At 48.1% G+C, this 56,130-nt stretch carries 61 protein-coding genes and 1 riboswitch (1 of these 62 only partly in view); of the genes, 18 read left to right on the top strand and 43 right to left on the bottom strand.

Features of this window, described 5'->3' with window-relative positions:
* The 3 genes from ACFQ3W_RS20220 to ACFQ3W_RS20210 all read left to right on the top strand — a co-directional run.
* Positions 1–208: the end of an electron transfer flavoprotein subunit beta/FixA family protein gene (locus ACFQ3W_RS20220; protein ID WP_379321044.1), read on the top strand. It extends 560 nt beyond the left edge of the window; only the last 208 of its 768 coding nucleotides appear in the window; its start codon lies off the left edge, out of view; the stop codon is at positions 206–208.
* Between the two features lie 56 nt (positions 209–264).
* A complete protein-coding gene (locus ACFQ3W_RS20215) occupies positions 265–1,245 on the top strand; it encodes an electron transfer flavoprotein subunit alpha/FixB family protein (protein WP_379321043.1) in 981 nt (326 codons plus the stop codon).
* A gap of 283 nt (positions 1,246–1,528) precedes the next feature.
* On the top strand, positions 1,529–3,334 hold the full coding sequence (locus tag ACFQ3W_RS20210; RefSeq protein WP_379321042.1) for an SgrR family transcriptional regulator: 1,806 nt from the start codon (positions 1,529–1,531) through the stop codon (positions 3,332–3,334).
* A gap of 80 nt (positions 3,335–3,414) precedes the next feature.
* Here the strand turns inward: ACFQ3W_RS20210 and ACFQ3W_RS20205 are convergent, their stop codons facing one another.
* Positions 3,415–5,115, bottom strand: coding sequence for an ABC transporter substrate-binding protein (locus ACFQ3W_RS20205; RefSeq protein ID WP_379321041.1), 1,701 nt, complete (start codon positions 5,113–5,115; stop codon positions 3,415–3,417).
* A 277-nt stretch (positions 5,116–5,392) separates the two neighbouring features.
* On the opposite strand from ACFQ3W_RS20205, the gene ACFQ3W_RS20200 reads away from it, so the two are divergent.
* Positions 5,393–6,253: a helix-turn-helix domain-containing protein gene (locus ACFQ3W_RS20200; RefSeq protein ID WP_379321040.1), complete on the top strand. Its 861-nt coding sequence runs from the start codon at positions 5,393–5,395 to the stop codon at positions 6,251–6,253.
* A 5-nt stretch (positions 6,254–6,258) separates the two neighbouring features.
* On the opposite strand, the gene ACFQ3W_RS20195 is transcribed toward ACFQ3W_RS20200, so the two are convergent.
* Together ACFQ3W_RS20195 and ACFQ3W_RS20190 are read right to left on the bottom strand one after the other, a co-directional pair.
* Positions 6,259–7,770 (bottom strand): glycoside hydrolase family 43 protein, encoded by a 1,512-nt coding sequence (locus ACFQ3W_RS20195; RefSeq protein ID WP_379321090.1) that lies wholly within the window; start codon positions 7,768–7,770, stop codon positions 6,259–6,261.
* A 220-nt stretch (positions 7,771–7,990) separates the two neighbouring features.
* Entirely contained in the window at positions 7,991–8,587 is a 597-nt protein-coding gene (locus ACFQ3W_RS20190) for a nitroreductase family protein (protein WP_379321039.1), read from the bottom strand.
* A gap of 266 nt (positions 8,588–8,853) precedes the next feature.
* Here ACFQ3W_RS20190 and ACFQ3W_RS20185 point away from each other — a divergent pair, with 266 nt between their 5' ends.
* The 5 genes from ACFQ3W_RS20185 to ACFQ3W_RS20165 all read left to right on the top strand — a co-directional run bounded on the left by ACFQ3W_RS20185 (position 8,854) and on the right by ACFQ3W_RS20165 (position 12,916).
* Positions 8,854–10,008, top strand: coding sequence for a DUF4062 domain-containing protein (locus ACFQ3W_RS20185; RefSeq protein ID WP_379321038.1), 1,155 nt, complete (start codon positions 8,854–8,856; stop codon positions 10,006–10,008).
* Positions 10,005–10,196, top strand: a complete 192-nt coding sequence (locus tag ACFQ3W_RS20180) for a hypothetical protein (protein ID WP_379321037.1) — start codon at positions 10,005–10,007, stop codon at positions 10,194–10,196. Before ACFQ3W_RS20185 ends, ACFQ3W_RS20180 begins: the two co-directional genes overlap by 4 nt.
* 187 nt (positions 10,197–10,383) lie before the next feature.
* Positions 10,384–11,394, top strand: coding sequence for an NADPH dehydrogenase NamA (namA, locus tag ACFQ3W_RS20175; protein WP_379321036.1), 1,011 nt, complete (start codon positions 10,384–10,386; stop codon positions 11,392–11,394).
* 32 nt (positions 11,395–11,426) lie between these two features.
* Positions 11,427–12,071 (top strand): futalosine hydrolase, encoded by a 645-nt coding sequence (locus ACFQ3W_RS20170; protein ID WP_379321035.1) that lies wholly within the window; start codon positions 11,427–11,429, stop codon positions 12,069–12,071.
* Positions 12,065–12,916, top strand: a complete 852-nt coding sequence (locus tag ACFQ3W_RS20165; protein ID WP_379321034.1) for a 1,4-dihydroxy-6-naphthoate synthase — start codon at positions 12,065–12,067, stop codon at positions 12,914–12,916. The genes ACFQ3W_RS20170 and ACFQ3W_RS20165 overlap by 7 nt, the downstream gene beginning before the upstream one ends.
* 15 nt (positions 12,917–12,931) lie before the next feature.
* On the opposite strand, the gene ACFQ3W_RS20160 is transcribed toward ACFQ3W_RS20165, so the two are convergent.
* The 4 genes from ACFQ3W_RS20160 to ACFQ3W_RS20145 all read right to left on the bottom strand — a co-directional run bounded on the left by ACFQ3W_RS20160 (position 12,932) and on the right by ACFQ3W_RS20145 (position 16,239).
* Positions 12,932–13,498 carry a GNAT family N-acetyltransferase gene (locus ACFQ3W_RS20160; RefSeq protein ID WP_379321033.1) on the bottom strand — a complete coding sequence of 189 codons (567 nt, stop codon included), beginning with the start codon at positions 13,496–13,498 and terminating at the stop codon, positions 12,932–12,934.
* A gap of 109 nt (positions 13,499–13,607) precedes the next feature.
* Positions 13,608–14,504, bottom strand: a complete 897-nt coding sequence (locus ACFQ3W_RS20155) for a radical SAM/SPASM domain-containing protein (protein WP_379321032.1) — start codon at positions 14,502–14,504, stop codon at positions 13,608–13,610.
* A gap of 174 nt (positions 14,505–14,678) precedes the next feature.
* Positions 14,679–15,095 (bottom strand): metallothiol transferase FosB, encoded by a 417-nt coding sequence (gene fosB / locus ACFQ3W_RS20150; RefSeq protein ID WP_379321031.1) that lies wholly within the window; start codon positions 15,093–15,095, stop codon positions 14,679–14,681.
* 76 nt (positions 15,096–15,171) lie between these two features.
* Positions 15,172–16,239 carry a DUF4183 domain-containing protein gene (locus ACFQ3W_RS20145; RefSeq protein ID WP_379321030.1) on the bottom strand — a complete coding sequence of 356 codons (1,068 nt, stop codon included), beginning with the start codon at positions 16,237–16,239 and terminating at the stop codon, positions 15,172–15,174.
* Between the two features lie 211 nt (positions 16,240–16,450).
* Between ACFQ3W_RS20145 and ACFQ3W_RS20140 the strand changes: the two genes are divergently transcribed.
* The 4 genes from ACFQ3W_RS20140 (at position 16,451) to ACFQ3W_RS20125 (ending at position 18,925) form a co-directional block, all read left to right on the top strand.
* Positions 16,451–16,864 (top strand): DUF4183 domain-containing protein, encoded by a 414-nt coding sequence (locus ACFQ3W_RS20140; protein ID WP_379321029.1) that lies wholly within the window; start codon positions 16,451–16,453, stop codon positions 16,862–16,864.
* A gap of 41 nt (positions 16,865–16,905) precedes the next feature.
* Positions 16,906–16,964: riboswitch (Fluoride riboswitch) on the top strand.
* A 40-nt stretch (positions 16,965–17,004) separates the two neighbouring features.
* Complete coding sequence (gene crcB, locus ACFQ3W_RS20135; protein WP_379321028.1) at positions 17,005–17,391, top strand: fluoride efflux transporter CrcB; 387 nt, start codon at positions 17,005–17,007, stop codon at positions 17,389–17,391.
* Positions 17,388–17,747, top strand: coding sequence for a fluoride efflux transporter CrcB (crcB, locus tag ACFQ3W_RS20130; protein ID WP_379321027.1), 360 nt, complete (start codon positions 17,388–17,390; stop codon positions 17,745–17,747). The genes crcB (ACFQ3W_RS20135) and crcB (ACFQ3W_RS20130) overlap by 4 nt, the downstream gene beginning before the upstream one ends.
* An 86-nt stretch (positions 17,748–17,833) precedes the next feature.
* Complete coding sequence (locus ACFQ3W_RS20125; protein WP_379321026.1) at positions 17,834–18,925, top strand: hypothetical protein; 1,092 nt, start codon at positions 17,834–17,836, stop codon at positions 18,923–18,925.
* Positions 18,926–18,986: 61 nt separating this feature from the next.
* Here ACFQ3W_RS20125 and rpoD read toward each other — a convergent pair whose 3' ends face one another.
* From rpoD to ACFQ3W_RS20105, 4 genes are all read right to left on the bottom strand, one after another.
* Positions 18,987–19,880 carry an RNA polymerase sigma factor RpoD gene (gene rpoD / locus ACFQ3W_RS20120; RefSeq protein WP_379321089.1) on the bottom strand — a complete coding sequence of 298 codons (894 nt, stop codon included), beginning with the start codon at positions 19,878–19,880 and terminating at the stop codon, positions 18,987–18,989.
* A gap of 251 nt (positions 19,881–20,131) precedes the next feature.
* The gene (locus tag ACFQ3W_RS20115; RefSeq protein ID WP_379321025.1) at positions 20,132–20,785 is read right to left on the bottom strand and encodes a DsbA family oxidoreductase; all 654 of its coding nucleotides are present in this window, start codon (positions 20,783–20,785) and stop codon (positions 20,132–20,134) included.
* A gap of 130 nt (positions 20,786–20,915) precedes the next feature.
* Complete coding sequence (locus tag ACFQ3W_RS20110) at positions 20,916–21,071, bottom strand: hypothetical protein (RefSeq protein ID WP_379321024.1); 156 nt, start codon at positions 21,069–21,071, stop codon at positions 20,916–20,918.
* A complete protein-coding gene (locus ACFQ3W_RS20105) occupies positions 21,068–21,505 on the bottom strand; it encodes a VOC family protein (protein WP_379321023.1) in 438 nt (145 codons plus the stop codon). Before ACFQ3W_RS20105 ends, ACFQ3W_RS20110 begins: the two co-directional genes overlap by 4 nt.
* A 180-nt stretch (positions 21,506–21,685) precedes the next feature.
* Here ACFQ3W_RS20105 and ACFQ3W_RS20100 point away from each other — a divergent pair, with 180 nt between their 5' ends.
* A complete protein-coding gene (locus ACFQ3W_RS20100; protein WP_379321022.1) occupies positions 21,686–22,384 on the top strand; it encodes a metal-dependent hydrolase in 699 nt (232 codons plus the stop codon).
* An 82-nt stretch (positions 22,385–22,466) separates the two neighbouring features.
* On the opposite strand, the gene ACFQ3W_RS20095 is transcribed toward ACFQ3W_RS20100, so the two are convergent.
* The 5 genes from ACFQ3W_RS20095 to ACFQ3W_RS20075 form a co-directional block, all read right to left on the bottom strand.
* Positions 22,467–23,675, bottom strand: coding sequence for an MFS transporter (locus tag ACFQ3W_RS20095; protein WP_379321088.1), 1,209 nt, complete (start codon positions 23,673–23,675; stop codon positions 22,467–22,469).
* 81 nt (positions 23,676–23,756) lie between these two features.
* Positions 23,757–24,365 carry a TVP38/TMEM64 family protein gene (locus ACFQ3W_RS20090; RefSeq protein ID WP_379321021.1) on the bottom strand — a complete coding sequence of 203 codons (609 nt, stop codon included), beginning with the start codon at positions 24,363–24,365 and terminating at the stop codon, positions 23,757–23,759.
* A gap of 29 nt (positions 24,366–24,394) precedes the next feature.
* Positions 24,395–24,904: a GNAT family N-acetyltransferase gene (locus ACFQ3W_RS20085; protein ID WP_379321020.1), complete on the bottom strand. Its 510-nt coding sequence runs from the start codon at positions 24,902–24,904 to the stop codon at positions 24,395–24,397.
* 28 nt (positions 24,905–24,932) lie between these two features.
* Complete coding sequence (locus tag ACFQ3W_RS20080; RefSeq protein WP_379321087.1) at positions 24,933–25,235, bottom strand: antibiotic biosynthesis monooxygenase family protein; 303 nt, start codon at positions 25,233–25,235, stop codon at positions 24,933–24,935.
* The gene (locus tag ACFQ3W_RS20075; RefSeq protein ID WP_379321086.1) at positions 25,225–26,166 is read right to left on the bottom strand and encodes an NAD(P)/FAD-dependent oxidoreductase; all 942 of its coding nucleotides are present in this window, start codon (positions 26,164–26,166) and stop codon (positions 25,225–25,227) included. Before ACFQ3W_RS20075 ends, ACFQ3W_RS20080 begins: the two co-directional genes overlap by 11 nt.
* 117 nt (positions 26,167–26,283) lie before the next feature.
* On the opposite strand from ACFQ3W_RS20075, the gene ACFQ3W_RS20070 reads away from it, so the two are divergent.
* Positions 26,284–26,499, top strand: a complete 216-nt coding sequence (locus tag ACFQ3W_RS20070; RefSeq protein WP_379321019.1) for a DUF2512 family protein — start codon at positions 26,284–26,286, stop codon at positions 26,497–26,499.
* 56 nt (positions 26,500–26,555) lie between these two features.
* Here ACFQ3W_RS20070 and ACFQ3W_RS20065 read toward each other — a convergent pair whose 3' ends face one another.
* The 5 genes from ACFQ3W_RS20065 to ACFQ3W_RS20045 all read right to left on the bottom strand — a co-directional run bounded on the left by ACFQ3W_RS20065 (position 26,556) and on the right by ACFQ3W_RS20045 (position 31,940).
* The gene (locus ACFQ3W_RS20065) at positions 26,556–27,353 is read right to left on the bottom strand and encodes an ABC transporter ATP-binding protein (RefSeq protein WP_379321018.1); all 798 of its coding nucleotides are present in this window, start codon (positions 27,351–27,353) and stop codon (positions 26,556–26,558) included.
* Positions 27,353–28,267 carry an ABC transporter permease gene (locus ACFQ3W_RS20060; protein ID WP_379321017.1) on the bottom strand — a complete coding sequence of 305 codons (915 nt, stop codon included), beginning with the start codon at positions 28,265–28,267 and terminating at the stop codon, positions 27,353–27,355. Before ACFQ3W_RS20060 ends, ACFQ3W_RS20065 begins: the two co-directional genes overlap by 1 nt.
* Before the next feature lie 38 nt (positions 28,268–28,305).
* A complete protein-coding gene (locus ACFQ3W_RS20055) occupies positions 28,306–29,349 on the bottom strand; it encodes an ABC transporter substrate-binding protein (RefSeq protein ID WP_379321016.1) in 1,044 nt (347 codons plus the stop codon).
* Between the two features lie 266 nt (positions 29,350–29,615).
* Positions 29,616–30,122, bottom strand: a complete 507-nt coding sequence (locus tag ACFQ3W_RS20050; protein WP_379321015.1) for a metallophosphoesterase family protein — start codon at positions 30,120–30,122, stop codon at positions 29,616–29,618.
* A 126-nt stretch (positions 30,123–30,248) separates the two neighbouring features.
* Entirely contained in the window at positions 30,249–31,940 is a 1,692-nt protein-coding gene (locus ACFQ3W_RS20045) for a glycoside hydrolase family 13 protein (RefSeq protein ID WP_379321014.1), read from the bottom strand.
* Positions 31,941–32,406: 466 nt separating this feature from the next.
* Between ACFQ3W_RS20045 and ACFQ3W_RS20040 the strand changes: the two genes are divergently transcribed.
* Both ACFQ3W_RS20040 and ACFQ3W_RS20035 read left to right on the top strand, forming a co-directional pair.
* Positions 32,407–33,669, top strand: coding sequence for a multidrug effflux MFS transporter (locus ACFQ3W_RS20040; protein ID WP_379321013.1), 1,263 nt, complete (start codon positions 32,407–32,409; stop codon positions 33,667–33,669).
* A gap of 30 nt (positions 33,670–33,699) precedes the next feature.
* Complete coding sequence (locus ACFQ3W_RS20035; protein ID WP_379321012.1) at positions 33,700–34,710, top strand: S66 family peptidase; 1,011 nt, start codon at positions 33,700–33,702, stop codon at positions 34,708–34,710.
* A gap of 73 nt (positions 34,711–34,783) precedes the next feature.
* On the opposite strand, the gene ACFQ3W_RS20030 is transcribed toward ACFQ3W_RS20035, so the two are convergent.
* Genes ACFQ3W_RS20030 through ACFQ3W_RS20015 form a run of 4 tightly spaced genes read right to left on the bottom strand, consistent with a single transcriptional unit; the run spans position 34,784 to position 37,972 of the window.
* A complete protein-coding gene (locus tag ACFQ3W_RS20030; protein ID WP_379321011.1) occupies positions 34,784–34,993 on the bottom strand; it encodes a hypothetical protein in 210 nt (69 codons plus the stop codon).
* The gene (locus ACFQ3W_RS20025) at positions 34,987–35,706 is read right to left on the bottom strand and encodes a hypothetical protein (RefSeq protein ID WP_379321010.1); all 720 of its coding nucleotides are present in this window, start codon (positions 35,704–35,706) and stop codon (positions 34,987–34,989) included. Before ACFQ3W_RS20025 ends, ACFQ3W_RS20030 begins: the two co-directional genes overlap by 7 nt.
* On the bottom strand, positions 35,699–36,634 hold the full coding sequence (locus ACFQ3W_RS20020) for a Gfo/Idh/MocA family protein (RefSeq protein ID WP_379321009.1): 936 nt from the start codon (positions 36,632–36,634) through the stop codon (positions 35,699–35,701). The genes ACFQ3W_RS20025 and ACFQ3W_RS20020 overlap by 8 nt, the downstream gene beginning before the upstream one ends.
* A gap of 42 nt (positions 36,635–36,676) precedes the next feature.
* A complete protein-coding gene (locus tag ACFQ3W_RS20015) occupies positions 36,677–37,972 on the bottom strand; it encodes an MFS transporter (protein ID WP_379321008.1) in 1,296 nt (431 codons plus the stop codon).
* 299 nt (positions 37,973–38,271) lie between these two features.
* Between ACFQ3W_RS20015 and ACFQ3W_RS20010 the strand changes: the two genes are divergently transcribed.
* Positions 38,272–39,453: a chromate transporter gene (locus ACFQ3W_RS20010; protein ID WP_379321085.1), complete on the top strand. Its 1,182-nt coding sequence runs from the start codon at positions 38,272–38,274 to the stop codon at positions 39,451–39,453.
* 10 nt (positions 39,454–39,463) lie between these two features.
* Here ACFQ3W_RS20010 and ACFQ3W_RS20005 read toward each other — a convergent pair whose 3' ends face one another.
* The 18 genes from ACFQ3W_RS20005 to ACFQ3W_RS19920 form a co-directional block, all read right to left on the bottom strand.
* Positions 39,464–40,213, bottom strand: coding sequence for an SDR family NAD(P)-dependent oxidoreductase (locus ACFQ3W_RS20005; protein WP_379321007.1), 750 nt, complete (start codon positions 40,211–40,213; stop codon positions 39,464–39,466).
* 6 nt (positions 40,214–40,219) lie between these two features.
* Positions 40,220–41,107 carry an NAD-dependent dehydratase gene (locus ACFQ3W_RS20000; protein ID WP_379321006.1) on the bottom strand — a complete coding sequence of 296 codons (888 nt, stop codon included), beginning with the start codon at positions 41,105–41,107 and terminating at the stop codon, positions 40,220–40,222.
* Between the two features lie 52 nt (positions 41,108–41,159).
* The gene (locus ACFQ3W_RS19995; protein WP_379321005.1) at positions 41,160–41,561 is read right to left on the bottom strand and encodes a hypothetical protein; all 402 of its coding nucleotides are present in this window, start codon (positions 41,559–41,561) and stop codon (positions 41,160–41,162) included.
* A gap of 1 nt (position 41,562) precedes the next feature.
* Positions 41,563–42,369 carry a DUF817 domain-containing protein gene (locus ACFQ3W_RS19990; protein ID WP_379321004.1) on the bottom strand — a complete coding sequence of 269 codons (807 nt, stop codon included), beginning with the start codon at positions 42,367–42,369 and terminating at the stop codon, positions 41,563–41,565.
* 85 nt (positions 42,370–42,454) lie between these two features.
* Positions 42,455–43,048: a nucleotidyltransferase family protein gene (locus ACFQ3W_RS19985; RefSeq protein WP_379321003.1), complete on the bottom strand. Its 594-nt coding sequence runs from the start codon at positions 43,046–43,048 to the stop codon at positions 42,455–42,457.
* A gap of 82 nt (positions 43,049–43,130) precedes the next feature.
* On the bottom strand, positions 43,131–44,348 hold the full coding sequence (locus ACFQ3W_RS19980; protein ID WP_379321002.1) for an MFS transporter: 1,218 nt from the start codon (positions 44,346–44,348) through the stop codon (positions 43,131–43,133).
* Between the two features lie 39 nt (positions 44,349–44,387).
* A complete protein-coding gene (locus ACFQ3W_RS19975; protein ID WP_379321001.1) occupies positions 44,388–45,230 on the bottom strand; it encodes an aldo/keto reductase in 843 nt (280 codons plus the stop codon).
* 34 nt (positions 45,231–45,264) lie between these two features.
* Complete coding sequence (locus tag ACFQ3W_RS19970) at positions 45,265–45,705, bottom strand: VOC family protein (RefSeq protein ID WP_379321000.1); 441 nt, start codon at positions 45,703–45,705, stop codon at positions 45,265–45,267.
* A gap of 243 nt (positions 45,706–45,948) precedes the next feature.
* Positions 45,949–46,440 carry a sigma-70 family RNA polymerase sigma factor gene (locus tag ACFQ3W_RS19965; RefSeq protein ID WP_379320999.1) on the bottom strand — a complete coding sequence of 164 codons (492 nt, stop codon included), beginning with the start codon at positions 46,438–46,440 and terminating at the stop codon, positions 45,949–45,951.
* 21 nt (positions 46,441–46,461) lie between these two features.
* Complete coding sequence (locus ACFQ3W_RS19960) at positions 46,462–47,406, bottom strand: D-alanyl-D-alanine carboxypeptidase family protein (protein ID WP_379320998.1); 945 nt, start codon at positions 47,404–47,406, stop codon at positions 46,462–46,464.
* 186 nt (positions 47,407–47,592) lie between these two features.
* Positions 47,593–48,687: a sensor histidine kinase gene (locus ACFQ3W_RS19955; RefSeq protein WP_379320997.1), complete on the bottom strand. Its 1,095-nt coding sequence runs from the start codon at positions 48,685–48,687 to the stop codon at positions 47,593–47,595.
* A complete protein-coding gene (locus ACFQ3W_RS19950; RefSeq protein ID WP_379320996.1) occupies positions 48,677–49,372 on the bottom strand; it encodes a response regulator transcription factor in 696 nt (231 codons plus the stop codon). Before ACFQ3W_RS19950 ends, ACFQ3W_RS19955 begins: the two co-directional genes overlap by 11 nt.
* A gap of 140 nt (positions 49,373–49,512) precedes the next feature.
* Positions 49,513–50,226, bottom strand: a complete 714-nt coding sequence (locus ACFQ3W_RS19945) for an MgtC/SapB family protein (RefSeq protein ID WP_379320995.1) — start codon at positions 50,224–50,226, stop codon at positions 49,513–49,515.
* Between the two features lie 190 nt (positions 50,227–50,416).
* Positions 50,417–51,043, bottom strand: coding sequence for an FMN-dependent NADH-azoreductase (locus ACFQ3W_RS19940; protein ID WP_379320994.1), 627 nt, complete (start codon positions 51,041–51,043; stop codon positions 50,417–50,419).
* Positions 51,044–51,178: 135 nt separating this feature from the next.
* Positions 51,179–51,829: a response regulator gene (locus ACFQ3W_RS19935; RefSeq protein WP_379320993.1), complete on the bottom strand. Its 651-nt coding sequence runs from the start codon at positions 51,827–51,829 to the stop codon at positions 51,179–51,181.
* Positions 51,830–52,663, bottom strand: a complete 834-nt coding sequence (locus ACFQ3W_RS19930; protein ID WP_379320992.1) for a sensor histidine kinase — start codon at positions 52,661–52,663, stop codon at positions 51,830–51,832.
* A 162-nt stretch (positions 52,664–52,825) separates the two neighbouring features.
* Complete coding sequence (nagE, locus tag ACFQ3W_RS19925) at positions 52,826–54,283, bottom strand: N-acetylglucosamine-specific PTS transporter subunit IIBC (protein ID WP_379320991.1); 1,458 nt, start codon at positions 54,281–54,283, stop codon at positions 52,826–52,828.
* A gap of 235 nt (positions 54,284–54,518) precedes the next feature.
* On the bottom strand, positions 54,519–56,130 hold a 1,612-nt coding region (locus ACFQ3W_RS19920; protein ID WP_379320990.1), incomplete at its 5' end, for an ATP-dependent helicase C-terminal domain-containing protein.

The following is a 56,130-nucleotide window of genomic DNA, read 5'->3' as shown; positions in this document are numbered from 1 at the left end:
CGGAATCATGAAAGCGAAGAAGAAGCCTTTCCGCGAATTGAATCTCTCCGATTTGTCACTGGAAGAAAGTGAGATCGCTCCGAAAACGCAAAGAGTAGAGCTCACACTGCCACCGGAAAGAAAGGCTGGAAAGATTCTTCAGGGCAGCCTAGCAGAACAGGCAGAACTATTGGTTGGACTTCTGAGAACGGAAGCAAAAGCGATTTAGCCATATAAACGAGAAATAAGTGTAAATAAGAGGAATAGATCTAAGGAGGCGTATATATGAGCAAAACTTACGTTGTCGTAGCAGAAACAAAGGATGGCAAGCTTCGTCAGGTTTCCTTGGAAGCGCTTCATGCGGCCGTTTCGGCGAAAAATGAAGGTGATGAGCTTGTGGCCATACTACTTGGTCACAATATCAGTGAGGCTTCCGCTGATTTGACACGATATGTAGAAGGCAAAGTGCTTATCATGGATCACCCTGACTTAAATTCTTATCAGGCAGAAGTTTATTTTGCTGCATTTACGCAAGCTTTAGACGCGCTCTCGACCCAGCCGCAGTTTATTTTTCTAGGGCATACCGCTATCGGTCGTGACCTTGGTCCGCAAATAGCCGCTCATTTGGGTGTTGGTCAAATCTCTGACATTACCTCAATGGATAAGAACGGTGATGACGTAGTATTTACGCGTCCTCTCTATGCTGGTAAAGCATTTGAGAAAAGAAAGCTTTCGAGCGAAGGCGGAATTGTTACGATTCGCCCCAACAATATCACACCTGCTTCCTCCGTCAGCTCACCTGGCATTGTAGTCCCACTTGATTTTGCTCAACCTGATTCGCTGCAAACCGTCCTCAAAGACGTTGTCCGTAAAATCTCGGGCAAAGTGGATTTAACGGAAGCCAAAATCGTAGTTTCTGGCGGGCGCGGCGTGAAGAGCGCTGACGGTTTCAAGGTACTGGAGGAGTTGGCCGATGCGCTGCAAGGTGCGGTTGGCGCCTCGCGCGGCGCCTGTGATGCGGGTTACTGCGACTACGCGCTGCAGATTGGCCAGACAGGCAAGGTGGTCACACCGGAAATTTACATTGCCTGCGGCATCAGTGGAGCCATTCAACATTTGGCTGGGATGAGCCAATCGCGGGTCATCATCGCCATTAACAAAGATCCGGAAGCTCCAATTTTCAAGGTCGCTGATTACGGGATTGTAGGGGATTTGTTTGAAGTCGTTCCCCTGTTAACAGAGCAGTTTAAGAAAGTGCTCGCATAGTTCCTTCATAACAAGACGACAGCCATTTTGGGTTGTCGTCTTTCGTCTATCGGCCTCAAAATCGAAATTTATCGTTTGATGAAATCTAGCTATCTCCCGCTCATGTCGATAAAATTCTACAATATACAACATAAACCCCCACCTCATTTTTCTGCCTCAAATTTGTTTCCATTATCTTCTTTAAAATGAGGAAGAAAAAGTGTACACTATCTCCATGGCGTTTCCCCTTTTATTCCCTAAACATAACGGGATTTCATAGAAAACGCTTTGGAGGTGAAGTTCCTTGTTAACGGCCGAACGTTATGTTGCACTATTAAACCATTATTCCGTTCCGAATATCTCAGAGCCTAGAGAAGTCGAAGTGGCGCTTGAGGATTTGACGAATCTGTTTCATTGCACAGAACGAAACGTAAAGCTGATTATCCGCAAGCTGCAGGAGGAAAGCTTAATCCAGTGGTCCCCAGGACGGGGCCGTGGACATCGCTCCCGCCTTATTTTTCAAGTAAACCGTGAATCGTTCCTGCTCGACTTTGCTCAAAGACTGGCAAAAAAAGGCGAATACCGAGAGGCATTCGAGTTTCTTCATCAGCAAGAAGAAGATAAAGCTGTATTGGAGAATTTCATCCATTGGCTGAACGATCAATTTGGAGTTGAACAGCTGACCGCAGGGAAAAGCTGCAAAGATATTTTTCGCCTTCCGGTATACCGTGCACCGTTAACGCTCGATCCGGCCAAACTCTTTTACGGATTTGATGCGCATTTGGTCCGGCAATTGTTCGACCGGCTCGTCCAGTATGACTCCGACCAGGGGCAAGTCAACCCAATGATTGCTCACCACTGGGACCATAATGAAGCCGCTACGGAATGGACATTCCATTTACGGAAAGGCGTCCGTTTCCATCACGGAAAAGAGCTAACGGCGGAAGATGTCGCCTTCACCTTTAATCGGCTCCATAACGAATCGATGAATGATTGGCTGCTCAGCACCATGGACCGAGTAGAAGCCGTTGATCCTAGAACAGTAAAGATGGTACTTACACAGCCCAACTGGTTGCTTCCCCGCTTGCTCTGCTCCTCCTGTGCGTCCATTGTTCCTGCCGACCTGCTGAGCCGTGACCCGAATGCGTATTGGCAACTGCCCAGCGGAACAGGACCTTTCCGTCTATCGCATTGGAGCGACAATCGGATGGATTTGGATGTGAACCCTACTTACTTTCTTGGCAGAGCTTATTTGGACGGGGTTTCACTCGTTTTTCTACCTGATAATATTCCGAACTCCTCCAGATTAAAGTGGGAGCAACTGATCGGTAATGATTCCCGCCTTCCGGCAAAAGCCGGATGCGACTGGCAGAAGATTGAAACGCTCTGTAAAGGCTGCAGTCTGATCACCTGGAACCGTAATAAAAAGGGTCCGCATCAGTCTCTGTCTTTCCGCCAGGCAGTCAATCTGATGATCGACCGTCAAGGAATGATCGCCCATTCAGGCAAGCCCGGATATCCGGCACGCAGCTTCATCCCTCTAGGCGACCCCTCGCTTGCCTTTTACCGCCATGATCCTGCGGCCGCCCGGCAGCTGCTGGAGGAATCGGGGTATAAAGGAGAGCCAATTAGGATCGTCACTAGCCATACGGAACGAGATGATATAGAGTGGATTCGCACCCAATGTGCTTCCATCGGCATTCCTGTGGAAATTGAGTACTGCGATAAAACTAAAATGGCGCAAACTGCAGATATTTCCAAAGATGCTGATGGTATTCTTACGACCCTGGTGTTTGCTGACGACGAAGTATGCGAGCTGGAATCATTGCTGCAGCAAGACAGCTCCATACATCAGCATATGCCCCAAGAATTAAGACAATGGATGAATGGGATTGTTAATGAGGTGCTGGCTTCGCCTTCGGGGGAACGGCGGCGTGCTTTACTGCAGCAAATCGAGCACCGTCTGCTAGAAGAGGCTCAAGTGCTATTTCTTGTACACCGACTGCTTAACATTTATGTTCATCCTTCCATCAAAGGCGTGGCGATCAACAATCTCGGATGGATTGATTTCAAAGAAATTTGGCTGACCTCCCCACATCCGGCGGTGTAAAAACGAGCAGAAATACAAAAAAGGCACAGGTCTCTTCAATAATCTGAAAAGCCGTGCCTTTTTATCGATTATTCATCCGCTTATTTAATATCTTTGCCTGTGAAAAGGGCTACCCTAGCTTTAACAAGCTCGGTATACTCTTTCTCCATTTTCTCCGCACCGGTCGCGTTCAATTCGGCAATAAAGGCGTCATAAATTTTATCAAAATCGGCCGGTTTCGCCAGAACGGCTTCCGGGATTCGCTTGCGAACGATATCCTGCGTTTTTTGGAAAATAACTTGGTAGTCTCCGTCCGTTGGCACCTGCATATTGTACAGCGCTCCCCATTCTTTTATAGGGAAGTCTTTTTCACTTGGGAACAGGTCTTTCCAGGTCTTTGCTTTATAAGCGGCTAAAGTTTCCTTCTCGGCGTTTGAGTAACTGGCGATGATTTGTTCCGGGAACTTGGTTGTATAATAGTTGCCCGTTGAATCTTTGACACCATCCCCATAACGAACTCCAAAGACCGAATACATATCAATACCTGTTTTTTTGGAGAAATTAGCCGCATCATTCACCTTCTTATCCAGGATCTCTTCTGGAATGACACGTTTTCCGTTCTCAACTTTATAATGTTTGCCTTCTATTCCCCAACTTCTTAGCACCTGGCCTTCGTCGGAAGATAACCAGTCAATAAACTTGATGGCGCGGACCGGATCATTACAAGCGGTTGTGATACTGATCCCGTAACCATCAACGCCGAAAGATTGCATCGTATGATCCTTGTATTGTTCGTTCAGCGTAACCGAGAAGTGTCCGTAGGTGTAGTCGTCTTTACCTGCGGTCTTCAGAGCATTCTCGGCATCCTGGTATTCCCAATCCACGGAAGTAAGGCCCAGCACACGTCCGCTTGCGATTTTCGCTTTATACTGATCTTCTTTTTGTACAAAAGAATCTTTATCCAGCAATCCTTCATTGTACATGTGGTTCAGCCAGCGAAAATACTCTTTTTCTTCCGGACGTTTGTAGTGAAGCGTAGTTTCATAAGTATCGGGGTTTACATAGTATTCACCATCCCCGGGAGCGCCTGTTGTAAAGGCCGCTTGATTTGTTACTGTAATCATGATTTTCCAGCTGTCAGCATTTAACGTAAGAGGAATGGTTGGCTGACCATCCGTTGTCGGATGCTTGGCTACATATTTTTTGAGTGCGTTTTCAAAATCCTGAACTGTTTTGATTTGCGGATATCCAAGCTCCTTTAATACACGAAACTGAACTTGAAAACCACTGGTCGCATCAAAAACCCGTTGGTCAACGCCGATATTGGTTGGAATGGAATAGATCGCAGTTTCATCTTTACTATATTTCATGCGGTTCATGTTTTTGCTCATGACTTTTTTAATATTTGGCGCATATTTATCGATGAGGTCCGTTAGATCAATGACAGCTCCGGCATCCACCAGTTTCCCAAGTTCCCCTTTGGCATAAATAAGGTCCGGGTAGTCGCCACTCGCTGCCATTAAAGAGATTTTGTCCTGTCCGCCGCCGCTGCCCACATCAAATTCTGCGTTAAGGGTAACGCCTGTTTTGACCGTAATTTCCTTACCCACGTCATCATGCATGTTGTTCCAGTTCGGATTTGCATCAGCACCAAAAAACGTGAATGTGATCGGACTCTTATCATCCCCGCTAGCCCCTGTGGAATTCCCAGCTTTACTTCCCGGGCTGCTGCAGCCTGATGCGATGAGCAGTAGACCGGCCAGAAGCAGCAAACCAAACTTTTTTGCCCCGTTTCCTATCATGTTCATTTCCCCCTTCATTTTTTTGGCATTTTAATCAGGAAACCACTGGGATTGAGATGATCCTTTTCATCCGGTTCGATACAAACAGTCCCGTTGAATACGTTTACAATTGTGAACGACTTTTTCAACCGCCACCAAATGTGCCCTACCTTCCCAGCAGATTCCACTTTATTCAGATATCATTTTAGTTCGCAAATTTAGGCAAAACCTTGATTTTCCCGCCAACTTTATAGCATGATATAGACATCAAACCTTTCATGGTCAGGTGGACAATTTTATGAACAACGTGTATTTGAACTGGTTTACAACAGATGATCAATTTCCCTTTTTTATTCAGTACGGCGGACATAATGAAGATACGTCTCTTCATAAACATGATGACTTCTCCGAGCTAGTTATCGTTCTAAATGGAAATGCAACGCATGTTGTCAATAACGAAGTTTCATTTATCAAGAAGGGCAATGTCTTCGTCATTAATGGCGGAACCGTGCACGCTTATAAAGAACCTTTTGATTTCAAAATCTGTAACATCATGTATAAACCTGAGATGCTTCGGTCTGCAGGGCCCGATCTAAGAACTTCCAACGGCTTTCAAGCGCTGTTTATTTTGGAGCCGTTTTACCGCAGTATTCATACCTATGAAAGCAAGCTAAATATATCGATTTCAAGTCTGGAGTACGTGAACTCCCTGATCTCTGTTATGATCGAGGAATACCATAACAAGCTTCAAGGCTATCAAACCATGCTCACTTCCCGCTTTATGGAGCTCGTCGTCTATTTGTCCAGACAATATGACAACCAGGAAAAAGGCATAGATAGCAGTCTGATGCATTTAGCGAATGCGATCTCCTACATCGAAGACCACTATCTTGAGCCTGTTACTTTGGAGGAAATAGCCGACCAATCAGACATCTCTGTAAGGCACTTAAACCGAATCTTCCGCTCCTATTATCAAACGACACCGATCGCTTATCTTCAACGACTTCGTTTAGAACGTGCATGCATACTATTAAAAGAGACCTGCCTTTCAGTGACCCAAATCTCCTACGAATGTGGATTTAGCGACAGTAATTACCTTGCACGTCAATTTAAAAAAACGTATGGCATGACGCCAAAATCATACCGGAATAAGAGATAACCGTTTTACTCCAGCGGCTCATAATCGAACCAGTCAAATGATGCAGGTGCCCCTTGCCCGGATTCGGAAATAGCGTACATGGCAATCATCACTCCCGTAAAACCGCCGGCAACTTCAGTGGAAAGCAGATGCGTTTCTCCCCATCCCATTTCTACGACTGTCGATGGACGCTGCTTGAAGGAAAACTTCAATTGTTCTGGCAGGGCCTCGATCATCAGCTCAACAGGTCCTGGTGGACAATCTCTAGTTTCTTCTACCCTCAGTGAACCGACTGTTTTCCGGAAAATGATTACCTTGCGTCCATCCATGAAACGTACAGCAAGATCATAATGATATCTTTCGTTCATATAAGCGGTTAAGCCAGCTTCCTCACCGGCATTCACCGGTTCAAATTCCATTGCTGTCGCAACATGGCAGGCTAGATGGCGAAGGCGGTGCCCAGCAAAGGCAGGTGAGCCTGTTTTATTCAAAGAAGTCTTATTTCCCCGCAGTACAAGATATCCGGGACGCTCCAGTAATGACCAGCTATTGGGTGCAGGATTTCGCAAAAATGTCCATTCAAGGCCTAACTGTGAGCTGTTGAAGTCTTCTCGAACAGGCTGTTGTGGCCACCTAGCTTCAGGCAATTTGGGTGATTCAATAATCGGATCGATACGTCCGCCATTCCCGATGATTGGCCAGCCATCAGCCGTCCAGGTCACAGGTGCAAGGTAAACCTCTCTACCCAGATGGTGACGCATTGGATAAGAGACCGGTCTGATTCCTAAGCAGACAGCCCACCAAGTGCCATCCTGTATCTGAATCAGATCCGCATGCCCAGTTGCGTGGATACTGCTCTTCATGCTCCTGTTCGAAAGAATCGGGTTATGTGGACAGGATTCATACGGACCGTATGGCTCCGTACTTCTTGCGATCGTTACCATATGGCCGTATTCGGTTCCGCCTTCGGAGATCATTAAATAGTAATAGCCATCGATTTTGTAAAGATGAGGGCCCTCGGGATGCGCCCCTCCTGTACCCTTCCAGATTAAACGGCTCTCCGTCAACATTGCTCCCGTCTCGATATCGATTTCACATTGATAAATTCCGTCTCCTTGATCGCCCGAACGAGTAGATTGAAAGTACGCGCGGCCGTCATCATCGAACAAAAGAGAGGGATCGATGCCGTTTTGAGCAACGGGGATCACATCGGACCATGGTCCCTCCGGCTGTCTGGCTTTAACAAAGAAATTTCCGATACCGCTTACGTTAGTTGTCGTCATATAAAACCAGCCGTAATGATAGCGAATGGTTGGCGCGAAAATTCCGCCTGAACTCCACGCATTATCAAGGGGCAACTGCCGTTTTGACGTCAGGCAATGTCCAATCTGATGCCAATTTACAAGATCTTTGCTATGGAAAATAGGGACACCAGGAAAATACTCAAACGAGCTAGTAACTAAATAATAATCGTTGCCCACCCGGCAAATGCTGGGATCGGGATAAAAGCCGGGTATTATGGGGTTGGTATACTGCATCAAGGTCTACACTCCTGTTCATGCCAAATTTTAGTTCTGAATTTCACTTGTGAAGCTACTCACCATTTTATTTCACAAGCCGGAACTAAACCTTGATTTTCAAGTCATGCATATAGCATGATTTAGACCTTGATCAATCGCGAACTGCACAAAAAATAGCGTTTGGCATTTTTAATGCCAAACGCTATTTCGATGGATAACAGAAGAACCAGGCTTTGAATTATTTAAAAACTTTCAGGCGGCTATCAAGCGGAGCAAATTGCTTGTCTCCGGCTGGAGCAACAATTTTGCCAAATGGCATTTGTGCGAGCAGCTTCCACGTGGATGGTACATTCCATTCTGCACTAACTTGTTCATCGATCAGCGGGTTATAGTGTTGCAAAGAAGCGCCGATCCCTTCTTGAGCCAGTGCAGTCCACACTACAAATTGCAGCATGCCGGTGGATTGTTGCGACCAAACCGGGAAGTTGTCTGCGTAAAGTGCGAATTGCTTTTGCAGCCCCTCAATGACGGATTGATCTTCGAAGAACAGAACCGTACCGCGGCCGCTCTTAAATGCTTCCATTTTCTCCTCAGTAGATGCAAAACCATCTGCAGGAACGACTTTTCTCAACGTTTCCTTCGTCAAATCCCACAGTTTGTCATGCTGTTCGTTAAAAAGCACAACGACGCGGGCGCTTTGTGAATTGAAAGCAGAAGGAGTATGTAACACAGCCTCACTAACGATTTCTTCAATTCTTTCCTCAGATACAGTAGTATCTTTGCTGATTCCGTAAATGCTGCGTCTCTTTTTAATATCGTTCAAAAAATTACTCATCTTTAAACTCTCTCCTTCAAATTATAGTTTTGATTAATTGACCATCTACTACTTAATTTACCCTTGGCTACATCGTCATAAACAAACAATATCACACTAGCTAACTTTTTATCAGCGACTACGTTTTATATATTACATGAAAAAAATCACAAATTCAATATCAATCCAAAAAAAATTTAATTACATTTTCAGAGATATTCAATATATCAATTCTGGAGTATAATGGTAAAAATGCTAATTGTGCTGATCCGGGAGTGTTTCGTACTGTGGCAAAAACCAAAATTTTTATCAGCTCCGTTAATGAAGATGGCTTAAAGCCACTCCGAAAAACCGTATTTCGAGAGCTCGTCTCTCTTGGGCACGAGCCGATCATGTGGGAGGAAAACATTGGTCCGTGGACAGCATCTACTGATCCAGTCAGCCAATGTCTGGATGCGGTGGAGCAATGCGACATATATTTGTTGTTTATCGGAGGTAAAGCCGGAACCTATGATACCAAAGCGGAGCGAACCATTACGCATCTGGAATTTATCAAAGCTTACGATCAGCGAAAAACGATTCTCGTCTTTGGAGATGTGGAAGTTAAATCGTTCTTTTTTCGCAGCGTTAAGCGGTTAATCGAGCCGTTCATTGACCGGTATATCTCCAAGGAGAAGCGTTTTCCTTCCCCGCAGCAAATGATGAATGCGCTCGCAGGTGAAAATAACCTCCCGCAGCATATTGATCCTTATACCTGGTATCTGCTTTACGACATCACGATGCGGGGAATTTACATTGACGATCTATCGCTCGGCGTTCCTATCGAATGGCGAAGCTACTTTAGCGATCTGCTGAGACGAGGCTCCCTGCTCCTTCCCCTCGCGGAATCAATTCAGCAGAACAATGAAAGATTGGACCAGTTCGACGAGGCCATTGAGTTCATTGCCGATGTATTACCCGCCTTGCAGATCACCGGACTACGGCAACCAGAGGATTTCCTTAAGCAGATTATGGCTCGCTTGGGCGGTGGTATGATCGAACATCATTATGGTGAATATACTAGTGAACAGGTCGGCTATTACAAGGACTGCTGTGCCGCTACGCTTTATGAAAGGTCCGAGGATCAGCTCCATCTGGTCGCGAAGGCCGGGGATGCTTCCGGGGAGCCATATTATGATCTAAGCAATCAAAGCTCTTATACGGTACTTACTTATCATTTAGGCAATCAACAGGAACAGGTCTTTTTTAAGGAAGCCAAAAGCATTTTCTATTACTGTATCAGGTCGAATGAATACGTGCTAACTCTTCATTTCCCCGCCGATCCCTCTTGGGATTACAGGAGGTTTATCCGCTACAAGGAATGTGCCAATCATGCTATAATGAGTAAAAATCCATTAATGATACAGTTTATCAAGCTGTGCTTGGGAGGGATGCAATCTTGAGTAGCGGAGTTTTCGTATCCAAGAACGGAGTTGTCTCCAAAGCCGTCGGTTCTCAGCCGAAAGAAGCACTGCTGTTTGCTCCTTCCGATAAGAACTCTTCACAAATATTACGCGAGCAGAGAACCGCGATGAAAAAGAGCAGCAAGCAGATCAAAGATCGTTTTACGCAAGCGAGCAAAAGGGCATAGTTATGATTTAAGATAACCGCTTCGGATCAACTTAATGTTGCTGATCCGAAGCGGTTTTTTGTTAGGAGACATTCTCTGAAATCAAGGCTATATCATGCTTATACTTGTTTCTTCGATTGGCATGGTCTACCATAGAAAATGGTCGTGACTGCGACACTTTGCGCCATAAAGACAAAGGAGTGTAGGAATGAATACCAAACTGTTCTCACCTTTTACGGTTAAGCAGGTTACTCTCAAAAATCGAATAGTCATGTCCCCCATGTGCATGTACTCCTCTGAGCAGCAAGATGGAAAGATTAACGATTGGCATCTTATTCACTACGCCAGCCGGGCCGTCGGTGGTGTTGGTCTCATCGTTTTGGAGGCCACAGCTGTTCTTCCTGAAGGAAGAATTTCCTACAAGGACCTCGGCATCTGGAGCGATGAACATATAGCGGGATTAAAAGAATCGGTACGCCTCATTCACCAAAATGGCGCCAAGGCAGCTATCCAGCTTGCCCATGCCGGGAGAAAAGCGAATCTGAATGAAACGCCTGTCGCACCATCGGCTATTCCTTTTGAGGGAATGAAAACGCCGAAAGCTGCAGACCTCGAAGACATAGGACGAATCATTCAAGCTTTCCGGGATGGAGCACGCCGTGCTAAAGAAGCCGGGTTTGATATTGTCGAAATCCATGGTGCTCACGGCTATTTAATAAATGAGTTTTTATCACCGGTAACCAATCATCGGGAAGATGAATATGGCGGCAGTGCGGACAACCGCTATCGGCTGCTTGGAGAGATTATAGACGCGGTAAAAGCGGAATGGGACGGTCCTATTTTCGTGCGCCTATCGGCCAATGAATATGATCCTAAGGGGAATACGCTCGACCAATATATTGATTATGCCCGGAGAATGAAGGATCAAGGCATTGATCTTGTGGATTGCAGCTCAGGCGGAGTGGTTCCGGCATCCATTCAGCTGTACCCAGGATATCAAGTAAATTTATCCGATCAAATTCGCAGCCAAGCTGGAATAGCGACTGGTGCAGTCGGTCTGATCAATAGCGGCCTGCAGGCGGAAGAAATACTTGGAAACGAGCGTGCAGACTTAATATTCATTGGTCGTGCCCTACTTCGCAGCCCATATTGGCCCTATGAGGCGGCAAAGGAAATGGGAATCACACTGGAACGCCCTACCCAGTACAAAAGAGCATAATCATCATTAAGCTTAGCAAGGAGTTTTGTCTTATGAAAGTGCTTATTATGACGGCAGTGGAGGCCGAAAGAGAAGCTGTTATTCGTGGGCTCGGAGCCAGTGATGGATTCGAGGTGCGCCTGGCCGGGGTCGGACCCGCAGGAGCAGCTGCAGCCACGGCGGCCGAGCTGGCACGATCACACTATGATCTGGTCATTAGCGCAGGGATAGGTGGAGGCTTTCCGGGTATAGCCGACATCGGATCGCTTGTAGTGGCAAGTGATATCATCGCGGCCGATTTAGGAGCCGAATCACCGGAGGGTTTTGTCAGCGTTGAGGAACTTGGGTTCGGTTCTTCACGAATATCTGTGAAGTATGATTTATCCATCAGATGGCTGGATCTTCTTAAGTACGCCGGACTAGCGGTACATTACGGCCCCGTACTGACCTTGTCCACTGTGACTGGTACCGCAGAAACCGCCGAAGAACTTTCGCAGCGAATTTCTGGCGCCGCGGCGGAAGCTATGGAAGGATTCGGCGTGGCAGAAGCTGCAAGGCAGTTAGGCATTCCTATTATGGAGCTTCGCGCCATTTCAAATTTAGTGGGACCTCGTCAACGTGATTTGTGGAGAATCGATAAGGCTTTATTGGCTTTGGAACAAGCCTGCTCTTTATTACCGGAGGTGCTGAAATGTTAAAAATCGCTTTTTCCCCATGTCCTAATGATACTTTCGTTTTTCATGCCTGGGTTCACGGACTGCTCGAAGGTGCGCCTGAACTGGACGTTACATATGCGGATATTGACATTACGAACGGACTGGCTACTTCAGGAAACGGACCTGAAGTACTAAAAATTTCATACGCCGCATTGCCCTGGGTCCTGGATGATTATGCTCTTCTTCCTTGCGGCGGTGCACTTGGCCGCGGCTGTGGGCCTCTGGTGCTAACGGCTGGTCCGCCAGAAAAAGCCGCAGACCCGTCTATGTTGTCCGGACGGCGGGTGGCAGTGCCTAGCGAACGTTCCACCGCTTATCTGTTATTCCGACTATGGGCCGCATCCCACGTTCCTGGCGGGGTCGGTGAAATCGTGGTTATGCCGTTCGACCAAATCATGCCGGCTGTGGAGCGCGGTGAAATTGATGCTGGCCTGGTCATTCATGAAGCCCGGTTCACTTATCAAAACTATGGGCTCCAAATACTTCAGGATTTGGGCAGCTGGTGGGAATCGGATACCGGTCTACCGATACCGCTTGGAGCCATCATTGCCCGCAGATCGCGAGATCTGTCGGCTATCGCTCGCTGGACACGGAAGTCCGTGGAATACGCATGGGCTCATCCGGAAGCCTCTGCTGAATATGTAATGAACCATGCGCAGGAAATGTCTCCGGAAGTAACGCAAGCCCATATCAATCTTTATGTGAACAGATACACTGCCAACTTGGGAGACGACGGCTATGCAGCGGTAACCGCATTGCTAGACCGTGCCGCTGCCGAAGGGCTTGTTCCAAAAATCGATCACGCCAAACTGGGATTACGCTTGTGATAGAATCTTTTTTAGCTAAACATTGACCTCATTCGTGGGGTCATTTTTTTCATGGCTCATTTCATTTCTGAAAGGTTTAATATCATCCCATGCATATGTAAAAAGCGTTGCTTCTCCACCGGGTATGGGAATAACTTGCGTATCAATCAACTTTGCCCCTAAGGCCTCGTAAAATAAACAGGCTTTGTTCTTTTCCAAGACCTTCACAATGGCTGTTTGATACCCTCTTTCCATAAATTCTTCAAACAATCGAATCATAAGGAGTTTTCCAAACCCCTGACCCTGAAAATCCTTATAGAAATAAATAGAGGTCACATCACCGTCATATTCTTCATATTCGCCTTCCTTAACATGAGAACCGCAAGTAAAACCTATCAGCTCCCCATTTAAAGACGCCACAAGTACGATATCCCCCTCACGCTGAATGTTTTTTACCCACAATTCAGTTCTCTTTCCTACGCTGAGTTGCTTCAAAAAATCTGCATCCATGATTCCTTTATAAGTGGTTTGCCAACTTGAAACATGTATTTTTGCAATATCTTCTGCTTCTTCGAGCGTTGCTTTTCTAATCGAAATACTCATATCCAATCCCCCTTTTTATTTAGATGATTCAACTTTAATAAGCAAACGACAGGTCTATCGAAATTTACTGAGTAAACTAAGATAGCCTGTCGTTTATACAATTTTTCTTTTATAAGTCTTTATGCACTCCGCCGCCAAAACGCTGCCGATAGCCGCACTTTCGGCACAGCTCTTCAACAGCCTCACGACGTGAGAAACCTTCATAAAGCCGGTTCGCCCTCTCGCCCTCCACGATTTCCGAGAACGGCGTCTGGTGTACGTTACCCAGATTTATAATCCCTTCACCGTCTAAGCAGCAAGGAATAACTGTTCCATCGACAAGAATTCCCGCCTGATTGCGAAGCGCGTGACAGAAGCCCTTTCCATCGTCTTCCTCCGCCTTTAAATCCGGCCACGCAAACTCGTGGTCTTGATTGAGGTAAATGCGCTCCGCCAATTTCACGCCACTGCCCGGAACCACCTTTTCTTCAATCCGATAATCGAGTCCAAATTCTTGCTCGATCATCTCAAGAGTGGCCCGGTTGCGGCTGCGCTGCAAATTCGTTTCATTGTCTTTCGTCAAGTTCCACAGCCGAAATGAGACGATTAAATCAGACACCGAGGTAGCTTCACGTACAAAGGATAATATGTTTCGAATATACCCCTCCCGGTCGGTAGAACCTTCGTGACCATCGAAGCTGTGCAAAGAAAAATTCATTTGGCGAAGAGCTGGTTTGCCAAGCAGTTTATGCTTTACCTTCGGAATTAAAGTGCCGTTTGTTGTAATATTCACCTTAAACCCTTTTTCCTGGGCGATATCGAGCAATTGATCGATTTTCGGGTGCAGTAACGGCTCACCTTTGACGTGAAAATAGATGTAATCCGTATGTGGCTTGATATCATCCAATATTTTCGTGAAATCCTGGATTTTGATAAATTGTGCCTGACGCTGCGTTGGCGGACAAAAGCTGCAGGCCAAGTTGCAAATACTGGTCGTTTCGATATAAAATTTTTTAAACTTTTTCATGTTGAGTTGGGCCTACTTCTCTTTTTATTTTGTATCGTTTTGTCAGGGCATCATCATTTGGATGATTATGACATGTGTCACACATGCCACCTTTGTCTTATTTTATCTTAAAAACGAACGAATCCCAACATGAAATTTGTTGATAACCCGGTCAGCCTACTTCCCCCTGCAGATTTAGAAAAATGTCATATGGGGCTTTTCAGCCTTATAGTACTTAAGCCGGTCCGCAAGCGTTCCGTTATGGAACTCAAACATATGTCCATCGGGATCTAAAAAATAGATGGATTTCTTGTCACGGATATCTCTTTCTCGTCCCGGCAATACGTTAACCTTAAGTTCTTGGAGTCGGTTAAGAAAGGGCTCGAAGTCTTCCTCCTCGATCGTAAACGCAATATGGGTGTAAGTACGGTTAACTTCGTCCCGCCGAACATCCTCCTGGTTTAAAGCAATCCAGAGCCCCTGCAAATCAAAGTAAGCCAAGCTTCGCCCTTTCACACATATCTTAGCTCCAAATACTTGTTCATAAAAAACGATTGATTTGTCCAAATCTGAAACGGAAAAGCAAAAATGATTTATGCCTTTGATTTTCAAACTATGGCCTCCTGACTTTAAATCAAAATGGACAGTTGACCGCTGGCTATGTTCTATTATCGTGAGGATCATAGGATTATAGCGCGGCAACTGCTATGATTTGGACATTCTCAACAATTATGGGGGTTCCCGCTAATATGATATCCTGTCCCAGCTCCAGCGTCAAAGCATCTTCGCTGATTTGGAACAGTCTGCCCTCCTGAATCATTCCGTTAATAAACAAGTTAGCATACGCATTTGTTCCTACACCGGAAAATTGACTGATGGAGTTCCCCTTGTCATCTGTGAACTGGTTGGCAGAAAGGACCTCGGATCCCTGTAAATCGGCGGCTGGAAAATAAAAATACCTGAAAACGCTTGGAGTTACAGCTATGGCTCCGCCTGGAGGTCCTGGAGGCCCTTCGGGGCCTTGCGGCCCTGCTGGACCGGCCGCCCCTTGCTCGCCCACTGGCCCTTGCAGTCCCACCGGACCCGCTGCTCCTTGCTCGCCCACCGGCCCTTGCGGTCCCGCCGGTCCCGCTACTCCCTGCTCGCCCACCGGCCCTTGCGGTCCCGCCGGTCCCACTACTCCCTGCTCGCCCACTGGCCCTTGCAGTCCTGATGGACCCCACGCTCCGCGCTCGCCTACCGGCCCTTGTGGTCCTGCTGGACCCCACGCTCCGCGCTCGCCTACCGGCCCTTGCGGTCCCGCCGGTCCCACTACTCCCTGCTCGCCCACTGGCCCTTGCGGTCCTGCCAGGCCCACTGCCCCGCGCTCGCCTACCGGCCCTTGCGGTCCCGCCGGTCCCGCTACTCCCTGCTCGCCTACCGGCCCTTGCGGTCCTGCTAAACCCCACGCTCCGCGCTCGCCTACCGGCCCTTGTGGTCCAGTAGGTCCTTGAGGACCGCGGAGGCCGCCTCGATACCCTAAGTACCACTGCGTACCATGACGCCGGCGCCTTTTTTGCGGGCGTCCCTCCGGATGCCGTCGTACCTTCCCTTTCCTATGCTTCTCCAGGCAGACCCGTTTCAAGCAAAGACAATAGCGCTTACGCACACTTCGATTTTTCCAAGGTACGAAAAAGTAGCGAACCTTAAGCTTTTTTCTTCTGCCCTTTCTGACCACGATCACCTTCCGTATAGCAATGGCCGCGCGTTTACCCATTCGGCATACCCTCCCCCAACCATTTTGAACCATAGCTTCAATATCATATGTGCACATGCTTAGGGGGAAATAGACAAATATCTATAGCCCTTGAAGATTCCAAAAAAAATCTCTTCCTAGGGGAAGAAAAGCCGTCTCCATATGAAAATAAAATCATTATATGTAATATATCGAGTCTCTCGATATAAATTAGATTTGGAGGTGCAATCAGATGCCAGTCGTTAAACCTGTCTTTACGGCCGTCTCTTCGGCTCCTGTTGCTTCAGGCGGAGCTGTGACTACAACCATATCACCAGCCGTTACCCGCTTCTTCACAACCATAACTGCCGGAATGATCGGAGCCACCGATACGACGGTTCCAGCCGCCAGCTTCGTAGATGATACCAACACAGCCATTACGGCCATACCTGCCTTGACTGCGAGCGACTATTTCAACGTCTATATCAACGGGGTCATTCAACAAGAATCGCTGTCCACGTTGTCTACCGCAAACCTTGTCTTGGCAACGGTAGATGTTACTGCCGGTATCCCTGTTCAATTGGAAATTGGAAATTTTGCAGGCGTGAACTCAACTTTATCCACGCCGCCAACGATTTCTGCCCCTACGATTACGATCATCACCTAATTCCTTGACGAACAGCGATTTCATAGACTAGAATAATCCCAAAGTTAAAAGGCGATGGAGTTCGCCATAACCGCCTTGAGCTGATGACTCCTACCAGTATAAACTGGTAGGAGTCTGTTTATTTTTGGAGGCTGATCGATATGAACGTGATTGCACTAATCATTGGAGGGTTTCTAGGTTCTATATTCCGATATGAGGTAGGCAGGTGGATCCCGGCTGCAGGGAATTTTCAGCTTGCAACCGTTTTGATCAATTTGGTGGGCTGTTTTTTTCTTGGATGGTTTTTTACGATAGCGACAAAATGGAAAATACGTCCAGACGTGCGTCTTGGGATCGGCACAGGCTTTACCGGGGCTTTTACGACGTTTTCCACCTTCTCGGTCCAAACGGTTGATGCTATAAGCGGAAAACAGTTTGGTACAGCGGTTCTATACTTACTTATTAGTGTAGTTGGTGGACTACTCATGTCATTTATAGGAGTGGCTATCGGGAAGAAAAGTCTGCATAAAGGAGGCGTCTCCAAATGATCGGTATCGTTGGCCTTGGAGGTATCTTCGGTACGCTTCTGCGTTACTATTTAGGCAAATGGATTTCCGCCAAAGTGGGTACAAGCTATCCCTGGGGAACTTGGGTTATTAATATCAGCGGCTCCTTTATTCTTGGTATCTTATCGGGGCTACATAGCTCACATTCTATTCCGGACTGGAGCTGGCTTATGCTCGGCGTTGGCTTTTGCGGGGCGTACACAACCTTCTCCACCTTTGGTTATGAGACAATCGGACTCATCGAAAAGGGAAATAAATCTCAAGCCGCAGCTTATGTCGTTACCTCCGTCGTTCTTGGTATCCTGTTCGCATGGCTCGGACATTTGAGTATCAGCTAAAGATCTAGGCAGCTGTCCTCCCACAAAGGCACCTTGCTTGGTTGCTGCATACAATAAGGCAAAACCGCGAGAAAAGGTGATTCATATTGTCCAGTTTTCGTAAAGCCTATTTGGTTAAGCGGCGCATTGCCGGGAGGATGCTTCGAAAAAGAGGAATACATGGCATAGGTGTTGGACTTCATGACCCTAAAAACCCCAAGAAAGGGGCGGCCATCATCGTGTATGCGGAAGCCTTGTCCTCCGCAGCAGCCAGAAAAAGAGGCGGTAAAAAGCGAACTTCGCCTTTACCACCGCGAATTGCCACCAAAGCAGGGGTTCCCATTCGGATTGTACGTTCAACTAAGTTCTGTAAGAACAGAACCGCTCCCCTTTCAAAACGGAGCTTTACAGGACGGATCCGGCCGGTTGTCGCCGGTTATAGCGTAGGGACAAGTGTTGCCTCCGGAACCGCGGGGCTCATCGTTAGTGACATTAACAACGGACAAAGCCGTTACATTTTGAGCAATAACCATGTCCTGGTTAAGGAAAATACGAACCGCTTCTCCGAAACGATTCAGCCGGGAGGTGCGGATGGCGGTATAAGTGGACGGGACCGAATCGGGCGTATGGACCGATTTATCCCGCTGAGCAAGAAGCGAGCCAACTATTTGGATGCTGCTACTTCAAAGCCGTTAAGACGCAGCTTGTTAAAACCGGCCTATGCAGTATACGGCACCGTACCGGGATATATTAAGAGCTATAAAATTGGGGACCGCTTCAAAAAGGTCGGACGCACGAGTGGTGTCGTAACCGGAACTGTGGAGTCAATCCATACGGATATTCAAGTCGATTATGGGGACTATGGAAATCTGGGGACGATTACTTTCAAGAACCAAAGCGTCATTCGCGGCAAACGGCCTGTTTCCCTTGCCGGAGATTCCGGCTCAGTCTGGTTGACCCGACGTGGCAATCTGGCGGCCGCCGTCAATTTCGCTGGTTCAGATAACGGGCTTCTGTCGATTTCTTATCCGATTGACTGGTTCATGAAGGTGTTTAAAACTCGGGTCGCGCGGCCTGGAAAGGCTGGGACAGCAAGGCCAAACCGAGGACGGAGCGGTAAATATATGTGCGTTCTCCCGCTCTCACCAAAACAGTTAAAAGCAATCAAGCCGTCAAAAGCTCGGCGGTTCCGTAAATAACAGCAGTCTGCGAACGTCAAAAAGCTCCCGGATAATCATCCGGGAGCTTTTTGTATAATCATTATTCCATGAAATCCTTCAACCGCTTACTGCGGCTCGGATGTCTCAGTTTTCTTAGCGCCTTGGCTTCAATTTGGCGAATTCGTTCCCGCGTTACACCAAATTCCTTGCCGACTTCTTCCAATGTCCGCGTCCGCCCGTCATCCATCCCGAAGCGCAGACGAAGGACGTTCTCCTCACGTTCCGTCAGTGTATCCAGGACTTCCTCAAGCTGCTCTTTCAGCAATTCGTAGGCAGCGGCCTCCGCAGGTGCAGGAGCATCATGATCCTCAATAAAATCGCCCAAATTGGAGTCATTTTCCTCCCCGATCGGCGTTTCCAGCGAAACCGGTTCCTGAGCAATCTTCATAATTTCACGAACTTTATCAGGTGTAAGATCCATTTCCTTCGCGATTTCCTCCGGCGTAGGCTCACGTCCAATTTCCTGGAGCAGCTGTCTGGAAATCCGAATCAGCTTGTTGATTGTCTCCACCATATGAACCGGAATCCGGATCGTTCTTGCTTGGTCTGCAATTGCTCTCGTAATCGCTTGTCTAATCCACCAGGTTGCATAAGTGCTAAATTTGAAGCCCTTCGAATAGTCGAACTTCTCTACTGCTTTTATGAGTCCCATATTACCTTCTTGGATTAGATCTAGAAAAACCATGCCACGGCCAACGTAACGTCTAGCGATGCTGACAACAAGCCGAAGATTTGCTTCTGCAAGCCGGCGTTTAGCCTCTTCATCCCCGTTCTCAATACGCTGAGCTAACTGAATTTCTTCCTCGGCCGACAACAGAGGAACACGCCCAATTTCCTTCAAGTACATCCGTACCGGGTCGTCAATTTTAATACCTGGCGGCAGCGTCAGGTCATCGGTATATTCCGCCTCGTTATGTTTCAAGTCCTCCGTCATCATTCAGACCCCCACCCTAAAAAATGAAAATTGCGAAAAATTTCTTCTTTATCTAACTCCTGTATATCCATTTGACAAAGCGTTGATATTATGCTATTATTGAATAGATTATTCCAGTCAAACAGTTTGTGTTATGACTATCCGTCATTTTAACATAGGTTTTTTATGAATACAAGTTTTATTTTTAAGAAATGATTACGCTGATCCATAACGGATCAGCGTTTTTTGTTTGATTATTTTATTTCACTATTTTATTTCCCATTGTTTTCAGCTTGATCTTCCCAAGCCCGCTGCAGTGCTCCCTGAAAAATTTCAAGCGGCTGAGCTCCCGAGACTGCATATTTCCCACGAAAAACGACAAACGGGACACCGCGAATGCCAAGCTGTCTTGCTTCCCGTTCATCCTCGCGAACCTGTTCAGCATAATCATTCCGTTCCAGAATATTGCTGACTTCCTGTTTATCTAGACCAATCTCTTGAGCCAGCCTAGCCAAAGTATCGCGATCGCCGATATGTAAGGAGTCCGTAAAATACGCACGAAACAGTCTCTCAGACATTTCGCGCGCTTTCCCTTGTTCACTCGCATAATGCATCAGGCGATGTGCATCGAAGGTGTTCGTAGGAATAATCGTATCAAACCGATAGGTCAATCCCTCAGTCTTAGCTTGGGCAGCCACGTTTTGATTCGATTCTTTCGCTTGCTCCAAGCTAAGCCCATACTTCACCGCAAGCAGTTCATGAATGCTGGATTCGGTATCCCTCGGTGCTCCGGTATCAAGTTCAAAGCTGCGAAACACAACCTCAAGATCTTCCGGGTGGCTGAAAGAGTCGAGTGCTTTCTCCAACCGACTTTTTCCGATGTAACAAAACGGACAACTGAAGTCCGACCAAATCTCAATTTTCATATCAATCTCCTCCCAAACACAATACCAATTCCATCGATGATGGCTTTAACGAAAATTTTATCTATACACCATATTAACCGTCCCCTCTCTTATAAGCAACGTTTGCTTATTTTCTCCCCCGTACTCCTCGTTATCGAATCAGACCATATTCACGGGCCTGCTCTTCCGTCAATATAAACTGCTCATTCTCCCATACTTCATCCTCTTCTTTTACCCCAAATGACTTGCTCACTTTATTCCATATCCCTTTTTTGACAGCTTCGCCTTGTGTAATGATTATTTTCACTGGTCCTTTCGTTCCTCCGGTTCCGCGAATATTTGGAACGTCACGCCATACTTATCAACAAGAGAACCGTATGCAGGGCTGAAGAACGTAGCCTGTAGCGGCATTGTTACTTGACCGCCGGAGCCTAGCGCCTCAAAGATTTGCTTTGCCTTTTCGCTATCGTTAATCGTAATACAGACCGTAACTTGATTCCCACTCTGACGCGACTGCCCGGGAAAAGTGTCGGAGAGCATCAAGCTTGATTCACCGATTTTCAATAAAGCGTGTGAAACAAGCCCTTTTGCTGAATCAGGCAGTGGAAAATCAGGATTTGCTGGCATATCTCCAAAGGTTTGAATCGCGAACAACTCAGCATCGAGCGCCTTTTGGTAAAAGTCGATAGCCTCCTTGGCATTTCCGTTCATTACGAAATAAGGTACCAGTTGCATTGTCATCACAATCGTCTCCTATCGTTTTTAAATTTCTTTACTAAATACTGTCCATATTTTTACCTAAATCATTCCTCTTCAACCCATCTATTTTCGGGTAGTACTTCGTTACTAATGTGACTAAACGCCGGCTTAAAGTTATAATGGATAATAAGGTAACTACTTCCATTCCATTGAGGTGATAAAATGAAGATTACATATTTGGGGCATTCTTGTATCCACCTGGATACGGGAAAACATCAATTGATCATCGACCCGTTTTTAACGGGGAACCCTACTGCTGCCGCAGCCGAAAGCGAGATTAGGGCCGATTATATCCTGTTAACTCATGGGCATTCCGACCATATTGGAGATGCGGAAATCATTGCCAGACGTACAGGCGCTCCAATAATCGCCATCGTTGAACTAGCCTCCTATTTCGCGAATGCCGGCCTACAAACTGTAGGGATAAATTTGGGCGGCTCCCTATCTCTTCCGTTCGGTTCTCTGAAATGGGTGCCCGCACTTCACAGCTCATCCTTACATCAAAATGGCATTAGCCTGTATTTAGGGGTTGCCGCGGGAATCGTACTCGACATTGAGGGACTTCGTATTTATCATGCTGGCGATACGGCCCTGTTTAGCGATATGAAGCTGATTGGTGCCCAGCGACCGATTGACCTGGCATTCATTCCTATTGGCGATCATTTTACGATGGGACCAGAAGACGCCTTATTCGCCGCAGAATGGGTAAATGCCAAGCATGTTGTTCCTATCCACTATAATACATTTGACCTCATTCGCCAGGATGGAGAACATTATGTAACCGATCTGCTCAAAAAAGGAATTCAAGGCCACGCCTTAAAGCCTGGCAATACCCTCGATACGGCTGCTCTAAAGCTATAAGCCCTATCAGCAATCTGGCCTCCGCTCATTACAAACTTGTTTGAAGAGCTAGAGGCCAGATTTTTTCCCTATTGGTCTAATGCTAATCCGCTAATTCCTTTCCCTTTGTTTCTGTTCCAAGCCACAATACCGCTAAAGCACCCACCAATATTGTTACGAAAAAGATCCAGAATATCGACCCGATCTCCACCTGTCTAGCTACAAGCATCCCAACGAGATATGGAGCGATAATGCCGCCGATCCGCCCAAAGGATGCCGCAAGGCCTCCCCCCGTTGATCGAACGCTTGTAGGGTAAAGCTCCGGCGTATAAGCGTACATGCCTCCCCATGCACCAAGATTAAAAAAGGACAAGCAGATTCCTGCTGCCATCAGCATTCCTTCCGTCGAGGCACTGCCAAACCATGCAGCGCTGGCTGCAGTAAGCAGTAAATACAACACCAGGACAAACTTGCGGCCGAATTTCTCTATGAAATAAGCGGCCGTAAAATAACCGGGAAGCTGCGCGAGCGTCATAATCAGCACATACTCAAAACTTTTAACCAAGCTGAAGCCTTTCAAGACCATAACCGAAGGAAGCCATAAGAACATCCCATAGTACGAAAAGACGACCGTAAACCATAACACCCATAACATGATTGTAGAACGTCTATGATCGGATGACCAAACAGAGGCAAGGCGCTTGCGGAACGTTGGAGCCGTTTCTTTCCGGGAGGCCTGTGCCTTGAATCGAATCGGATCCTCGATTGATCTGCGTAAATATAACGCATAGAATACAGGAAGTGCTCCAATCACAAAGGCTGCCTGCCATCCGTAATTCGGAATCACAAAATACGAGATCAGAGCTGACGCGATCCAGCCACCAGCCCAGAAGCTTTCCAGCAGGACAACGGCCCTCCCCCGTTCTTTTGCCGGAACCGACTCCGACACGAGCGTAGAAGCAACCGGTAGCTCACCACCTAACCCAAATCCAGCGATAAAGCGCAGAGTACATAAGATGGTAAAGCTGGCCGCTAATGCAGACAATCCGGTAGCTACTGAAAAAATAAGCAATGTCCAAAGCAAAACGGCTTTACGTCCGAATCTGTCGGCCAGGATACCAGCTGCTGCAGCTCCAAGAGCCATGCCGACCGAGTTTATACTCGTGAACAAGCCGGTTTGCTGTGGACTCAAGCTCCACTCCTTAGCGAGTGCTGCTGCAATAAATGAGATAATACCGATATCCATGGCATCAAACATCCAGCTCATACCGGCACTGAACAACAGCTTGCGCCGTTTCGAACCGTAAGACATTTCCGTCTCCGTCACACTCAAGCGATCGCCCCCTTATCTAACTTTTTTCATATATCTTTCCTTAAAAGGGGGGTATCCATGCTAGGTCATCATACCCCGGTCATTTTTTCGGATACTGCTGTTTCGGATCATAAATACAACGACAAGGATCAACAGGAATCCTATATAGGAAAAAATAAGCTTTCGCACGCTCATCCCTGGAAATACAATCGGTGCGCTCAAAATTCCATACAGCCAAATCCCCGACAAATTGCCGATCAGATTCGACCAGGCATAGGATTTGGACTTCATATCAGATATTGCCGACATAAATGAAATAAGATTATTGGGCATAATCGGAATCGTCCGCAGGAAAATGACCGCCCAAACTCCATAACGGTCCAGCCCTCTCTGCCATTTCTCATACTTCTTTAATCGATGCATCCATTTACGGTTAACCCAATCCGTGAAAAAGTATCTGCATAACCAATAAACTACCTGCCCGGCTATCGTTCCGGCGATCCAGCTGGCCAGCAAACCGTTCTTGATTCCAAGCAGGGAAATATGAAGCATTACCACAGTGGCAAACGGGAAAAAACCAATCAAACCCTGAAGCAAGGCCAGCGGAATCGTCAGCACTAATATGTAAAAGCCGCTAAGTTGCGTTGTTTCGAGAAACCATTTCGATATTTGCTCTATCCACTCATTCAACGTATCTTTTCCCCATTCAAAAGATGAAATTAGACCCTTTTGCCTAAAATAACAAGATCTCGTTCAATCCCGTCCAAATTGGCGACACGAGGCAGATGTGCCCATCTTTCGAACCCGAATTTTTTTTCAAGTAAAGCCAAACTCGGCTCATTATGAGCAAATACAAACCCGAGCAGCGTTTGAACCTGAATATTTGGGCAAGTGGCAATCGCCTTGTTCATTAAAATACTTCCGATGCCACAGTTCCTATACTCTTCGGTAATGTAAATACTAATTTCCGCAGTGGCGTTATATGCTGGGCGGTCGTAAAAAGACTGAAAGCTAAGCCATGCTGCCACCCTGCCATCTACTTTCATCACCCATAAAGGACGAAACTCGGGAGAATGCTCCTTAAACCAATTTATTCGGTCTTGCACGGTAACCGGCTCCAAATCCGCCGTAACCATCCGCCCAGCAATCGTTTCATTATAGATGGAGACAATTGCCTCCAAATCGTTAATCTCTGCATCTTCAATCGTATACTCAAAATTCTGTACCATACGCCATTTACACTCCCTTATCCTGTGATTAAATTGTCTCGTGTTTGATCGTAATGTAATGTTCCACAGTCGGAAAAGGATCATAAAAATGGTGGAGAAGAGCTTTCCACTCTTCATATTGGGGCGACTTTCTAAAGCCGACTTCATGCGCCGCAATAGATTCCCATCGAACCAGCAAAATGTACTTATTTTCTGTCTCGACGCACTTATGTAGTTCATGACTGATATAGCCCTTAATTTGTGCGATCAGCTTCGAAGCTTTGCGGAAATTGCTTTCGAAATCATTGATCATGCCAGGTTTAACCTGCAGCTGAGCCACCTCAAGAATCATTCTCATCATCCCCTTCGTTCAACTGATTATAGCACGGACTTAGCGCTTTATGAATCCATATCGCGGCTATCGATCCTTCTCCCATGGCTACGGTGACCTGTTCGGCATGAACGCCGACATCTCCAGCTACCCAGAGGCCTTCCACATTCGTCTTTCTACTTCTCGGGTCCGCCTCAACATGACGGTTAGCGCTAACCTTTACGCCCAACTGCTCTGCCAACTCGGAATGAACCTCATTACCGCCAAAGGCGATAAATCCCCGCTCAGCTTCAAACTGACGGCCGTCATTCATAACTATGGAAGAAATTTGTCCGTCATGAGCTTGATTCACTTGTTTGATAATTCCTTCCCCGTATTTAACCCCTTTTTTCTTCATTAGAATCTGCAGCCGCTCCGAAATTGGTCTTTGCTCATGATTGATATACGTCAAGTCCTGTGTCCGATCAGCTAATATCATTGCCATATTCGCTCCCGTCTCTCCGGCACCCATAACGATAGTTTTGCGTCCTTGAACTTCGTAACCATCGCAATCAGGACAGACGTAAACGCTGATTCCAAGCGTTGGTACGAGCCCGGGAAGCTCCGGAAAGCGATCCAGTACGCCCGTTGCAAGCAGCAGCGTTTTCGAAGTATAGGTACGCCCGTTTTTTCCCTCAAGACAGAAGAGGTCTTCTCTTTTCTCCGCCATTTGGATCAGATCCCGGGCAAACTGGACTCCGAAGCTTTCCGCCTGCCTTCTCCCTCGTCTGCGAAGCTCTTCGCCGGAGATCCCCTCCGGATGGCCAAGTAGATTGTGATATTCCCTGCAGAGCGTGGACCTGCCGTAACCCGCATCAATGACCAGAATGTGATGCTTTGAATACCGGCCTAATTGAATGGCAGCCTGTAAACCGGCAATTCCGCCCCCGACGATAATGCAATCATAAACCATATACAAACATCACTCTCTTTCCTCGTGTTCTAGAATTTCGGCTTCAAAGGACCCAACCTGGTAGATGCATACTCATCTTCAAGCGAGGATAATGTAACCATAAGGAGGTGTAATTTCATGGATAAATTCCTCGTCAAGCTGCTCGGTAACGGAGTTATCGTATTTGGCTTGATCCTGCTGATGAGTAATGCAACCCTTTTAGGTGCGTTTCTGACAGCTATAGCGTTGTCTATCTTGGCCTATTTATTCGGAGACTTATTTGTCTTGCCCCGCACAAATAATGCCGTCGCCACCTTAACAGATGGAGTTCTCGCTAGCCATCATACAAACTAAAGAAGCCTTTTGAGCGAAAAACCGCGCTCTAAAGGCTTCTTTTTGTAGGAATTCGCCTATCCACCTAGAACGACGCGATCATCAGACAGTTTGTGTCCACTGATCCGTTCAAATTCTCCGATTAGACGTTCCATCGTTAAATCACGTTTCTTTGCTCCGTTTACATCAAGAATAATTCGACCGCCATCCATCATGATCAGACGGTTGCCGAGACGTATGGCTTGCTCCATATTATGGGTCACCATTAAGGTCGTCAAATGAAGCTTGCTCACGATGTCCCGGGTCAGCTGCGTTACGAGTTCTGCCCGTGCAGGGTCTAAAGCCGCTGTATGCTCGTCTAGGAGCAAGATTTGCGGCTCGGTAAACGTCGCCATCAAGAGGCTGAGCGCCTGGCGTTCCCCGCCGGACAACGTGCCAACCTTAGCCTGCAGCCGATTCTCGAGTCCGATGCCGAGCCTGCTGAGCTCACTTTTGAACAGTGCCCTCTGTTTGGCGCCTACACCAAACCGCAATCCACGCCGCTTGCCTCGGGAATAAGCCATCGCTAAATTTTCCTCAATCGTCATATGCGGAGCCGTACCGGCCATAGGGTCCTGAAATACACGCCCGATCCAGCGGCTTCGTTTGAACTCCGGAAAATGGCTAATATCTACGCCATCAATACACACTTCCCCGGCATCCGGCTTAATAACACCGGAGATCATGTTCATGAGTGTTGATTTACCTGCACCATTACTGCCGATTACCGTAACAAAGTCACCTGGTTCCAGATGCAGGTTTACATCGATAAGTGCGATTTTCTCATCAGGCGAACCAGGGTGAAAAAGTTTGGACACATGGGAAAGCTGCAGCATCAGAATCCACCTCCCGCACTACGCCGATGCGAAAAGACTTCGATCTCGGCGGCCCTTCTGCGAGCCATACTTTTCTGCTTCCAGCTGCGGCGAATCGAGGGTAGCACCAACGCGATAACGACGATAACCGCGGTAATCACCTTCAAATCCGTCTGCTCCAGCCATTCGATACGAAGGGCGAAAGCGACGACGATACGATAAACGATGGAACCTAGTACTACCGCAAGCGTTGCCCAGAACACGGTTCTAGCTCCGAAAATCGCCTCGCCGATAATAACTGAAGCCAGCCCGATCACGATCATGCCAATACCGGAGGAAATGTCGGCGAATCCGGATTGCTGGGCAATCAAAGCCCCGGACAGAGCGACTAGCCCGTTAGATAAGCTAAGTCCGAGAATAATGGTATGATCGGTGTGCGCACCGAAGCTACGGATCATTCGCTGATTGTCCCCGGTAGCCCGAAGAGCGAGCCCAAGATCGGTCCGCAGAAACAAATCAAGCAGCAGCTTTATTATGATGACCATGAACGGCATGATTACCAGCGGCGAAACCGAGGTGAACAAAGTATCCACTCCAAGCAAACCAACATTAGGTTTGCCCATAATGCGCATGTTAATGGAATATAAAGCGATCATCATGAGAATCCCGGATAGCAGGCCGTTGATTTTGCCTTTTGTATGGATCAGGCCGGTAAGCGCCCCAGCGAGCACGCCTCCCAAAAAAGCCGCGATCGTAGCAATCCAAGGGGATGTGCCTGCGCTTATCATGACGGCAGCAATGGCCCCTCCGGTCGTAAAGCTACCGTCCACTGTCAAATCCGGGAAATCCAGAATCCGAAACGTAATATAAACACCGAGCGCCATGAGTGCATACAGTAATCCCGATTCAACCGCTCCAAGCAATGAATTTAACATGTTGATACCCCCTCAAAATTTAGGAGCTTGGATACGTTTTATTTGAGTATATTGTTTTCCTGATCTTTGACCTGTTCCTTCATGGCATCAGTAACTTCAATGCCCTGTTCAGCAGCTGCCTTCAGGTTCAAAATAACGTCGAGCTTGTCAGGAACCGTCACTTTCATATCGCCAACCTTTTTCCCATTCTTCAATACGTCTACTGCCATTTGGCCCACCTGATAGCCATGATCAAAATATTTAAAACCTACTGTCGCAAAAGCGCCTTTCTCGACAGTATCACGATCACTCGAGAAGAAAGGAAGATCATTTTCGTTTGCGACCTGAATGACGGTGTTTACGGCTTCCACAACCGTATTATCCAGGGTGATATAGAGAGCATCCGCGCGTCCAACTAAGGATTCCGCCGCCTGCTTCACTTCCGAAGTATTGGTTACGGAAGCCTTCACGAGCTTGATCCCATGTTTTTCAAGTGCCTTTTCGGCGAGATTCGTCATGACTACGGCATTCGGCTCCCCTTGGTTAATGACAACCCCAACGGTTTTGACGTCCTTGAAGTTTCCAGCAACAAAATCCATCAGTTTAGAAATGGCCTCAGGATTCGTATCGGAAGCGCCCGATACGTTGCCGCCTGGATGATCAAGGTTGCTAACGACTTTAGCGTCCAGCGGATCGGTCACAGCCGCGAATAAGATCGGCGAATTTTTGACCTGCTGCACGACGGCTTGAGCCGGAGCGGTTGCGATCGCGAGTACGAGATCGTACTTCTCGCCGGCTATTTTTTGCGCAATCGTCATATTATTGGTCTGATCCCCTTGCGCGTTGCTGTAATCTACCTGCAAATTATCACCCTCTACGATCCCCGCATCTTTCAATGCCGCGAGGAAGCCTTCACGAGTTGCATCGAGCGAAGGATGCTCTACAATTTGCGAAATTGCAATTTTGTATTTAGCCTTCTCCCCACTCTCCCCAGTTGCCTGAGCATTACTTGATTTGGTTCCCCCGTTGTTTGTGGTGTTACCGCACCCAATAACACTAAGGAGTAAAAGAGACACCGCGAACAAAAATCCGATTTTTTTCATGAACACTTCCCCTTTCATAAATAATAATATTGACTCGTGCTTTAAAGCGCATTCTCATTAACGCTTTTATAGATGAAAGTCTTAAAGCGTTAAGATGTGCGTTTTCTTGTCCCTCAGGATTTGAAGTATTAGTCCTATATTAAGGGGTGGTCAATTATCCGTCAATAACCTATGGGCAGAAATTTCGGAAAAATAAAGCTCTCCCTAAAAAGAAAACCAGAAAAAGTTTCCGACTTTTTCCGGCTCGCTATTTATTGATTCAACATTCATTTTTTGCTGCTGATAAAAACATGCTTCGCTTGAATTCCATCAGGCCCCAGTTCAAGCAATCCAAAGCTGTACCTAGCTTCCCGCCGTTTGTCGGTCGGTGAACCCGGGTTAAACAGCAGCAGTCCGTCTTTCCGTTCCATAAAGGGCTTATGGGAATGTCCAAACAGCACGGCGTCAAGCGGCTTGCCCGCAAAAGCCATCCGTGCATTTTGCTCGGCGCTTTTCCAAACATTCGGCAGATGCCCATGGATTAAACCGATTCGTCTGGAACCAAATTCGAGCACTTTTTGATACCCAAAACGCCTAATGATCTCGGCTCCATCGTTGTTGCCAGCTATTCCATCGACCGGAGCGAGCCTGGACAATTGCTCATATACCTCAAGGGAAGTCCAGTCTCCCAGATGAAGTATCAGATCGCAAGCTTTGAAGCTTTTGATCAAGGCTTGCGGAAGCTCAGCCCCGCGGCGCGGCATATGCGTGTCTGAAACGACGCCAATTTTCATACTACGTCACCCTCGCTCATTAAATTCCCAAACCTTATTCTCGTTAAGAGATCCTAATTTCAGTCTAACACGCATTACCGGCCCCCGTCATGAGCAATTGTGGCCGCTACAGCTCGTGTTAATGGTTCACTGCTGTAACAAGTATACTCTAGCCTCATAGGGACGAAGTCTTAATTGATGCAGATTTTCTTTTCCTTCATCCACCTCATAATTACTGATGAGCAACTTTGCCTGATGGGCGTTCAGCTCTTCAGGCAGTTCGAATAGTGGCTCCCTCTCAAAAAAGTTCAGCATTACGAGCAGCTGCTGGTCCACTAACGTTCGCGTATAGCCGTATATTTCGGGATGTGAAGGCATAATCAGCTTGTACTCACCGTAGACAAATACATCATACTGCTTACGGAGCTGTATTAATTTGCGGTAATAATGATAGATGGAGTCTGGGTCCTGCTGAGCACTTGCTACGTTGATCTCCGTGTAATTGGAGTTCACCTGAATCCAGGGGGCTCCGGTCGTAAAGCCGGCCTGCTCGCTCATATCCCACTGCATCGGCGTACGGGCATTGTCCCGGCTTTTCAGATGAATCGACCGCATGATTTTATTTTCCGGTACCCCGCTTTGAATTTGTTCTGTATAGTAATTGAGCGTCTCCACATCCCGGTAGTCATCAATCGACGGAAAAGCCACGTTGGTCATGCCGATCTCTTCCCCTTGGTAAATGTAAGGGGTCCCTTCAAGGGTGTGAATGAACGTGGCCAGCATCTTCGCCGACGGCACCCGGTAGCGCGTATCGTTCCCGAAACGGGAAACCGAACGCGGTTGGTCGTGATTGCACAAGTAGTTGGCATTCCAGCCCCTACCGTGCAGCACGGTTTGCCAGTTGCTCATAATCTCTTTAAGCTCCTGCAGCTTCCATGGGACGATATCCCATTTTCCGCTGCCCGATGAGGCCGCATCGAGAAACATATGTTCAAACTGAAACGTCATGTGCAGCTCCCGTCGATCATCACCCACATAGCAAAGCGCCTCCTCGGGACCAAGGCCCGATGTCTCCCCGACCGTCATAATATCGTGAGTGTTAAGAACATTGTCGTACAGATCCTGCAGCAAGGTATGTACATGATCCAAGTTGGAGAACATCTCATAAGCCCGAACTGTCGGTGTCAGGTGCGGATTTTGGGCATCCGGAAGCCCTTCCGCCTTTACGATATGAGCAATGGCATCAAAGCGGAATCCGTCTACACCCTTGACCAGCCACCATTTGACCATATCATGAAGCTGATCGACGACGGCCTGGTTTTCCCAGTTCAAGTCCGGCTGATGCTTAGAATACAGGTGCAAATAGTACTCATCTGTCTGTTCGTCATATTCCCAAACGGAACCGCTGAAATACGATTCCCAGTTGTTCGGCGGCCCACCGTTTTTCCCCTTCCGCCATATGTAATAATCCCGCTTGGAGCTATCCCGGGACTGTCGCGACTCAAGAAACCACGGATGCTCGTCGGAGGTGTGATTGAGCACCAAATCCATCATCAGCTTCATCCCGCGCGCGTGCAAGCCTTCCAGCAGCTCATCAAAGTCTTCCATCGTACCAAATTGAGACTTTATACCGCAATAATCGCTAATATCGTATCCATTATCATGACCCGGCGATTTGTAAATGGGACACACCCAAATGACCTCCACACCCAAGTCCTGCAAATAATCAAGTTTAGATATGATGCCGCGCAGATCTCCGATCCCATCCCCGTTCGAGTCCTTGAAGCTGATCGGATAAATTTGATAAACGACGCTCTCCTTCCACCATTTCCGGTTCATCCTTGCCATCTCCTCTAATGCCTAATGTCATGTCCAACCTGCATAGTATAACTATTAACAGCGAGGGTGAATTGTATAACTCGTTCCTTGGAAGCTCTCGCCATCCATCATTAAATGTATTTAGTGCAGCTATTCTGAGCCAATAACAGATTTCTGCATTTTTAACTGCATTTTGTGCATCTAAAATGGATCATTTCGGAACAAAAGGGTTTATATGTTTCTTTTAACTGTACTTTCTGCAATTAAATGCTTAAAACATCCAAACAGACGTTATTTAACTGCACTAAATACATTTAGTAGTGGTTAGTTCAACTTATATAGATAACAGTGGAATCTACGAAAAATTCAGTCTTATGATAACCTTCTTCACTTGTTGATCTACACATCTACGAATCACATGTAAGCACCTCGTTCGCCTTCGCCAGAAAATAATGTTGTATAATAGTAGTGAAAGGATGAATGATTTATGCAATTATTTTCAGAAAATAGCTCCACAACCCCAGCGCCGCTATCCCGGTCACGAAGACTCCGTGCGGCGCTCATTCTAGGCAGCTTGTCGGCCTTCGGCCCGCTCTCGCTGGACATGTACCTGCCCGCCTTGCCGAAGCTGGCGGGCGATCTGCACACGAGCGCCTCGGTCGCGCAGCTCAGCCTAACGGCCTGCCTGCTTGGCCTCGCGCTCGGCCAATTATTCATCGGCCCGCTCAGCGATGTTCGCGGGCGGCGCATGCCGCTGCTCGTCTCACTCGCCGCTTATGGCATCAGCTCACTGCTGTGCGTGTTCGCTCCATCGGCCTGGCTCCTGATTGCGCTGCGCTTCATCCAGGGCCTGTCCGGCTCAGCCGGAATCGTGCTTTCGCGTGCCATTGTCCGCGATATGTACTCCGGCACCGAGCTGACGAAATTTTTCTCGCTGCTTATGCTGATTAACGGCGCGGCGCCGATTCTCGCGCCAATCTTTGGCGGGCAGCTGCTGAATTTCGTTTCATGGCGCGGCGTGTTCGTTACGCTTAGCCTGGTTGGCATCGTGATGATGCTGTCCGTTCTGCTCGGTCAGCCGGAAACGCTGCCCAAAAATCGGAGACAGTCCGGCGAGCTGAAGGAGACGCTGCTGACGTTTCGCCGTCTGCTCAGCGACCGCCTGTTCATCGGGTACTGCCTCGCTCAAGGACTTGTATCCGCCGGGATGTTTGCTTATATATCAGGCTCTTCATTTGTACTCCAGAACATTTACCATGTTTCCGAGCAAACCTACAGCCTGATCTTTGCCATGAACGGAGCGGGCATTATCGTGGCAAGCCAAGTTACCGGGCGGCTGGCAGGACGTCTGAAGGAAACTATTTTGCTGCAATCCGGTCTTCTGCTAGCAGCCGTTTCGTCTATTGCCCTCTTTACCGCAATTGTCAGCGGCGGCAGCATTGCTCTTATTCTCATCCCGCTCTTCTTTGTCGTTTCCTGTGTCGGCATCGTGGGAACATCCAGCTTCACGCTTGCTATGCAGAGCCAAGGGCAAAATGCCGGCAGTGCCTCTGCCCTTCTCGGGCTACTGCAGTATATCCTTGGGGCAGCGGTGGCCCCCCTTGTTGGCCTTGGAGGAGATCGAAACGCGCTTCCGATGGCACTGGTAATGGTTATCGCCGAGCTTGGCGCGGTCATTTGTTATGTAATGATGGTTCAGAGCAAAAAACATGCTACAGCTAAAGAAAGTGGAGAAAGCGTACAAGTATAAGGTGTTTTACAGAGGGGAGTTAGCCACAAAATGATTAAATACCCGACGCTCGAAAATAAAGCTACAATAGGAATCACCGCACCATCCTCCGGTGTGGGGCCCCATTTGCATCCCATGCTTAATCGTGCATGCAGCAGGATGAATGAGCTGGGCTTCACGGTAGTTTGCGGAAAAACGGTTCGGACCCAGGACAAGGCCAAATCCTCACCCGCTAGAACACGCGCCGCAGAGCTTAACGAAATGCTTCAGGACGACAGCATTAATATGATCATTCCCCCTTGGGGCGGCGAGCTGTTGATTGAAGTCCTTGAGCATATTGATTTTGAGAACCTGAAAAGCAAGTGGATTCTAGGATATTCGGATATCAGCCTGCTGCTTCTCGCCATCACCTTAAAGACGGGGATAGCAACCGCCCATGGCCCATGTCTTATGGATTTGCGAGGAGAAATAACGGATAACACTACCGGAATGTGGCAAGCGGTGGTGTCCACAAAAACCGGTGAATCCGTAGTTCAGCATTCTTCCCAGCTATATCAAAAAGAATGGAACTCGGACAATTCAACGCCTTCCATCTTCCACCTCACAGAGCAAACTTCATGGAAAATCGTCTCGCAATCAAGTGTGAAGCTTCAAGGCCGCTTACTAGGCGGATGCGTCGATTGTATTAGACACTTGATCGGTACACCTTATGGGGATGTTCGGCATTTTCAACAGCATGAATTAAGTGATGAACCCATAATTTGGTATTTGGAAAATTGCGAGCTAAACACTGCGGACCTCCGTAGGTCCCTGGTACACATGAAGCTGGCCGGCTGGTTTAATCATTGCTCGGGCCTGATGTTCGGTAGAAGCAGCAACAAGCCGTTTGATAATTACACCGCCGAGGATGTTTATCAGGAGCTGGCAGAGGAATTACAGCTCCCAGTTATCTATGACGCCGACTTCGGGCATGTTCCCCCGCAAATGACGCTAATTAATGGAGCTTTTGCCGAGGTAGAAGTCAGTGAGGGCAAAGGAACCTTAAAGCAGTCTTTTATTTAGTTATGTTTGTCTATCCAACACGAAAAAGGCAGCCATGAGGCTGCCTTTTCAAATAATTATCCCGAAATGTGGATTACGAATACTCCTCCACGATCTGCACATATTTCCGCACAACCCCGGCTCGTTCGGCTTCAACCTCGTTTTTCGCCGATTCCAAGTCTGCCAGTATACGGTCAACCTCGGATAATTTACTCTGCACCAGGCCTAACATATCCGCGATTTCCCCTTGCACCAACCAATCGGAGATCAGTCCGTCGAAAAAATAGTCCGAAAATTTCAGCATTCCGCTGATATTAAGGTGCGATGGGAGAGTTTATCGCGCAGTTCGCCTTCAAATCTCGCCATACTGTTCTGAGCCGCATAAATATAATTCATGGCCTCGTCGATCCGGTTATGCTTGATATGCGTAGAAACCATCCCGCCGCCTAACAAGTCGTAGGTTCCCCAGTTTTTAGCCGACCCAAGCTCAGCCTCGGCACTGGTTAAATTTTTACGAACAGATTGGCCAGCGGAAATCGCTTCCTTCAGCTCTTTAAGCTGAACGGTTAGCTTGGCTCGTTCCTCCGCTAATTTCATAAGTTCCTCATTCTGCTTTAAAATCTGCTTTTCCTTCGCCTCAAATACGGATTCATAATCCATTTTCCAGTAGCGAACTTGCCGCCATTTCGGCTCCAGTTCGGCAATTTGCTGCTTTATACCCTGGATCGTGCTCTCACACTCATCGAACTTAAGCCTAGCTTCAAGCACATCCCGTTGCTCTTGGTCCAGTTTTCCTTTTTTGCTGCCTAGAATCGTATAAAGTAGATTGGACAAAGACATCCCCATCAGCTTCTGGACATCCTTCTCTTCTGAAACCAGCTTCATCCGCCATTCTTCACGCGAAAGCTCCCAATTGGACAAGTCCTGCTTAAGCTGCTTCAAACGGCGTTCCCATTTTTCCTTGTTTCGCCCTTTTTCTTTAAGCTCCGCTAAACGCTCGTTGAGTTCTTCAAACAAACCGATCCCCCCAGGATAAAGCCCCATTATCCTCTGCTTGTTTTACGATGAGCTCACACAGGCGGTGGCTTTCCAAAGCATCCTGAGGCGTTATCATAGGCGCTCGCCGCTCCCGTACGCAGGTCAGAAAATGCTCGATGATCTGCACAAAACCTCTTCGATACAGCACCGGATCCCAGTCGTTAAACTTTAAAAGCTCTTCAACGCCCCTGGATAAATGGGCCGTAGTATTTAAACCATCGATTCGCCACTTATTGCCAGGATTCATCACCTCGAGAACTTCATCGTTCCCCCCGGAATCCCGGTTCATCATACCGGTACAGATGAAGCCATCACCCTCGAGCTGAAGCATCACGTGGTAAAGCTTCCCGTCATCAACATGGGATGAAATACGAACGTCCTTGACGTCTCCTGGAGCTAAGTAGCGTATGGTATCCACGACATGGATGAAATCATCGAGGACGAATCGTCGAGCGAAATCCGGGGACGATATCCGGTTTTTTTGCAGCAAGATCAGACGTCGATCGTCCTTCTCCTTCATCGCTGCATACATCGGGGCAAACCGCCGATTAAAGCCGGTCATTATCATGACACCCGCCTGCTCGGCTAACCCTGTCAAACGCTTCGACTCCTCGTAATGGTAAGAAATCGGTTTATCCACATAAACATGGATACCGCTACGTATAAGCTGCTCTACGATAGACGAATGCGCTTCCGTTGCCGCATGTATAAAGGCCGCCTGTATGCCAGATTCAATCAGCTTATCTACACTGCTGGCCGTTTTCGGAATCCGATATTTGTGGGCCAAACGATCCAGCGTTTGTTGGTTTCTCGTACAAAAAACGAGTTCAATCCCTTCTTGCTCCGTAAGGACCGGCAAATACGCCTTACGCGCGATATCCCCGAGTCCGATAATCCCGATCCGCATCGCAACCCCCCCCTTACTGTGATTGGTACCTCTCATTTATGATTATGCCTGTTCTACCCCGTCCGGGCCAGAACGGAAAGCCCTCCGGTTCATCCACCCCACAACGGTCGCCAGCACAGTTAAAACGGCCGCTAACAGATACATGTTCACAATGCCGAACAATTCGGCAATGCCGCTCATAAACAGCAGGGAAAGCCCGAAGATGGTGTTCGACAGCGTCGCTTGCGCAGATAGCACTTTAGGCAGCAGGTCTTTATCGACGCTGCGTTGAACCAGCGTACGCCCCGATACCGCTGCCAGCTCCGCAAAAGGTCCTGTAATAAGAACGATAAAAAGCGTTAGAGGAGCCGAAGTATTGAGCGCAAACCAAGCTGTCAGTGCAGCATAACCAATCATCCCTAATAGCATGGCGCCAAATATGTTACGATTAAGCCGATTCGCCATCGCTACGACCAGCAGCCCGCCAAGCACAGCCCCGGCGAAATAACTAGCGTTGATGTAACCCCACCAAGCTTCATCCTTCATCAATATCTCCTTAACAAAAACAAGCAGAAACGCCCCAGCCCATACGGAGCCGCCGATCATGTCAGTCATTTCAATCAGCGTCAGCGAGCGGAGCCGTGGTGACCTCCACAAGGCGATCCAGCCCTCCTTGAGCGTATCCCACCGTGACGGGGTAACCGAAGTTTTCTCGGCACCAGCTTCTTTCGCCAGTTTTTCAACATATGCCGCTGAAGCTGACCGTACATCCCAAAAGCTGCCTCGTTTGGGTTCGGTAGGATCCTCAATTAACGTTGTGACCGCCATGGCTAAACCATACCCTACAGCTACGAGAAGCAGCACTGGAAAATAACCGAGCCAGGCGACCATCAAACCGCTAACCGCCCAGCCTGCAAACAGCACGATTTGGTCTGTCGTGGCAATCATCCCGTTCGCCTTCATCAAGGCTTGATCAGTAACCAACCGGGATACAAGCGCATTGCGGGTTGGCGTCGTCCACCCGTCAAGAAATGAGATCGCCAGGATTAACCCATAAAGCACATAAAGATTACTTCCTCCCCAAGGCGATACATAGCCAGCCATCAAGGCAAACAGCAGAAACTGACCGCATTGCGAAAAACTTAGCAGAAAGGTGAGTCTGTATTTGGCAATCATGAGCGGAGCCAGCAGACCACTCAGCAGTTGGGCGATTACCCGTATAAAAGGCACCAGCGTCGCAAAGACGACCGAGCCGGTTCGATCCAGCACAAAAGTAATTAAGGCTACCGTATAAAAGACATCGACCATATTGGATAAGGTCTGTGAACTCCATAAAAAATAAAAGGACCGCTTGATCATGGCTTTGTATGCTCCCTTATTCAGTTTTAGTCCCGAGGCACCCGGGGTAATGGAAGTGGTTCAAAGTTGATCAAATCGGTCTAAGTGCCATACTTTCAACCCCTAATGTTAAATTAGTTTAAATTTTAGCTATGTAGTCTGCATCTGCGTTAACATTTATATGATAAGCTGGGACAAATGCCCCCAGTTTATCGTTATTTTATTTTTAGAGAGGAGCAGGATACTGCTTGGATACAGAAACTCGACTGCAAGATCATTTCTCGCATAATGCTGCGCCTCAGAGCGTATTCCGCCGTATTATGCAAATTTTTGCCGTCTCCGCCAAACTAGGCGTCACATCGTTTGGAGGGCCCGTTGCCCATTTAGGGTATTTTCATGATGAATATGTAAAAAAACGTAAATGGCTGGATGAAAGAAGCTATGCGGAATTAGTTGCGTTGTGCCAGTTCCTTCCTGGGCCTGCCAGCAGCCAAGTCGGGATGGGTATTGGCCTTTCCCGGGGCGGTCTTGCCGGGGCAATTGCCGCCTGGCTTGGTTTTACGATGCCTTCCGTCGTTCTCCTCGTTTTATTTGGCTTACTGCTGCATGGAATGGACGTAGGCGGAGCCGCCTGGCTTCACGGCTTAAAGCTAACTGCAGTCGCCATTGTAGCGCAGGCGATTTGGAGCATGGGCAGCAAACTGGCTGCCGGCCGCAGCCGAGCAACCATTGCCGTGCTGGCTACTGCAGCAACCTTGCTTTGGCAAAATGCATTTAGCCAAATTTTAATCATCGCCGCAGCTGGGCTCACCGGACTTTGGTTATTTCGCAAATCTTCGCATAGCACCGCTCTCGAAGATGGAACCAGATCAGAAGCATCGTTCTTGGTACATATCAGCCGCAAATGTGGGATGTTTTGCCTTGCGCTATTTTTTGGCCTGCTTGGCTTCCTGCCTGTGCTAAGCCGGTTATGGCCAACTGAAGGCATACAGCTGTTCGACAGCTTCTATCGCGCGGGATCGCTTGTTTTCGGCGGCGGACATGTCGTGCTGCCGCTGCTTCAAAGCGAGGTCGTGCCGAGCGGCTGGGTGAGCGAGTCGGACTTCTTAACAGGGTACGGGGCAGCGCAGGCGGTTCCGGGACCGTTGTTCACGTTTGCCTCCTATCTGGGCACCGTGATGAGCGGTATACCCGGGGCCTGCATCGCCACGATCGCCATATTTCTGCCCGCGTTTCTGCTTATCGTCGGCGTGCTCCCGTTTTGGAATGCTCTCCGGCGCTATTCTAAAGTTCAAAGCGCTCTACAGGGCGTAAACGCCGCTGTTGTCGGCATCCTGCTTGCCGCCTTATACAACCCGATCTGGACGTCAAGTGTACATGATGCCAGTGACTTCATATTGGCACTGGTGCTTTTTGCCATGCTCGTGTATTGGAAGCTTCCGCCCTGGACTGCCGTGATCGCCGGTGCCGCAGGTGGGCTGCTGCTTGGTATGATCGGATGAACGGCCAACCCTAAGGCTCGTAGATCATTTTACGAGTCATGCCGCCGTCAACGACCAAATGGACGCCAGTCACAAAGGTGTTGTCCGGATGTGTTAGATAAAGGCACGCACGGGCAATATCCTCCGGCACGCCAACCCGACCGGCCGGATGCTGCACATGATCGATTTCACGCAGCGCACTGTAGTCGCCGTTCTCAATCCAGCCGGGACTGACGCAATTCACGCGGATGCCATCACTTCCCAGCGATACGGCAAGCGCATGACTGAGCGAGACGATCGCCCCCTTGGAAGCGGCATAGGCTTCCGAATGGGGTTCAGACATCAACGAGCGGGTTGACGAAATGTTTACGATCGATCCGCCGTGTCCTCTTTTTCTCATCGATTGGGCTGCCTCACGGGAAGCCAAAAAACAGCTGCGCACGTTCGTGTTCAGCACGTCGTCCCAATCCTCAACCGTTAGCTCATCAAGCGGTTGAAAACGGGATACACCTGCATTATTCACCAGAATATCTACACCGCCAAATTCGTGTTCTGCCGTCTGAATTAAGCGGACAATGTCCTGTTCCTTCCTAACGTCACAAGGAATGAATAAGGCTCTACCTCCCGCTTCGTTGATTTCACCTGCCGTTTCAGTACCCGTATCCGCATTTATCTCCGCCAATACTACGGAGGCCCCTTCTTGGGCGTAAGCTTTCGCGATCCCCCGGCCAATCCCTTGCCCAGCCCCTGTAACAATTACTGTTAAGTGTTTGAAAGACATCTGTAGTCACCCTTCCACACAAGCTGCAGTATCCCGAATCAAATGAGGAAGCCAATCATACACGGATTCAAAACAATAGCCGGCTTCTTGAGCTTTCGAATGATCCATGACCCAAGAAGCAGAAATGCCAAATGGGGACATATGCTCCGCTACGGTTTCTGGCCGAATATCAGCTTGTTTTCCCGTGATTTCTTCAATAACCCCAATGATCCCGCCAATCGACATACTTCCGTCAGAACAGGCATTGACCGGTCCCATCAGGGGTGATTTACTAAGCCATAGCAAAAATGAAGCCGCTTCTGCCGAAGTGATCAGTGACATCGCCGCTTCAGGGTTCGGTACGCCAATCGGTGTTCCGTGCATTACCCGCTCTACATGAAAATGCAGCCTGCGCGTATAGTCGTCGGGGCCGAGTACGATCGGAATCCGCATTGCGCATACCGGAAAATCTGCCTTTTGGAAAAAAGCCGCCTCCGCTAGCCGTTTTCCTTCGCCATAGCTAAAATCCGCCGCTTTCCCCGTCCGCAGTTTGTAACCATACGGGTCGAAGTCAGATTCTGTAATCACCTGCTCACTGAAATCGTATACAGATAACGTCGAGGTCAGGATGTAGCGACCAACTTGCCCGTCAAAAGCACGAACGGCAGCAAACGCGTCATCAGGCGAATAGCAAATGTTGTCATACACGATGTCCCACGGACCGGCAGCCGCGGCAAGTCTAAGCGCTTCCTCATCCTTTCGGTCAAGTCGGATAGACTGAACAGGGGCATCATATTCTACTTTAGAAAGCCCTCGGGTTGCTACCGTAATTTCATGGCCCCCTTCCAGAAGTAGCAGATTGACTAGTCTTTTCCCAAAGTAACGGGAGCCTCCCAAAATTAATATTTTGCTCATCAGTTGCCTCCTTCTTTATCTCGGCCTTTCTGCTGAATCAATGCGATTAACCTCATTTACTAGCAAATAAACTCTTCATCAATGCCAGACCGCTCACGAGACCGAAGAAAAATAGCTGAGGCCCTCCCACCAGTTCATGGTAACGCCAGATATGAATCTGCTTGATATATACGGAAAACAAAGGATAAATCAGTAGCAGAAAGCTCGGCAGAAACACCGAGAAAAATAGCGGACGATTAAATGTGCGACGGTTCGGCAATCCGTTCAGCAAGCTCATGTACAAGCCGAAGGCAAAGGCGTAAACAATGTCAGCAATAAGACTGTATTTAAGATCATAGAAAGTTCCTGTCTTCTGATCCATCATGACGGTGAACTTATGCCCATAATAAATAAGTACGAGCGCGCCAACTGTCCATAGCAAATAGTAAAAATACCCTTTGTTCGAATTTTTCATGCTACTGATTCTCCCCGAATGAATGTATTGATCCCTTCTTTGGTCCGGCACTGCCGGCTTTCACATGCTTGAGCTGCGCTACGATAATGACGCTGATGACGACAAGTAAAAGCCAGGAGGTGATTTTTCCAAAATGAACGAGCCTCCACACATGCTCCTGATCCGGATAGGTCCACGCTCCGAGAAAGGTTGAAATATTTTCCGCGACCCATATGAAAAAGCCGATCAGAAAAAAAGACAATGTCAAGGGCATCCGCAGTGTCCGATCACCCAGCGTAAAATAAACGGTTGTGCGGAAAAAGATGATGACCAAAAGTCCCATCAGCACCCAGCGATAGTCACCGATAAAATGATGGGTAAAAAAGTTAAGGTAAATCGCCGTACTTATGGCTACCGTGTAGATTGCCTTCGGCCAACCTGCGATCTCTAAGTGGAACCGCCGCCAGGCCTGACAAATATAGCTCGCCACACTGGCGTACATGAACCCGCTGTACAGCGGAACCCCAAACACCTTGGTCCATCCGGGCTCCGGGTACGACCACGAACCCATATGTACTTTGAACAACTCTAACGCGAGGCCAATAACATGGAACATACAGATGACCTTTAATTCATCCACCGTTTCCAGCTTGAAGACCAGCATTCCGATCTGCGCGAGCAGGCAAATCATCAGGATCAGATCATATCGGGGCAACCCCGGAATTTCAAACAGCTTCGTTACGGCAAGCGCCCCAAAAATAATTACCGGAAAAATACAGGATAAAGCCTGCAGCCATCCGAACAGGAAAAGTTTACGTATCCAGGCCATGCTACCCTCCAAGCTTTTCAATCTACCGAGGCTCTAGCAGTCTCCAACTCCAATCCTGCATTCTCTGGCAGTCACTCAAATTTTATCACAAACCGCCTTTAATGTCCGTTTCCAGCCGCAGCCGTGGCCAGATTTGTAGCCACCCCTTGCTTTCCACCCGCTGCTTGAATGTAGCATAATCTCGAAAATAAGGGCTTTGACGTACCCGAAGCTCCAGCAGATCATCGAGTCCAAATGGGGCTATCAATTCTATGTTTCCATCGGTAACCAGCCGGGCGCCTATGGCGGTCGCCGTTTCCGGCCAATGCAGCATCGCTTCTTCTACCGAGCAATACGGCTGATCGCCATTTTTTAAATGCATGCGGGCCTGGTTTTTTGCGGACCAGTTTCGCTGTGGGCGTACTCTTCTTAAAGCTTCGTCATACTCCTTCTCAACCTCTTCATTTAAGCAGCTCGGGTCAAAATATAGGACATCGACATCATGGAGCGGAGTGTTCTGAGAATATCCATGCTGCAAATCCCAGACGAAGTTGCGAATATACCCTGCCGCGATGCAGCCCTGCGGAAGTCCTAAATCAGCAACCGCCTTGAAATCCGCTATCATTTCAGGCTGATTCATGATTGCCTGCTTCAGCTCGAAGGCACTGTGAATCGCCAAATCATTCATGCCTTGAATCATTTCGAAGACACCGTCTTTCTGTAGTTAATAAGTCAAAAGGGTTATACTCCACTCCTATGGAACATAACCCTTTTCCTTTTTATTATTGCCGCAAAGCTTTGTCCTTTGGCAGCAGAACTGTCAGCAGGCCAATTAGCGGCAGATATGAACATAGCTTCATAATGAACAGGATCCCCGCCTGATCGGCGAAATTGCCGAGTACGGCCGAGCCAAGCCCGCCCAGACCGAAGGACAGTCCGAAGAACAAGCCTGAGACGAGTCCCACCTTCCCTGGGAGCAGTTCCTGCGCATACACGACGATAATCGAAAAAGCGGACGACATAATGAACCCCGCAATCACAACGAGAATCCCGGACCAGAATAGGTTTGCGTAAGGGAGCAGCAAGGAAAACGGTGCCGTTCCGAGAATCGATATCCAAATAATGTTGCGCCGCCCATAGCGGTCCGCAATCGGCCCGCCAAAAAAAGTTCCTACAGCGGCCGCGGCCAGGAATGCGAATACGTACCACTGTGCGGTTTCCTTTGCAAGTCCATAATGATCCATCAAAAAGAACGAATAAAACGTGGAAATGCTGATAGAATACACATTTTTTGAAAACAGCAGCAGAACTAAAACCGTAATGGCAAGCCCCACTTTTCTTCGGCTAAGGCTTGAGGTACGCACACTATCCTTTGTCCCTGCGGAGTGACGCACCTTCGGTTTTAAATCTTGCGAGCCATACCATCTGGCTACAAAGAACTGGATGACGATCGCTGCAATAGCTGCGAAAGCAAACCAAACGACGCTGGTTTGACCAAGCGGAATGAAGATGAGCGCTGACATAATTGGCCCGAGCGATGCCCCAAGGTTACCGCCCACCTGAAAAATCGACTGAGCCAATCCTCGCCGCGAACCGGCCGCCAAGTAGGCGACCCGTGACGATTCTGGGTGGAACACCGAAGAGCCAAGGCCGATCGACGTAACCGCAAGCAGTACAAACCCGTAGCTGGGAGCAAAGGCCAGCATGACGATGCCGGCCAATGTAAAACATACACCCAGCGGTAAAATGTACGGTCTCGGCCGGACATCGGAATAAAGGCCGACTAGAGGCTGAAATACCGAAGCCGTGATATTCATAGCAAATGAGATCCAACCGATTTGCCCATATGATAATAGCAGCGATTCGCGTAGCACTGGAAATAAAGCGGGAATCGCCGACTGCATCGTATCGTTAAGCAGGTGAACAATGCTGATGGCGAACAGGATTGGATAAACCGTCAGCACTGGGGAAGCTGGTTTTGTTGCGGCAGTATGGTTCATGCACACCTCTTTCGAACCTAGGTTCTATCTCTCTGTGATTTAAAAATTAAAATTGTCCGGATCCGCCCCAAACCGTTTATTTTGGTTCAGACTATCGATAATGCGCATATCTTCCCCAGTGAGTTCAAAATCGAAGATATCGGCATTTTGGGCAATGCGTTGTTCATTAACCGATTTAGGTATTGTGATCACGCGCTCCTGCAAATCCCAGCGCAAAATGACCTGTGCCGCGGTTTTGCCATACTTTTCTCCAATCGCTCTGAGCGCCTCGTTCTCAAGCAGTTTCCCGTGACCCAGCGGTGACCAGGCTTCCACCTGGATCCCCTTCGAATCGCAGTATTGCCGCAGCTCTTGTTGCGATAACTGAGGGTGCAGCTCGACTTGATTCACCGTAGGCACCACTTTGGAATCAGCCATCAAATCCTCCAAATGATGAATTTGAAAATTGCTGACCCCGATAGCCCGCGCTTTGCCTTCCGCATAAATTTTTTCCAGCGCACGCCACGTATCCTTGTATTTTCCCTTCACCGGCCAATGCACCAAGTACAGGTCAACAAAATCCAAACCCAGCTTGCCAAGGCTCGTTTCAAAGGCTCGAAGCGTGGAATCATAACCTTGGTCGCTATTCCATACCTTTGTCGTAATAAACAGCTCTTCCCGAGAAACTCCGTTCTCCTGCATCGCTTCTTTGACAGCCTTACCGACGCCTTCCTCATTTTGATAAAAAGCGGCCGTATCAATGCTTCGATATCCTAAACGAATCGCCGTTTTGACCGTCCGAACGACCTCTTCTCCCTCTTCAGCCTTAAACACACCTAGCCCAAGCCAAGGCATTTTTACCCCATTATTTAGTGTGACGGTGCTCTGCAATCCTTTTAGCATCTTCTAGTCCTCCTAAGATATGGTTTGTGTCATTTCAAAAAGAGAGCATGGCCCCTGTCTCGTCGAACACGGCAGACGGGTTCCAGGCCACTTCCCATACGTTAAATTCGGGATCAGCGAAATAAGCGGATCGCCCGCCCCAGAAAGCCTCCACCGGCTCCTTCAAAATCGTAGCTCCAGCCGCCCTCGCCTTTTCAATAGCTACATCGACAAGCTCTGGCTCTTCAACATTAACCGCTAGCGTGATTCCGCGAAATGATGGCTTGGCCTCAGTTGTCGTTTCGACACTGAGCCCTGCGTCTAATGCCAGGTCTTTGTAAGGATACAGGCTTAACAAGACACCGGCCGTCGTAAATACGCTGTAATCATCTGAACTTGCTGGGGTGTCCTCCCAGCCCAGGCGCTGATAAAAGGCGCGTAAGTTTGCTAAATCCCTTGCTCCCAAAGTGACTAAAGAAACCCGCTGCGGTATCATTGTTATCCCTCCCCAATGAATATAAACCCGATTCTTATCAGCAAAATACATGATGTCTTTTTCTGGTATCATAATTCTAGTATTCATTATCCTACCTCAATTTTGGGAAATTGAACAGGTGGTTGCACAAAGTGTGGCGTCCAATACAGGATTAAGCAAAAAAACGCCAGCAGTAAGGAGAAATCCCCTACTCTCGCGTTTTTTTAGCCTTTTATTTGTCAGATATTAAGCAGCGACCAGCGTTTAGGCGGTCTCACTGCGTCGACGAAGCTTTTGTCTGGCTCGGTACAGCACAATTTTAAAATGAGATAAAGAAATGCCCATCAGGTCGGCTGATTCTTGATAAGAGAAGCCATGTACATCATATAAAAGCACAGCATGCTGCTGATTCGGCTGAAGCAGGGAAAGCTGTGCATAGAGCTCTTTCGTGTTCTCCTGACCCAGTACAAGTCTTTCCGGCGTCTCGTCACAAGCGTATTGATGAAAGAAATCATTTTCGTAAACGGACGAGCGGCTTTCTTTTCTTAACGTATCGATGTAAGCGTTATGGGCAACGCGCAGAAGCCAGGCTTTCGCTTTACGCCCCTCCGCTCCCTCCAAATGCTTAATGGCTCGGCAAAATGTCTCCTGCATCAAATCTTCCGCAGTATGATGATTGTGGCACAAACTATACAAATAACGATATACATCGGTTTTATATTCACGGTAAAGAAGATCCATCGAGTGGATATTCATCTTGTTCCCCCTCTTTCTCCCTTAACTGCCGAAGCCATAATTCAGCAGCTTGATCGTATCGTTCCAAACGCCATCCTCGGTTGAATGCAGCACGACGCTGATCATATTTTCACCTTTACGGGACGCCGCACCAACAAAGCAGTAGCCTGCTTCGTCTGTATACCCCGTCTTAATCCCGGTAGCCCCCTGATAATACCAAGGACCGTGCTTCTGCAGCAGCTTATTCCGATTCTCAAATGTAGCATTCCTTTGACCGGGACGTTTGACTTGATGAACCGTTTCCTTGAGTATGGTCCGGATTTCCGGGTGATTCATGGCTTCCCGAGCTATAATGGCTAGGTCTTTGGCCGTGGAGTAATGATCCGGATCGTGCAGTCCGTGTGGATTGACAAAATGACTATGGGTAGCCCCCAATTGTTTGGCCCGATTATTCATCAGTTCAGCAAAATAACGGATAGCTTTCATAGGCTCCATCTGCTGTCCCGTTTTTCGCTCCGCAATGTAGACGGCGGCTGTTCTGGCCGCATCGTTTCCAGATGGCAGCAGCATCGCTGCCGCAAGATCCTTCACACTTAGCTTCTCGCCTTCATACAATCCCGCCGAACTTTCATCAGGAGTTCGCCGCTCTGCTTCAGAGCCGACGGTAACGATGTCGCCCACATCTCCCGATTCCAGAAGGATTAGTGCGGTTAATATTTTGGTGGTACTCGCCGGGTACATTTTCCGGTTCATGTGATCTCCATATAAAATTTTTCCCGAGTCCCGGTCCATGATGAGCACCGCTTTCCCCTCAAGGCCAGCCAATTCAGGCGTTTTCCAGTCGCGCCACTTCGTCTCCATCTTATCGATCACATCGGAGCTATACTGACGTATTACTGGTATTTTGCCGCTAACCAATAAAAGTACAACGATGAGAATCATGAACATGAACCACTTTCGCTTAAACAACAAAATCGCCTCTCTCAATCCTTAAACCCTATTTCTCTCTAACTTTATCTTTTTCTTTAGCCCCTGCTTCCAACGTTAATTATGAATTTTAGAGTTTTCGTCCCGTCTAAGAAAATCTTAAGTTTTCATTAAGAAATCCCTGCATTTTCCTTAAACGAAGCATAAAAAAACGACAAACTTGTCATAAGTTTGCCGTTAATACGCTCATTTGGTTATGCGATGTAGCCTTACGGTAAATATCGTACAATACTCATTACTTTCAACAGTTATCGTCCCTTGATGCAAGTCAACGATATGCTTAGCGATCGCCAGACCGATTCCAGAGCCGCCGGTTTGCGTAGCCCGGGACTTCTCCACCCGGTAGAATCGGTCGAAAAGATGCGGCAAATCCGATTCAGGAATCGGCTCACCGTAATTGACTACTTCGGTAACAACTTCTTCATCTTCCAGACGACCGCGAATATCGATGAATTTACCTTCCTGACCATAGCGGATCGCATTGGTGATCAAATTTTCGTAAACGCGCCGGAGCTTGTCTCCGTCTGCATTCACATATAGATGAGGGCCCTGCAAATATAGACGACATTCCATGCCGCTCTCCTGCATCTGCCAGCCCAAGTGCGCGGAAATTTGATTCAGCATTTCAATCAGGTCGATCCGCGTTTTTTGCAGCTTCATTTCCATGTTCTGCATTCGGGTGAATTCGAACAAGTCTTGGAGCAATTGCTTCAACCGAAGCGACTCCTCATAAGCCATGTTGACGTAATAACGGAGCTCCACTTCATCCCGGTAACGGTCCTGCTCGATCAAGCCCAAATAGCCTGTGATTGAGGTGAGCGGTGTACGCAAATCATGGGACACATTCGTAATCAGCTCATTTTTCGTCTGTTCCGCACGGCGTTCTTCTTCGATGGAGGTCCTCAGCCGGTCAACCATCCGGTTAATGTCCGTTGCAAGCTGCCCCAGCTGGCCTACATTTTCTACCGGTATTTTTCGGACAGAGCCCTCTTCGATTTTGTGCACCTCATCGATTAACAAATTCAAATACTTCTTTTCCTGACGTCGAACGCTGCGGCGATAAAAATAGAGCGCAAACAGAAGCATAATGGGTACGCCAGCCAGGTAATAAGCCTGCGGAAATCCGATATTTCGATTTACCCAAAGTATTGCTCTGTAAAATGTTATATCCGGAAACAGGAAGAAAAACAATTTTGCCAAAAAGACCAAAATCAGCAATGATAACAAGGAAGTGACGATTGTCCAGAAAAGCCAGGCCACAAAACGCAAACTAGCTTTCAATTTTGTAGCCGACCCCCCATACCGTACGGATCAGCTTTTCACCGTCCATTTCTTTCTCCAGCTTATCGCGAAGCCGGCTAATATGTACTGTCACGGAATTGCTGCTCTCCAAATATTTATCCTTCCAAATCAGTTCAAAAATTTCTTCCGAGCCGAATACTCGGCCGGGATGGCTGGCCAATAAAAATAAAATACCGAATTCGATCGGCGTCAATTTAACGGGATTGCCATCTACGGTAGCCGTATGCGTCTCCTTGTCGATTTGAAGAGAACCGATTTTAATGATGTGATCCTGCGGAGACGCAGGAGGTGAAGCAGCATAGGAAGACCTGCGGAGCAGAGATTTCACTCTTGCCACAAGCTCCAGCGGATTAAACGGCTTAATCATATAATCGTCCGCCCCGGTCATCAGGCCGGTGATTTTGTCCATATCTCCATCTTTAGCGCTTAACATCAATATCGGTGTTGTTCGTGTCTCACGGATTTTCAAGCAGACCGAAATCCCGTCTAATCCTGGCATCATAACATCCAGAATAATCAGATCGACCTCATCGCTCTCTACGATTTCAAGTGCGTGGATTCCGTCCGCCGCTTTGATGACGTCATAGCCTTCGTTTACCAAATAAATCTCTATCAGCTTAGCGATCTTATCGTCATCATCAACGATCAGAATTTGTTTACTCATTTGCAAATTCATCCTTTATTTGAGCTGGATTGACATACAATACCATCATACCATGTCGCTTGAGGCAGTTAACAAATAAAAGGTTAAAAAACAATTACGATCCGTAACTTTCTGGAAATAGGGATCGGCAACCGTGCGATTTATAGGTTTTCGACCTCCACACTGATCACGTGGTCGATCGTCCGAATAAAGTGATAGATCTCCGTTGTATACTCTTTTTCCGAAGCGGCAATCACCATGTCGACCCGCTGTCTGCCTTCCTCTAAATCTTTAATCTTAAGCCGGCGGATATGATGTTGACTGCCTTTTACCCCGTGACCGTTTTCGGCCTTTCCTTCAAGGATATGGATCAGATCCGTTACATTGCCATGTTCCTCCATTACGATTTTGACGGATACGTCACGTTGATTCAGCTTATAAGGGCCAACCCACTTGATCAAGTAAGGAACGAAATTAACAGCAATGATCAGAAGAACAACCGTCAGCGCCGCTTCAATATAAAAACCGGTCCCGATCGCGATACCTATTCCGGAAGCCGCCCAAATCATTGCAGCTGACGTAAGTCCGGATATACCTTCATTGCTCCGGCGTAGAATCGCGCCCGCTCCCAGGAAACCGATCCCGCTGACAACTTGAGCCGCAAGACGCATAGGATCCATGTTGGGATGACCTTGTCCGGCAAACTTCTCATAGGCTTCTACCGATACAATCGTTACTAAGCAGCTGGCAATACAGATAACCATGCTGGTCTTGATGCCGAGCGGTTTCTGCTTAAGCTGGCGGTCAATGCCGATAAACAGCCCGAACAACAAAGCTAAACATAGTTTTAAAATCATTTCCAAGTTAAAATTCATGGTGCATCTCCTTCAATCACTTAAAGTGAGTATAATTGTATTCGGCTGATTTACGCAAATGAATCAAAAGCCTTTATTTATTATTATAAACGAAATACAACAACCTCACGGTTATACAAATAGAAAAAGGCTGCTTTAAGGTTGTATGACCTTAAGGCAGCCTTTTTGCTTATGAATTTATTTAAAAAGATTAGAATTTCGCAGCAAGCTCAGCCGCACGTTTTACGCCGTCCTGTACGATTTGCTCAGCGCGATCCGGGAATTGGTTGTGGCCTTCAACGACAATGGTTTCCGGATTGTTAATGCCCCAGAAAGCAAGCGTGTTCTTCACATAGTTCAAGGACATTTCCAGCGCAGCCATAGGACCTTCGGAATAAACTCCGCCGCGGGCTTGCAGTAAAGCGATCTTCTTATCGCCAACCAGTCCGACAGGACCTTGCTCCGTGTACTTAAACGTTTTACCGGCTTGGTTCAGATAGAACAAATAAGTGAGCAATTGAGCCGGGATCGTAAAGTTCCAGAGCGGAAATGCAAATACGACTTTATCCGCGCCCAGGAATTGATCCAGGTACGTGTTCGCCAGGTCAGCGGCTTTTTGTTCTTCCGGCGTTGTCGGAATCCCATTGCCGAGCTTATACAAACCGGTCATCAAATCGTTATCGTAGTAAGGGAGATCCGCTTCAAACACATTCAGTTCTGTAACCAAATCTTCAGGATGCGTTTCTTTGTATGTTTTCAGAAAACTTTCGTACAATTTGACCGTTACGGATTGATCCGCAGGGCGGTTGTTGGCTTTAACAAACAATACATGTGACATATTGTATAATTCCCTCCAAAGATGAAATAAAATGATGTACTATAGATTTAACAGTAAGTATTTATTAAACTGTTACTATTCTAAGTATAGTTATAATAACGTTTATCTAAAAATTTGTCAATTCGAGCACGCGAACTAATTTTTTGGCCTCTCAACCCATCCTTGCTCCAAAGCATACCTCGTTAGTTGAACCCGGTTTTCCAGGTGCAGCTTCTGGAGAATGTTTTTCAAGTGGTTCTTCACAGTCTGATCGGAAATGTGCAGAACTCCAGCAATCTCGCGGTTGGTCATCCCTTTAGAGACCCAACCGAGAATTTCACGCTCTCTGGCGGTTAAAGGCGGTTCCCCCCCTGCGTCCTTGTTCGATCGTGGAAATTCCTGCAAAATGCGCAGCGCAAGCTCACGGGTTAAAGGAACCTCGTCGCTGGCGATGGAACGCAAATACTCCAGCCATGTACCAGGCTCCAAATTTTTAAGCAAGTAGCCTTGGGCACCCTGTTTTAACGCTTCGAACAAATGAGCGACGTCGTCCGACACCGTAATCAGAACGATCTTTACATACGGGTAACGAAGCTTGATTTCTCGAGTTGTCTCTAGGCCGTCCTTGCCGGGCATATGGATGTCCATCAGGATCAAATCCGGCATCCACTGCTCCGTCTGAACGATCGCTTCGTCCCCGTTTTCGGCATAACCAATAATCTCAAAACAGTCATCCTCTGCCAAAATATCCCCAATCGCCTCACGAGCATGAGGATGATCATCTACAACTAATACACGAACCTTCACTCAAGCTCCTCCTCCTTCAATTTCAAGCGTCGTTTTGCCTGGCCGAGATGAAACCGTAAGACGCCAGCCCATACTCTCCGCTCTTTCTTGAATAATACGAAGCCCATATCTTCCCTTCTCCGGTGCCCGCCCAGCCTGAAATCCTACGCCTTTATCGGTCACGCGCACGCTAAACCTCCGCGCATCCCCACTGCCCCAAACGTAGACTTTCTGTACTTCGGCGTGCTTTCCTGCATTCACAATTGCCTCCCTTATACAGGAAAGCAGCTCCATTCTCGCCTTAGGAGACAATGCTTCCTCCTTCAGCTTCCAGTCGAGCTCAAGCTTCATCTGCCGCTCGGCCGCCATTTGCCTAATTTGCGCGGGAATAGATACCTCCTGCTCCCTGCTATTTCGTGAATCGGGAGGAACCCGCAAATCAGAAATCGCCTCCCTTACGTAGCGGTTTACTTCTTGAATCGTCCTGCGCAGCTCATTCCAGTCGTAATCTTGTCCGGCCTCTGCTTGCTGCCGCTCGGCTCGATCCACTTTCACCGAAAGCAGAAACAAAGATTGGGCAATCCCATCATGAAGCTCCCTGGCAAGCAGCTCCCGCTGCTCCAGCTTTGCCTTGAGCGACCGTTCCCGCTGCAACTCCTCCTGCAGCTTTTCCAAATACGAAAACCATCGATACAACAGCGTAACGCTGATGATAAACAAAATAATCGGGGTCAGCACATTCCCGAGCTCCATAGATAGATACGGCATTAAAAATTGGTGGCGGACATATTCCCATAAACCGATAATCATGGTTGGAACGATTAAGATCATCCATTTGGTAAATTTGTATGACATCTTGGACCCCCGCAAAAAATGTTTGATTTCACCACGACTATACTTTACATGTCAGGAACTGGCAAGCCTAGGCTAATGAAAGGATCCCTCCAATGACTTAGCTCCGTAAAAAAACAGGGTGGATTCGGTCTCCACCCTGTTTGTATTGGTAAGTGCATTATTTTATAACAATTTCTTGATTTCATCTTTAATGGATTCAGACTGCGGACCGAACACGACTTGGACCGCACCTTTGCCAAGTCTCATGACGCCGGAAGCACCGAGCTGCTTGAGCCCAGCATCGTTGACGGCTTTCTCATCTTTGACGACGAGGCGTAGCCGGGTAATGCACGCGTCGACAGAGTCGATATTATCAGGTCCTCCGATTTGCTTCAAAATTTTAGCCGCCCTACTGTCCTCAGCAAGAGCACCTGGGTCGTCATTCTCCTCGGTCTCTCTCAAATCTTCATCCTCTCGTCCCGGTGTTTTCAATTTCAGCTTGATAATCAGCAAACGGAAAACAACGTAGTAGATCACCGCCGTCACTAAACCAACGGGGATTAACAGCAGCGGCTTCGTCGAAATCTGATAGTTGATGGCATAATCGATAAAGCCCGCCGAAAAACCAAAGCCCAATTTCATTCCTAAGGCGTAAGTCACATAGGCCGCAACACCTGACAGAATAGCATGAATCCCGTAAAGAACCGGTGCAACGAACATGAACGAAAATTCCAGTGGTTCGGTAATGCCAGTAAGAAACGAAGCAAGCGCAGCCCCCAGAAAAATGGAGCTTACCAGCTTGCGCTTTTCCGGTTTGGCGGTGTGAATAATGGCCAATGCAGCAGCTGGAAGGCCGAACATCATGATCGGGAAAAAGCCGGTCATGAACATTCCCGCCGTTTTATCCCCGGCAAAGAATCGATGTAGGTCACCATGTATCACTTCACCAGCGCTATTCGTAAAATCGCCGATTTGGAACCAAACGATCGAGTTGATAATGTGATGCAGGCCAAATGGGACAAGCAGACGGTTGGCGACAATATGTATAGCCGATCCAACGCCCCCTAAGCTGGTCACCCAGTTGCCAAACGTATCCAACACGGACTGAATAGGTCCCCAAATCAATCCAAAAATTAAGCCGACCACAACCATTGTTACGGCTGTTACCATAGGAACAAACCGCTTGCCGCCGAAGAAGCCGAGCCAATCAGGCAGCTTGATATTATGATATTTTTTGTAAAGATAAGCGGAAATACATCCAACGATAATGCCTCCAAGAACCCCCATATTCAGCTTTGTGTCCGGAGACTGCATCAATTGCGGAAATATGCCGGGAACCCGTTCAAGCACGTTCAGCAGAATCAATTGCCCAATCACCGCAGACAAGGCAGCAACCGCATCCCCCGCGAGTCCGATGGCGACGCCGACGGCAAAAATAAGAGGCAAATTATCGAATATCGTTCCTCCGCCAGCAGCCAGAAAAGGAGCGATATACGTGTTTAAGAAGCCTCCTACGTCTGCACCAAGATGAAAATCTTTAATGTAGTCAATATTTCCGAACCTGAGTAAAATAGCCGCTGCAGGCAGCGTCGCCACCGGGAGCATCAGCGACTTCCCGATTTTTTGCAGAAAAGCTAGCATAAGCCATCATCCTTTCCATTTCCGGATTTACTTCCTAATTAATATTCCGGGAACCTTGTGGGAACTATACCTATTTTCTTGGGACAGGCACAAAAAAGAGCCAAGGAAAACACCTATGTAATAGGTTTGTTTTTCCTGGCTCGTGCCCGCTTGAGGTGGTAACACGCCATCGTTTTCTAGGTATTCAGTTATGGAAGTATGATAAATTAACGGACAAACTGTCGTCAATGGAAATTTATCGATCGGGCCGTACTTTGCGTGTTGCGGTAGCCGAAAGCGGATCGTCAGGCCAGTAATGCTTAGGATAGCGGCCTTTCAAGTCTTTTTTCACATCAAAGTAAGTATGCTGCCAGAAGCTTTGCAGATCCGAGGTTACCTGCACAGGTCTCCCAGCAGGGGACAACAGATGCAATGTGATTGGAACTCGGCCATACCCGATTCGCGGAGTAGCCATCATGCCGAATACCTCTTGCAGCCGTACTGCGGCATAAGGCGCTTGCGGCCCTTCATAATGAATTTGTATTTTGGAGCCGCTCGGAACGAGTAGATGCGTTGGTGCTTCATTGTTCAGCTCTTGCTGCTGCCCCCACTCAAGTTGGTTCTCAAGGATGCTATAGAGCGATAAAGCCTCCAGATCCGACCGCTTGCGAATGCCCTGCAGGTATGGGGCTAGCCATTCTTTGGCGGTCTCGGTCAAAGCTTTGTCCGAAACATCAGGCCAGCGGTCGTCCAGGCGATGCAAAAAGAGCAGCCGTTCCTGAAGTTTCCGAGCTTTTTCGTTCCACGGTAAAATCGTAACACCCTTCTCATTAATGGCTTGGAGCAGCGCTTTTGTGATCTGTTCGGGACTCGGCTTTGCTTCTGGGCGCTCCTTCAGCACGATGGCCCCGAGTCTCTGCCGCCATCTCGCCCGAACCATGCCCGCCTCATCATCCCAGATTGCGCTGGTCTCCTCTGCAATCTCCTTGCGGTAATAAGTATAAAGATCGTTTTCATCCAATGGAGCCGCTAGAAGAATCCGTCCTTCTGTACCTTCATCGTCAACATCCGCCAACGCCAGATAAGAGGCTGTACCTAAAGACTCTTTTACCATAAGGATTGCTCCGCGACCATTTCTAAGCAAATATCGTCCATCTGGACGACGGCTGGCAATCCGATCCGGATACGCAAACGATACAAGCAAACCGCACCAACGGTCCGGATTTTCGGTTGCTTTCGCAGGCATTACTGAACTTGTGGCAAACGATGACACGTCTTCTTCTAAATAGGGCTCGTTGTCATTGTCATCGAGATCGAAATCGGGATCATCCTCTTCGATGAACACCCCCGGATTAAGCGATTCGTCAACTGCGCCCGCAGAGCCGGATGCCGGATGCTCTAAGCTTGCTGCGAGCCGCTTCTCCCACTGGCGGATCTGGAACAAGATCCGCTGCAGGCCGTCCCGGTCTATTTCATGACCGGTAGAGATGGATGCGCGGCCGCCGGCTTCTGCCGCCAGGACGAGCGAAAGCCTTGGCCGCAGATCGCTGTCGCGGCCAGCCGCGCCCTTGAGCAGGTCGCGCTCCTCGAGCAGCGCCGCGAGACGACAGCCGAGCGCGCCAAGGCCAAGCTCGCGCGACCGCAGCAGCATGTGCGCGAGGCGCGGGTGCAGGCCGAGCGCGGCCATTTGCCGGCCGTGAGCAGTGATGCGGCCGGCCTCATCCAGGGCGTCCAGCTGCCGCAGGAGCTGGACGGCCCCGGCGTAAGGCGCAGCCGGAGGCGCATCCAGCCACGCGAGCTCGGCCGGCGAGGCGGCGCCCCACGCCGCCAGCTCCAGCGCGAGCGGCGCCAGGTCCGCCTCCAGCATC

The sequence above is a fragment of the Paenibacillus puldeungensis genome, assembly GCF_042678945.1.
In the GTDB taxonomy this organism is placed as follows: Bacteria; Bacillota; Bacilli; order Paenibacillales; family Paenibacillaceae; genus Fontibacillus; species Fontibacillus puldeungensis.
Note: the sequence above shows the minus strand (reverse complement) of the source record. Positions and strands in the feature narration are given on the sequence as shown.

Excerpts from the sequence above, each read along its gene's own strand:
- ACFQ3W_RS20215 (WP_379321043.1), top strand. The coding sequence starts at position 265 with ATGAGCAAAACTTACGTTGTCGTAGCAGAAACAAAGGATGGCAAGCTT.
- ACFQ3W_RS20205 (WP_379321041.1), bottom strand. The coding sequence starts at position 5,115 with ATGATAGGAAACGGGGCAAAAAAGTTTGGTTTGCTGCTTCTGGCCGGT.
- ACFQ3W_RS20200 (WP_379321040.1), top strand. The coding sequence starts at position 5,393 with ATGAACAACGTGTATTTGAACTGGTTTACAACAGATGATCAATTTCCC.
- ACFQ3W_RS20195 (WP_379321090.1), bottom strand. The coding sequence starts at position 7,770 with ATGCAGTATACCAACCCCATAATACCCGGCTTTTATCCCGATCCCAGC.
- ACFQ3W_RS20190 (WP_379321039.1), bottom strand. The coding sequence starts at position 8,587 with ATGAGTAATTTTTTGAACGATATTAAAAAGAGACGCAGCATTTACGGA.
- namA (WP_379321036.1), top strand. The coding sequence starts at position 10,384 with ATGAATACCAAACTGTTCTCACCTTTTACGGTTAAGCAGGTTACTCTC.
- ACFQ3W_RS20170 (WP_379321035.1), top strand. The coding sequence starts at position 11,427 with ATGAAAGTGCTTATTATGACGGCAGTGGAGGCCGAAAGAGAAGCTGTT.
- ACFQ3W_RS20165 (WP_379321034.1), top strand. The coding sequence starts at position 12,065 with ATGTTAAAAATCGCTTTTTCCCCATGTCCTAATGATACTTTCGTTTTT.
- ACFQ3W_RS20160 (WP_379321033.1), bottom strand. The coding sequence starts at position 13,498 with ATGAGTATTTCGATTAGAAAAGCAACGCTCGAAGAAGCAGAAGATATT.
- ACFQ3W_RS20155 (WP_379321032.1), bottom strand. The coding sequence starts at position 14,504 with ATGAAAAAGTTTAAAAAATTTTATATCGAAACGACCAGTATTTGCAAC.
- ACFQ3W_RS20145 (WP_379321030.1), bottom strand. The coding sequence starts at position 16,239 with ATGGGTAAACGCGCGGCCATTGCTATACGGAAGGTGATCGTGGTCAGA.
- ACFQ3W_RS20140 (WP_379321029.1), top strand. The coding sequence starts at position 16,451 with ATGCCAGTCGTTAAACCTGTCTTTACGGCCGTCTCTTCGGCTCCTGTT.
- crcB (WP_379321028.1), top strand. The coding sequence starts at position 17,005 with ATGAACGTGATTGCACTAATCATTGGAGGGTTTCTAGGTTCTATATTC.
- crcB (WP_379321027.1), top strand. The coding sequence starts at position 17,388 with ATGATCGGTATCGTTGGCCTTGGAGGTATCTTCGGTACGCTTCTGCGT.
- rpoD (WP_379321089.1), bottom strand. The coding sequence starts at position 19,880 with ATGACGGAGGACTTGAAACATAACGAGGCGGAATATACCGATGACCTG.
- ACFQ3W_RS20115 (WP_379321025.1), bottom strand. The coding sequence starts at position 20,785 with ATGAAAATTGAGATTTGGTCGGACTTCAGTTGTCCGTTTTGTTACATC.
- ACFQ3W_RS20105 (WP_379321023.1), bottom strand. The coding sequence starts at position 21,505 with ATGACAATGCAACTGGTACCTTATTTCGTAATGAACGGAAATGCCAAG.
- ACFQ3W_RS20100 (WP_379321022.1), top strand. The coding sequence starts at position 21,686 with ATGAAGATTACATATTTGGGGCATTCTTGTATCCACCTGGATACGGGA.
- ACFQ3W_RS20095 (WP_379321088.1), bottom strand. The coding sequence starts at position 23,675 with ATGTCTTACGGTTCGAAACGGCGCAAGCTGTTGTTCAGTGCCGGTATG.
- ACFQ3W_RS20085 (WP_379321020.1), bottom strand. The coding sequence starts at position 24,904 with ATGGTACAGAATTTTGAGTATACGATTGAAGATGCAGAGATTAACGAT.
- ACFQ3W_RS20080 (WP_379321087.1), bottom strand. The coding sequence starts at position 25,235 with ATGATTCTTGAGGTGGCTCAGCTGCAGGTTAAACCTGGCATGATCAAT.
- ACFQ3W_RS20075 (WP_379321086.1), bottom strand. The coding sequence starts at position 26,166 with ATGGTTTATGATTGCATTATCGTCGGGGGCGGAATTGCCGGTTTACAG.
- ACFQ3W_RS20070 (WP_379321019.1), top strand. The coding sequence starts at position 26,284 with ATGGATAAATTCCTCGTCAAGCTGCTCGGTAACGGAGTTATCGTATTT.
- ACFQ3W_RS20065 (WP_379321018.1), bottom strand. The coding sequence starts at position 27,353 with ATGCTGCAGCTTTCCCATGTGTCCAAACTTTTTCACCCTGGTTCGCCT.
- ACFQ3W_RS20060 (WP_379321017.1), bottom strand. The coding sequence starts at position 28,267 with ATGTTAAATTCATTGCTTGGAGCGGTTGAATCGGGATTACTGTATGCA.
- ACFQ3W_RS20055 (WP_379321016.1), bottom strand. The coding sequence starts at position 29,349 with ATGAAAAAAATCGGATTTTTGTTCGCGGTGTCTCTTTTACTCCTTAGT.
- ACFQ3W_RS20050 (WP_379321015.1), bottom strand. The coding sequence starts at position 30,122 with ATGAAAATTGGCGTCGTTTCAGACACGCATATGCCGCGCCGCGGGGCT.
- ACFQ3W_RS20045 (WP_379321014.1), bottom strand. The coding sequence starts at position 31,940 with ATGAACCGGAAATGGTGGAAGGAGAGCGTCGTTTATCAAATTTATCCG.
- ACFQ3W_RS20040 (WP_379321013.1), top strand. The coding sequence starts at position 32,407 with ATGCAATTATTTTCAGAAAATAGCTCCACAACCCCAGCGCCGCTATCC.
- ACFQ3W_RS20035 (WP_379321012.1), top strand. The coding sequence starts at position 33,700 with ATGATTAAATACCCGACGCTCGAAAATAAAGCTACAATAGGAATCACC.
- ACFQ3W_RS20030 (WP_379321011.1), bottom strand. The coding sequence starts at position 34,993 with ATGCTGAAATTTTCGGACTATTTTTTCGACGGACTGATCTCCGATTGG.
- ACFQ3W_RS20020 (WP_379321009.1), bottom strand. The coding sequence starts at position 36,634 with ATGCGGATCGGGATTATCGGACTCGGGGATATCGCGCGTAAGGCGTAT.
- ACFQ3W_RS20015 (WP_379321008.1), bottom strand. The coding sequence starts at position 37,972 with ATGATCAAGCGGTCCTTTTATTTTTTATGGAGTTCACAGACCTTATCC.
- ACFQ3W_RS20010 (WP_379321085.1), top strand. The coding sequence starts at position 38,272 with ATGCAAATTTTTGCCGTCTCCGCCAAACTAGGCGTCACATCGTTTGGA.
- ACFQ3W_RS20005 (WP_379321007.1), bottom strand. The coding sequence starts at position 40,213 with ATGTCTTTCAAACACTTAACAGTAATTGTTACAGGGGCTGGGCAAGGG.
- ACFQ3W_RS20000 (WP_379321006.1), bottom strand. The coding sequence starts at position 41,107 with ATGAGCAAAATATTAATTTTGGGAGGCTCCCGTTACTTTGGGAAAAGA.
- ACFQ3W_RS19995 (WP_379321005.1), bottom strand. The coding sequence starts at position 41,561 with ATGAAAAATTCGAACAAAGGGTATTTTTACTATTTGCTATGGACAGTT.
- ACFQ3W_RS19990 (WP_379321004.1), bottom strand. The coding sequence starts at position 42,369 with ATGGCCTGGATACGTAAACTTTTCCTGTTCGGATGGCTGCAGGCTTTA.
- ACFQ3W_RS19985 (WP_379321003.1), bottom strand. The coding sequence starts at position 43,048 with ATGATTCAAGGCATGAATGATTTGGCGATTCACAGTGCCTTCGAGCTG.
- ACFQ3W_RS19980 (WP_379321002.1), bottom strand. The coding sequence starts at position 44,348 with ATGAACCATACTGCCGCAACAAAACCAGCTTCCCCAGTGCTGACGGTT.
- ACFQ3W_RS19975 (WP_379321001.1), bottom strand. The coding sequence starts at position 45,230 with ATGCTAAAAGGATTGCAGAGCACCGTCACACTAAATAATGGGGTAAAA.
- ACFQ3W_RS19970 (WP_379321000.1), bottom strand. The coding sequence starts at position 45,705 with ATGATACCGCAGCGGGTTTCTTTAGTCACTTTGGGAGCAAGGGATTTA.
- ACFQ3W_RS19965 (WP_379320999.1), bottom strand. The coding sequence starts at position 46,440 with ATGAATATCCACTCGATGGATCTTCTTTACCGTGAATATAAAACCGAT.
- ACFQ3W_RS19950 (WP_379320996.1), bottom strand. The coding sequence starts at position 49,372 with ATGAGTAAACAAATTCTGATCGTTGATGATGACGATAAGATCGCTAAG.
- ACFQ3W_RS19945 (WP_379320995.1), bottom strand. The coding sequence starts at position 50,226 with ATGAATTTTAACTTGGAAATGATTTTAAAACTATGTTTAGCTTTGTTG.
- ACFQ3W_RS19940 (WP_379320994.1), bottom strand. The coding sequence starts at position 51,043 with ATGTCACATGTATTGTTTGTTAAAGCCAACAACCGCCCTGCGGATCAA.
- ACFQ3W_RS19930 (WP_379320992.1), bottom strand. The coding sequence starts at position 52,663 with ATGTCATACAAATTTACCAAATGGATGATCTTAATCGTTCCAACCATG.
- nagE (WP_379320991.1), bottom strand. The coding sequence starts at position 54,283 with ATGCTAGCTTTTCTGCAAAAAATCGGGAAGTCGCTGATGCTCCCGGTG.